The organism is Streptomyces sp. NPDC001480, from assembly GCF_042894725.1.
Lineage (GTDB): Bacteria > Actinomycetota > Actinomycetes > Streptomycetales > Streptomycetaceae > Streptomyces.
This window is the reverse complement of sequence record NZ_JBIAVX010000001.1, coordinates 579,545-637,215: the sequence shown is the minus strand read 5'-3', so window position 1 is coordinate 637,215 and position 57,671 is coordinate 579,545. Positions and strand designations below refer to the sequence as shown.

Sequence of the window (57,671 nt, the reverse complement as noted above, 5' to 3'; positions counted from 1 at the left end):
AAGAAGAAGTACGACTTCGCCTCGTACCGCAAGGACAACGTGGGCTTCGAGGTGCTGAAGAAGAGCACCTGGAACTTCGACGGGAACTACGAGAACCTCGCCGGCAAGACGGTCGCCGTCGACAACGGCACCAACCAGGAGAAGATCCTCCTCGAGTGGCAGACGAAGCTGAAGAAGGAGGGCAAGAGCCTCACCGTCAAGCACTACCAGAGCAAGAACGCCACCTACCTCGCGCTGACCGGCGGCAGGATCGACACCTACTTCGCCGCCAACCCCGGTGTCGCCTACCACATCACCCAGACCGCCAAGTCGCCGAACCCCACCCGCAGCGCGGGCACGTTCTCCGGCGCCGGCGCCACCCTTCAGGGCCTGATCGCCGCGACCACGAAGAAGGACAGCGGGCTCGCCAAGCCCTTCGCGGACGCCATCAACCACCTCATCGAGAACGGGCAGTACGCCAAGTGGCTGGCCGCCTACAACCTCTCCAATGAGGCCGTCGGCAAGGCCGAGGTCAACCCGCCCGGGCTGCCGCTGGACAACTCCTGACGAGCAGTCAATTACTGAGCTTGTCATGCAAGTCGAGTGAGAAAGGACTCCGCCTCCGTGGCCGACCTGACCGACGTCCGCGGAGGCGGAGCCCCGCCCCTGCCCGCAGCCGCGGTTCTCGACAACGCTGTCTGGGCCGCCCTCGACGGCCCGCACGCCCACCTCGCCGAGCGGCTCGGCCGCGCCGCCCGCTACCGGGCCGGCGTCTACGCCTTCGCCGCCCTCGCCGACCCCACGGACCCGGGTGCCTGGGCCGACCTGCACACCCTCGTCGGGCCCGGAACCACCGTACGGATCAAGCCCGTCGAGCGCGTCCCCGAGGGATGGGAGGTGCTCGGCGGCGGGGAGGGCGTCCAGCTCGTCGACACGGCGCTGCGGGCCGAGCCCGCCCCCGAAGCGGAACGGCTGGGGCCCGCCGACGTCCCCGAGATCCTCGGCCTGGTCGCCCGTACCCGGCCCGGCCCGTTCCTGGAGCGGACCGTCGAGATGGGCACCTACCTCGGCATCCGGCACCGGGGACGACTGATCGCCATGGCCGGCGAGCGAAGCGAGATGGGGGTCCCCCCGGCCGAAGGCTGGGGGAGGCTGCGGCCGCCCGGCTGGACCGAGATCAGCGCGGTGTGCACCGACCCCGCGTACCGCGGCCGGGGGCTCGCGACCCGGCTGGTGCGCGCGGTGGCCGCCGGCATCCGGGAGCGCGGGGACGTCCCGTTCCTGCACGCCGCCGCGGACAACGCGCGGGCGATCCGGCTGTACGAGTCGATGGGCTTCACGCTGCGCCGCCGGTCGCCGATCGTCCACGTCCGCAGCCCGGGAACACCGCGCGGGAACGGACTGTTGTGACTCAGGACGAGACGCGCTCGGCGCCGTACGCACGGCCCGCCGGGCCCCGGCGTGCGGAGGTGGCGGACATGACACGTGTCGTCCGCCCCCGCGTTCTGAAGCCGAACCGCTCCGTCGTGCTGCACTCCCGGCCCCACATCGACCTCCAGCGCGTGGCCGGCGCCCTCTGTTGCTCCTGACCCGTCCCCACGCTCTTCGCCGTGCCCCTGTTCCCTGCGGGCCGGCGCCCTCGAACGGACCTCCAGGAAGGCACCCACTCGTGTCATCGACCCCCGTTTCCCCCCTGCACCTCGCCGTCGCCCTGGACGGCACCGGCTGGCACCCGGCGTCCTGGCGCGAGCCGGTGGCCCGGCCCCGGGACCTGCTGACCGCCGGTTACTGGGCCGACCTGGTCGCCGAGGCGGAGGCCGGTCTCCTCGACTTCGTGACCATCGAGGACGGCCTCGGCCCGCAGTCCTCGCACTTCCTTCAGCCGGACGAACGCACCGACCAGGTGCGCGGCCGGCTCGACGCCGTGCTCATCGCCTCCCGGATCGCCCCGCTCACCCGGCACATCGGCCTGGTGCCGACCGTGGTGGCCACCCACACGGAGCCGTTCCACATCTCCAAGGCGATCGCCACCCTCGACTACGTCAGCACCGGCCGCGCCGGCCTGCGCGTGCAGATCACCGCCCGGCCGAACGAGGCCGCGCACTTCGGCCGCCGCACCGTCCCCGTCATCGACGCCTACGACAGCCCGGCCGCGGCCGAACTCGTCACGGACCTGTTCGACGAGGCCGCCGACTACGTGGAGGTCGTCCGCCGCCTCTGGGACAGCTGGGAGGACGACGCGGAGATCCGGGACGCGGCCACCGGCCGGTTCATCGACCGCGACAAGCTGCACTACATCGACTTCGAGGGCCGTCACTTCAGCGTCAAGGGCCCCTCGATCACGCCCCGCCCGCCCCAGGGACAGCCGCTGGTCACCGCGCTCGCCCACCAGACGGTGCCGTACCGGCTGGTGGCCCGGCAGGCCGACGTCGGCTACGTCACCCCGCACGACGCCGCCCAGGCCCGAGCGATCGTCGCCGAGATCCGCGCCGAGCAGGAGGCGGCCGGCCGCGCCGACGACCCCCTGCACGTCTTCGGCGACCTGGTGGTCTTCCTGGACGAGGACCCGGCGCGGGCCGCGGACCGCCGCGAGCGCCTCGACTCCCTCGCGGGCACCCCGTACACCGGTGACGCCCGGATCTTCACCGGCACCCCCGGTCAACTCGCGAACCTGCTGGAGGAGTTGCACGGCGCCGGCCTCTCCGGTTTCCGGCTGCGGCCGGCGGTGCTCGGCCACGACCTGCCGGGCATCACCCGGGGCCTGGTGCCCGAACTCCAGCGCCGGGGCCTGTTCCGCAGCGCCTACGAGGCCGGCACCCTGCGCGGCCTCCTCGGGTTGGCCCGCCCCGCCAACCGCTACGCCGCAGCCACCGCCTGAGCCGGAGGGACCACGACCATGAGCAAGCCGCTGAAGCAGATCCACCTCGCCGCCCACTTCCCCGGCGTCAACAACACCACCGTGTGGAGCGACCCGGCCGCCGGCAGCCACATCGAGTTCAGTTCCTTCGCGCACTTCGCACGCACCGCCGAACGCGCCAAGTTCGACTTCCTGTTCCTCGCCGAGGGCCTCAGGCTGCGCGAACAGGGCGGGCAGATCTACGACCTGGACGTGGTGGGCCGCCCCGACACCTTCACCGTGCTCGCCGCGCTCGCCGCCGTCACCGACCGGCTCGGCCTGACCGGCACCATCAACTCCACCTTCAACGAGCCCTACGAGGTGGCCCGCCAGTTCGCCAGCCTCGACCACCTCTCCGGCGGACGCTCCGCCTGGAACGTCGTCACTTCCTGGGACGCCTTCACCGGCGAGAACTTCCGCCGCGGCGGCTTCCTCCCGCAGGAGGAGCGCTACTTGCGCGCCAAGGAGTTCCTGACCACCGCGAACGAGCTGTTCGACTCCTGGCGCGGCGACGAGATCCTCGCCGACCAGACCACCGGCACCTTCCTGAGCGACGCGAAGGCCGGTGCCTTCGTGCACCGGGGCGAGCAGTTCGACATCCACGGCCGCTTCAACGTCCCCCGCTCTCCGCAGGGCCGCCCGGTGATCTTCCAGGCGGGCGACTCGGAGGAGGGCCGGGAGTTCGCCGCCTCCACCGCCGACGCCATCTTCAGCCGGCACGCCACCCTGGAGCAGGGGCAGGCCTTCTACACCGACGTCAAAGGCCGCCTCGCCAAGTACGGCCGAGGCCACGACCAGTTGCTCATCCTGCCCGCCGCGACCTTCGTCCTCGGCGACACCGACGCCGAGGCCGAGGACCTGGCCCGGGAGGTGCGCCGGCAGCAGGTCAGCGGGGCCACCGCCATCAAGCACCTGGAGTTCGTCTGGAACCGGGACCTGTCGGCGTACGACCCCGACGGCCCGCTGCCCGACGTCGACCCGCTGGTCGCCGAGGAGCACATCTCCCGCGGCCGCGCCCAGGTACGGATGTACCGCGACCCGATCGCCATCGCCCGCGAGTGGCGGGAGCTCGCCGAGGCCAACGACTGGTCCATCCGGGACCTGGTCATCAACACCGGAAACCGGCAGACCTTCGTCGGCGCCCCGTCCACCGTCGCCAAGACCATCAACGAGTTCGTGCAGGCGGACGCGTCCGACGGCTTCATCCTCGTCCCCCACATCACCCCCGGCGGCCTCGACCCGTTCGCCGACAAGGTCGTCCCGCTCCTCCAGGAACAGGGCGTCTTCCGCGCCGACTACGAGGGCACCACCCTGCGCGACCACCTGGGCCTCGCCCACCCGGACACGCAAACGGGTGTGCGGGTGGCGTCGTGAAGTTCATCGCCCTCACCCTGATCGTGCACCGCCCGGACCCGGTGACCGGCGTCCAGAAGCCGACCCGCGACCGGTTCCGTGAGGTGCTCGACAACGCGCTGCTCGCCGAGGAGCTGGGCTTCGACGGTTTCGGCGTGGGGGAGCGGCACGAGCGGCCGTTCATCTCCTCCTCGCCGCCCGTCGTGCTCAGCCACATCGCCGCGCTGACCAAGCGGATACGGCTGTTCACCGGCGTCACCACCCTCAGTCTGCTGGACCCGGTGCGCGCCTACGAGGACTACGCGACCCTCGACCACCTCTCGGGCGGCCGCCTCGACCTGATCATCGGCAAGGGCAACGGAGCCGCCCAGCGGGAGCTGTTCCACGTCACGCCCGAGGACCAGTGGGACCGCAACGCCGAGAGCTACGAGGTGTTCCGGCGGATCTGGCGGCAGGACAAGGTCACCGCGGCGACCCGGTTCCGGCCGGAGCTGAAGGACGCGGAGGTGTGGCCGCGGCCGTACCAGCAGCCGGTCCGGGTCTGGCACGGCAGCGCCACCAGCAAGGAGTCGGTGGACCTGGCCGCCCGCTACGGCGACCCGCTGTTCTCGGCGAACGTCACCAACCCCATCGAGCCGTACGCCGAACTGATCCGCCACTACCGCGAACGCTGGGAGCACTACGGCCACGACCCGGCCGGCATCGCGATCGGCGCCGGTACGGCGGGCATCCACGTCGCTCCCACCACCCAGGAGGCGCTCGCGGCGTACCGGCCGGTCTTCGAGGCCAACCTGTCCTTCTTCAGACGGGCCGGCCTCCCCGTGGTCTTCGAGACCCTGGAGGACTTCGTCGAGCGCAGCTCGGCCCTGATCGGCAGCCCGCAGCAGGTCGTCGACAAGGTGCACCGCTACCACGAGCGGTTCGGGCACACCGTGGTCCATGTGCACGCGGACGCGGGCGGCCTCACCGACACCCAGCACCGCGACTCGCTGGAACTCTTCCAGTCGGCGGTGGCCCCGGTGCTGCGCAGGGACATCCCCGACCCGCCCTTCGACTGGGCCCCGGCCCTCGCGGCACCGTCGACCAGCGAGGAGCCGGCCCATGTCTGACATCCCGCTCGGCGTCCTCGACCTGGTCCCGGTCCCCTCCGGATCGACGGCCGGCGACGCCCTGCGCAACTCCGTCGACCTGGCCCGGCAGGCCGAGCGCTTCGGCTATGCCCGCTACTGGTTCGCCGAGCACCACCTGAACCCGGGCGTCGCGGGTACGTCCCCGGCGGTACTGCTCGCGCTGACGGCCGACGCCACCTCCACCATCCGGCTCGGCTCGGGCGCCGTCCAGCTCGGGCACCGCACCGCGCTGAGCACGGTCGAGGAGTTCGGCCTGCTCGACGCGCTGCACCCCGGCCGCTTCGACCTGGGCCTCGGCCGCTCCGGCGGCGGGCCGCCCCGCGAGAAGGCCGCCGCGCCTGCCACGGCCACCCCGGTCGTCGACGGCCGGGCCCCGAACGGCCTGCTGATCCCGCCCCGGTTCTCCTTCGCACACCTCCTCGGCTCACCCCGCATCGCCCTCCAGCGCAGGCTGCTCCTGCTGCCGGGTGCCGAATCCCAGGGCTACGCCGAGCAGATCGACGACATCCTCGCCCTGCTGGCCGGCACCTACCGCTCTGCCGAGGGCGTCGAGGCGCACGTGGTGCCGGGCGAGGGGGCCGACGTCGAGGTGTGGGTGCTGGGCAGCAGCGGCGGGCAGAGCGCCGAGGCCGCGGGCGCCCGTGGCCTGCGGTTCGCGGCGAACTACCACGTCAGCCCGGCCACCGTCCTGGAGGCGGTGGACGGCTACCGGTCCTTCTTCCAGCCCTCGGACGTCCTCGACAAGCCGTACGTCAGCGTCTCCGCGGACGTCGTGGTCGCCGAGGACGACGCGACGGCCCGGGAACTCGCCACCGGCTACGGCCTGTGGGTGCGCAGCATCCGCACCGCGGAGGGCGCCATCGCGTTCCCGACCCCGGACGAGGCCCGGGCCCACGTCTGGACCGACGAGGACCGGACCCTCGTCCAGGACCGCGTCGACACCCAGTTCACCGGCTCGCCCGGCCGGGTCGCCGACCAGCTGGAACAGCTCCAGGAAGCCACCGGCGCCGACGAGTTGCTCATCACGACGATCACTCACGACCACGCCGACCGGGTCCGTTCCTACGAACTGCTCGCCGCGGAGTGGCGGCGCCGGGGTCATTCCCGCTGGCCGGGCTGACGCACGGTGCTCAGGCCGCGAGCCGCTCCAGCAGCCCGCGGCCGGACGGCCCGGTGAACCACTCGGCGTGGCCCACGTAGTACTCGTACGCCAGACGGGTGTTCTCCGGGGAGTGGGTCACGCCGTGGAAGTAGTCCAGCTCGGACAGTGCGAACTCCGCGTGCACCAGCGGCAGCAGGGTGGGGAGGGCCGCTGACTCGGCGGGAGCGAGGGGCCGTACGGACTGGTACCCGTCGAGGAGGGCGACGGCGTCCTCCTCGCGCACCGGGAAGCCCGGCCGCAGCCACTGCACCGCGTTGCGTTCGATCGCCGTCGCCAGGTCGTGCACGGCGGTCGTGCGGTCGCTCATGCCGAAGTCCAGGACCGTGGAGACCTCGCCGTCCTCGCCCCACAGCAGGTTGGAGGCGTGCCAGTCGTTGTGGGTCCACAGGGGTTCGAGCTGCGGCAGACGGGGGGCCAGGCGCTCGTGCAGCGGCAGCAGGACGCGGTGCGTGTCCGCCCGCCACGGGAAGCCGGCCAGCCCCTCGGCCAGCGCCGGCCGCTCGGTCACGTACCGTTCCAGGCGCGGCAGCGGGTCGTCCGGTCCGGCGAACACCGTGAACGAGGCGACCAGCGGCTGCACCCGGCGGGGCGGGGCGTCGAAACCCTCCGCCGCCAGGTGCAGCCGGGCCAGCGCCCGGCCCGCCGCCCGGGCGTGCGCCAGGGAGCGGAACGGCGACCAGGACAACGCTTCCCGGTACAGGTCCGTGCCGACGCCCGCCGAGTGGACCTCGTACGTCCACTCGCCGCGCGCCACCGTGTCCAGCACCTCGACCACCGGTGCGCCCCGGTCCCGCAGGTGCCGCAGGAAGGCGTGTTCCTCCGCGAGGCCCTCGGGCGACCGTACCGAGACGTGGTGCCGCTTCACGAACAGACGCCGCCCGCCCCGCTCGACGACCGCCGCCGCGGACAGGGGGCGGGGGCTGCGCCAGAGGACCCGGGCGGGGCCGACGACCGCGGTGACCTCGCCGTCGGTGAGCGGCGGCCAGTCCGGCTCGACCGGGTCCGTGCCCAGTCCGTGCGCGAGATGCGCGCTCATGGAGCCACCGCCGCCGTCGTGGTCGTCCCGCGCAGAGCGCTCAGCACCCGGCGTTCCGTGGCCGCGAACTTGGGTGCGGTGAAGTCCCGTTCGCCGTGCGGGAGGGGCACTTCGACGCGGTCGACGACCGTGGCCGGGCGCGGTGACAGCACGTGCACGGTGTCCGCGAGCAGGACCGCCTCGCGGATGTCGTGGGTGACCAGGACGACGGTCCAGCGGTGGCGCCGCCACATGTCCGCCAGCCACAGCTGCATCTCGGTCCTCGTCAGCGAGTCCAGCGCGCCGAACGGCTCGTCCAGCAGCAGCACCGGCCGCTGCAGCACCACCGTGCGCAGCAGCGCGGCCCGCTGGCGCATGCCGCCGCTGAGCTGGGCGGGGTAGGACTTCTGGAACCCGTCGAGCCCGAAGTCCGCGAAGAGGGCGGCCGCGCGGGCACGTGCCTCCTTCTTGCGCAGGCCCTGCGCCTGGAGCCCCAGCGCCGTGTTGTCCAGCACCGTCCGCCACGGGAACAGCAGGTCCTTCTGCGGCATGTAGGCGACCTTGCCCGAGGCCACGCCCGTCGGCTCGCCCTCCACCAGCACCCGTCCCGAGGTGGGGCGGTCGAGCCCGGACACCAGGTTGAACAGGGTGCTCTTGCCACTGCCGCTCGGCCCGATGACGGCCGCGAACTCACCCTCCTCCACAGAGAGTTCGAGGTCCCGCAGGACGTCGAGCGAACCGAACGACTTCGCGACCTGCTCGATGCGCAGACTGCTCACCGCTGTTCCTCCTGCGTCAGCGCCCGCTCCCAGGGCAGCACCAGCCGCTGGAGCAGATACGTGGCCCCGAACAGCGCGACGCTCAGCGCCGCCGTCACCGCCACCGCCGCGAACACCAGGTCCGTACGGAACGCGCTCTTCTGCGCCTGCATGTAGATCCCGAGGCCCGACTCGGCGCCCGCGTACTCGGCGAAGACGGCGCCCACCACCGCGTACGTGATGCTCACCCGCAGCCCGGCGAAGAAGTACGGCATCGCGCTCGGCACCCGGACCAGCCGGAACGCCCGCCACCGGCCCGCGCCCAGGGAGCGCAGCAGCCGCATCGCCTCACGGTCGGCCGAGGCGAACCCGGCGGCCAGGTTGGCGGCCAGCGGGAAGAACGTCGTCAACGTCACCACCAGCATCTTCGGCAGCAGCCCGAAGCCGAACCAGATGATCAGCAGCGGCGCCACGGCCACGATCGGAATGGTCTGCGAGGCGACCAGCAGCGGGTACAGACCCCGCCGGGCGGCGGCGGAGAAGTCCAGCAGGACCGCGACCAGCCAGGCCGCCGCGAAGGACAGCGCGAAGCCCAGCAGGGTCTCCTGGAGGGTGGGCAGCGTCTGGTCCCACAGGTCCTGGCGGTTGGCCCAGCCCTGCGACACCACCCGCGCCGGGCTCGGCAGGGTCGCCGGGTCGACGCCGGTCGCCGTGACGTACAGCTGCCAGCCGCCGACCACCACCGCGAGGACCAGCACGGGCGGCCACAACGACCGCAGTGCGCCCCTCACTTGGCGTCCGGGAGGTAGGCGTTGGTGAAGAAGGCCGAGGTGTCGGGCGCCTTCGTCAGCTTCTTGCCGTCGCCGTCGACCAGCAGCCCGGCGCCGTACTCGAAGTCGGCGAAGGCCTTCCAGCGGGCGGCGCTCTGCGTTCCGATGCTGCCGTCGGCACCCTTGTAGTACTCCTTGGCCAGCAGCCGCTCGCTCTCCTTCACCAGCCGGGTGTCGGTGAGCACGCTCCGGTTGGCGCCGACGAGGAGACCGGCGGCCTGGTCGGGGTGGTCCGCCGCATACCGGTAGCCCTTGTCGACGGCGGCCAGGAACCTCTTGGCGACGGCCGGGTTCCGCTTCAGGAACCGGTCGGAGGACGCGATCAGCGTGGAGTAGATCGCCGGGAAGCCGTAGTCGGAGAGCTGGAAGTCCTTCAGCGGCTTGCCGGTGAGCTTCGCCTGGAGGCCCTCCCAGGTCGGCATCGGCATCGCGAAATCGGCCTTGCCCGCGTAGAGCGCCGCGTACGCCGAGGTGTTGAGGGTGACCTGCCTGAAGTCGCCCTTGCCGCCGGCGTTCCGGATCACCTTCTGAAGCAGCGGCTTCTCGTACGGGGCGCCGAAACCGGCGTACGTCTTGCCGTCCAGGTCCTTGGGGGACTTGATGCCGAGCGGTCGGCGCGCACGGAGACGGTGACGTTCGTCTTCTGGGTGACGGCGTACACGGAGGTGATGTCCTGCCCCGCGGCCCGCGCGGTGGTGACGCCCTCCTGGTAGGAGACCCCGAAGTCCGCCTTGTGGTTGGCGATCAGCGTCTCGGGCGCGGTCGAGCCGTACGGCACGACCTTCAGGTCGATCCCGGCGTCCTTGAACCAGCCCTTCTGCTGGGCGACGTAGATACCGGTGTGGTTGGTGTTCGGGGTCCAGTCGAGCGCGAGCGTGACGGTCGTGGTGCCGTCCTTCGCGGCGGCCGGGGGATCGGCCAAGCAGCCGGTGGTGACGGCCAGCAGGGAGACGGTCGCGGCCAGGGCGGCCGGAGCGGTGCGGCGGGGCATTGTCGGGTCCTTCGTACGGGGGTGAGAGGGCGCTGCGGGGCGGTCAGGCCCGACACAGCGCGCTGTCCACCCGTTTCAGGTCGACGGCCCGGCGCCGGGTCAGCGCCCGCGCCTGGCAGGGCAGGGCTCTCACGCGGGCATGTCCAGCAGCGTGTTGGTGAAGGACTTCGCCCAGTCCCGGTCGTGCGCGATGGCGCCGTTCTCGGCGAGCCAGTGCGCGTACGGGCCCATCCGGTTCTCGTCGATCACGCCCCAACGGCCTTCGGTGTCCGTCCAGGTGGGCGCGACGAGGGCGAGGGAACGGGCGATGAGCGGGCGCGGGAAGTACGGGATGACACCTTCCAGCAGCTGAAGGGTGTCGTCCTGCTCCTGGGCGGCGGCCGTGTAACCGCGAGCGGTGACGGCCAGGAACTCCCGTACCACTGAGGGGCGTCGCGCCGGCAGTTCCTCGCTCGTGCCGAGCAGGTAGCTGTGGTAGCGGGGTGCGCCGACCTCGTCCACCGGCCAGGTCAGCCGGTGCTCCTCGGGCAGGTCGCCGCGCAACGCGTCCCAGGACCAGTAGGTGCCGAAGGTGGCGTCGGCCTCGCCGGTCTCGATGTCGTCCACCGTCAGTTCGCGGGTGCCGGCGTCCACGGTGATCACCGCGTCCGGGTCGCCTCCGTCGGCCGCCACCAGGTGGCGGACCATGGCCCGGCCGCGCGGGGTCGGGTTGTAGGCGAGGCGGCGGCCGGCGAGGTCACGGGGGCGGGTGATGCCGGTCGACGCCGTGGTCTGGATCGCCTCCAGGGCGCGGTGGTTGACCGCGGCCACCGCGATCAGCGGCTGGCCGAGCGCGGCCCGCCGGGCGAGCAGACGGTTGGGCGGGAAGATCCCGAAGTCCACCTCGCCCCGGGCCAGGTACTCCAGAGTGTCCCCGCGCCCCGGGTCCTGCACCACCAGTTCGACGTCCAGGCCGGCCTCCTCGTACCAGCGGCGGGCACGGGCGACGTACAGACCGGCTGAATTGGGCCAGGGGTGGAAATAATCGAGCATGACCCGTATGTGCGGCATGGGGTACTCCGGAAGGTGCACAGGCGTGGCGGAGCCTGGATGAGGTGAAGAGCGGGGAGGTGAGTTCTCAGTAAGCGCGACAACAACAGGAGGGCGCCGCCGGCACGGTGACGGCCACCGGTGGCTTCGACTCGACTGCTGCTGCGGACACGTGATCTCCTACGCGGGGCGCCGACGACGGCGCGAGTGGTGCGGTCGGCGTCCCCATGGGGACCGCCCTCGACGAGCGGATCCCAGACGCCCTCTCAGCCCGGTCGGGGAGGGGCTCCCGCGTAGATGGCCGAAACCATAACCGCAGTCGACAGCCCCCGCGCAACCATGATCCGGAATATGAGACGCTCATGACCGCGAAGCAAGACGCCCAGCTCACGGGCGTACCATCGGCCGCCATGACCTCCCTGCTGCCCGGCCCCCTGGTCGACGACGCCTGGCTCGCGGAGCACCTCGACGACCCGCGGCTGGTCGTCCTGGACGCCACCGCGCTGCTGCCCTCGCCCCGCCACGACGGCGACCACCGCTCGGCGAGCGGCCGCCCCGGCTGGGCCGAACGCCACCTCCCCGGCTCCCGGCACGCCGACCTCACCTCGGACTTCTCGGACCCCGGCGCGCCCTGCCACTTCGCCGTCCCCACCCCCGAGGCGCTGTCCGCCGCGCTGGCCCGGCTGGGCGTGGGGGAGGGCAGCGAGGTCGTCGCCTACGACACCGGCGGCGGCATCTGGGCCGCCCGGCTGTGGTGGATGCTGCGCGCGATCTCCGTTCCCGCCGCCGTGCTGGACGGCGGCCTTGCGGCGTGGCAGGCGGCCGGCCGCCCGCTCGCCTCCGGCGACACCCACCCCGAGCCGGCCGTCACCCCGGCGGTCCCCGTCCTGCGGCCCCGGCTCTGGTCCGGCATCGAGGCGGTGGCCGCCATCAGCCGGGGCGAGCACCCCGGCGTCCTGGTCTGCGCGCTGCCGCCCGGCGGGTACGACGGCTCCGCCCCCACCCGCTACAGCCGCCGCGGCCACATCCCCGGCAGCCGCAGTCTCCCCGGCCGGGGCCTCCTGGACGACACCGGACGCCTGCTGCCCCGTGCGGAACTGGCCGCCAGGGTCGGCGCGGTCCTCGGCACCGCCGACTCGCCCGTCGTCCTCTACTGCGGCGGCGGCATCTCGGCGGCGGGCACCGCACTCGCGCTCACCGTGCTGGGGCGCAGGGACGTCTCCGTCTACGACGGCTCACTGGAGGAGTGGTCGGGGGACCCGGCGCGACCGCTGGAGACGGGCGGCTGAAGGCCGTGCCCCCGCTCTCGTCCCGGGGACCGGCGTGGCCGCGGACGTCTCCCTCCCCCGAAGGTGACGTCCGCGGCCGCTCCCCCGGCGCCGGACTGTGGTCCACACACCCGCGTCGCGGCCTGCGCTGTCACCAGCACATGACGGCCGTCTCGCCCGAACCCCAGGTGGAGTACAGGCGGACGCGGACGAAATAGCGGCGGCCCCTGACGAGCCGGACCCGGATCCTGGCGTTGTGCGGTGTGCCCCCGTCGTCCCGGCCGGCGAGGTAACGCGGCTCCCCGTCGCGTTCCTCGAAGACCACGAGGACACTGTCGGCGTCCCCGAAGGTGCCCACGGTGTACGCGCGGGTCTCCGGCGGCTCGACGGTGAAGTCGGCCTGCCCGCCCGGGCCGAGGCCGAGCGGCGCCGAGCGGAACGGCACCAGAGCGGGCGGCCGGGACGGCTGGGTCGGCGGGTACCAGCGGAGCACGAACTCCTTGTCCGCCGGGGACAGGGAACCGGGCGGGTGCAGGCCCGCGCGGTACTGCTCCGGCTCCAGGACCAGCCCCGGCCCGAACGGGAACTCCATGACCGACTGCGGGTCCCACACGGAGCCGTTGGCCTCGGCCGGGTCCAGCCTGCGCAGGACGCTGGCGTACGTCGTGTCCCGGCTCCAGAAGTTCGGCGGGCCCGCCAGGTCGGCGTACACGGCCTCGTCGTCCCAGTGGATCCCGGCGACCGGGCTCTGGTGCTCGTGCAGCATGCCGAGCGCGTGCCCGATCTCGTGCAGCGCCGTCCCGCGCTCCCCGGGCGCGGTCAGGTCCCAGCCGAAGTTCATGGTGCGTATCCCCCGGCCGACCGTCAGCGCGTCCCGCCCGACCGTCGACCAGGAGCCGTCACCGGCCTGGAAGCCGATGCGCAGTTCCGCCTCCCGGCGGTCGCCGACCTCGGCGAAGCTCACGCCGATGCCGAGGTCCTGCCACTGCCGGAAGCCCTCGCGCACCGCGTCCCGCTGCTCCTTCGACCCGACCCACGACACCTGGCGGGTCTCCCCGGTCCCCGGGACGGGGATCACCGACGCGTCGGTGTCGGCGTCGAAGAAGTGGTAGTGCAGGACCGTGCCGTTGACCCACATCCGCCGCCCGCCGGTCAGCGCGCCCAGCCGCTCGGCGGTCAGCCCCGGTGCGAACGAGGGGGCCGACTGCTGCGGGAGCGAGCAGTAGCGAGCGGTCATGGGTCCAGCCTGCCGCCGCCTCCCCGCCGGACGCCTGAGTCGAGGCCTACTCAAGTCCCCCTGTATCAGCGTTGAGTATCCCGGCTCTCACTGATGTGACGACCTACGAACCGGACGCGCGGACACTCGAACCGCCCTGGCCGTTCACCGGCCGGGAGGACGAACTGGACCTGGTCCGCCGGTCCCTGACCGGCGCACGGCACGGCATCGTCGTGACCGGACCCTCCGGCCGCGGCAAGACGCGACTGGTCACCGAGGCCGTCCGGGGCACCGACTGCGCCCGGGCGACCGGGACGCCCGAGACACGCCGGCTCGACTTCGCCGCGTTCGCGCACCTGCTGCCCGGGGAGGTCTCGCTGCACCACGCGATGCGGTCGCTGTCCGCCGTACGCCCGCTCGTGGTCGACGACGCGCACCTCCTCGACGACGCCTCCGCCGCCCTGGTCCACCAGCTCGCCGTGCACGGCCGCACCCGCCTCGTGGTGATCGCGGCGGACGACGGCGCACCGCTGCCCGCCGCCGTGTCCCGGCTGTGGACCGGCGAGCTGCTGCCCCGCCTCGCCCTGGAGCCGCTGCCGCGGGAGGAGACCGCGCGGCTGCTCACCGCGGGCGCGGGCCGCACCCTGGAACCGCTCACCGTGGGCCGGCTGCACCGGCTGTGCGGGGGCGATCTGAGGCTGTTGCGCGAACTGGTGGGGGCCGTGCGCGAGGGCGGCCTGCTCACCCCCGTGGAGGGCGGCGACGCATGGGCCTGGCGCGGCCCGGTGCCGGTGACGGCCGCCGTACGCGAACGTGTCGCTCCCGCCCTGGACCGTCCGGGCCCCGGCGAGCGCGAGATCCTCCAGCGCCTCGCCTTCGCCGAGCCGCTGCCCCTGCGCCTGGACCCTCTCGCTCCGGACGACCGAGGCCTGGACGCCCTCGAACGACTCGAGGCCGACGGCCTCGTCCAGGCCGACGACCAGGACGGCGTCCGCCTCGCCCACCCGCTGCACGGCCCGGTGCTGCGGGCCACCGCCGGGAAGCTGCGGGCCCGGCGGACGGCCCGCGCCACGGATCGCCTCGGCCCCGCCCTGGCGGCCGAACGGGACACCCTGGCCCGGCGGATCGCGGCCGCGGACGTCCGGGCCGTGCCGACGCCGGTGGGGGAGTGGCTGGTGGCGGAGGGCGCCCGGGTACCGGCGGGGTACGCAGCCGTACGCGCCCGGTTCGCGCGGCTGCGCGGCGAGGTGCGGGAGGCGGCGGCCTGGGCCCGCGAAGGGCTGCGGGACGCACCGGACGACCCTGCGTGCCGTGCCGAACTGGCCCTCGCGCAAGGCGAGTCCGCCGACGCTGTCGGGCCCCTTCCGGCGGGGAGCGTGTTCGCCCGGCACGCCGACGCCCTCGCCCGCCGCGACGGCCCGGCCCTCGACCGGGCGGCCGAGGCGCTGCGGCAGCGCGGTTTCCTGCTGTTCGCGGCCGAGGCGTACGCGCAGGCCGCCCACGCGCACCGCGACCCGGGCGCCGCCCGCACCTCCCGAACCCGCGCGCTCGCCCTCGCCCGCCGCTGCCAGGGCGCCCGCACCCCGGCCCTGTCCGGTCTGGTACTGGGCGAACTCACCGCCCGGCAACGGCAGATCGTCGCCCTCGCGGCAGCCGGGCTGAGCAACCGCCAGATCGCGGACCGGCTCACGCTGTCGGTGCGTACCGTCGGCAACCACCTGTACGGCGCCTACACGCGGCTCGGCGCGAGTGACCGGGCGCGGCTGCCGGGGCTGGCGGAACCGCCGGTCGGGCAGCCGGTGTGATGCGGCGTCAGGCCGCCCCGAACGCGGCGAACGCCCACCCGGTGGCCTGGTGCACGGCGTCCCCGGGCGGGTGCGGCCCGGGCGTCGCGGAGCGGCTGACGCTGTCGGTTGCCGGGCTGGCGGAACCGCCGGTCGGGCAGCCGGTGTGATGCGGCGTCAGGCCGCCCCGAACGCGGCGAACGCCCACCCGGTGGCCTGGTGCACGGCGTCCCCGGGCAGCGCGGCGCGGGCGTCGCGGAGTGCCTCGGCGAGCGACAGGCCCGCGTCCAGGCCCTTGTGCAGCGCGAGCATCAGCGGCACCACGGCCGCGTCGCTGACCGGCGCGCTGCTGGCCACCACCCCGGCGGTGCCCAGCGGCAGCAGCGCGGTGACCAGGCCCAGCAGTTCGTCGGCGCCGACCGAGGCGAGCCGGGCGGTGTCGCAGCTGGAGAGGATGATCCGGTACGGGCTGCGGTCCAGGCGTTCGAAGTCGTGCACGATGAGCGGGCCGTCGGCCATCCGCAGCGACGAGAACAGGGGGCTGTCCGCGCGGAACGTGCCGTGCGCCGCCAGATGGGCGAGCGCGGCGCCGTCGAGCTCGGCCAGCACCCGGGGGACCTGCGCGTCGGCGCCCTCCAGGACCGTCGCCGTGCCGTAGCGGCCCGCGAGCTCCGGCACTTCGGCGCCGCCCGTCGCCAGCCCCGGGCCGCGCACCAGCACCTGCCGGCCGCCCGGCGGCGGCTCGGTGTCCCGGGCCCGCAGCCAGCTGCCCGCCGACGGCGACACACTCAGCACCCGCTCCCTGAGCGACGGCAGCAGCGCCCACGGCACCCGGTGCAGCGCGCCCGGCGGCACCACCACGACCGGCCCGGACCCCAGGTGCCGTACCGCCCCGGCGAGCAGCAGCTCCTGGAGCCGGTGGCCCGCGGCCTCCACCACCGGCAGCCTGGCCTCCGCCCCCGGGTGGGCGAGCCGCCGCAACCCGGCCTGGACGTGTTCCGCCTCGGCCACCGCCTCCGCCAGCGCCCCGCCTTCGAACCGCCGCACCCGCCCCTGCCCGCACAGCAGCACGTGCACCCGCCCGTCCAGCACGGCCAGTTCGACGAGCCGCGTGTCACCGAGCCGGTCCAGCAGCCGCCCCGGGTCGAAGGAGGAGGTGTCCCCGTATCCGGGGGCGGTGCCGCGCATGTGCAGGGTGCGGGAGCGGATCTCCCGTTCCAGGCGCCGCTGTTCGCGCTCCAGGGCGGGCACCGGGCGGCCGTCCACGCGGGCGGCCTCCGCGCGGGCGGCGATCTCCCGGAACGCGGTCAGACCGCTGAGCAGCGCGGGGTCGGCGGGCGGCCGGGTGGGCGGCGCGGACAGTATCGTGGCCCGCCACCGCTCGCTCCACTCCAGCAGCCGCCGCGGCCCGCCCCGGGCGAGGGCCGCCTGCTGGGCCAGCGCCGCGAGTTCCGCGCCCTGCGCGGTGGCCCGGGCCCGCAGTTCCGAGGCGCCCAGCGTCATCCGGTGGTCGTCGAGCACGTCCAGACCGCGCCGGCACGCCTGAAGCACGCCCCGACCCGAACCGGCCGCCCGCGCCCTGAGCGCCTGCGCCGCCCAGCCCGTCACCCGGGCCGGCGGCGGCCCGGCCCGTCTGCTGCGGGCGGCCACCGCCAGATGCCGTTCCGCGTCCGCCGTCCAGCCCAGGGCGAGCGCGATCCGGCCCGCCAGCAGCGAGGCCTCCGGCGCGGCCGGTGAGCCGAACGAGGCCAGCCGTTCCGCCACCCGGGCCGCGTCCGCGACCATCCGCCCCGACCGGCGTCCCGCCGCCCCCCGCGCCTCGATCAGCACCAGCCGGGCATGCGTCTCCCACCAGGAGCGCCGCTGCCCGGCGAACAGCCGTACGGCGGCGTCGGCCCGCGCTATCGCCGTGTGCGGGTCCCCGGCCGAGCGGGCCGCCCGGGCGGCGGCCAGCAGCAGTTCGGCCTTGCGGGTGGACTGCCCGCCGATCTCGTCGATCGCCGCGATCGCCGCGTCCGCCTCGGCGAGGGCCTCCGGGGCGAGCCCGGCCGCCATCAGCACCTCGCAGCGCCGCACGCACAGCATGAACGTGGGCGTGCCGAGCTTCGCGTACCGCTCCTCGGCCTCGTCGAGCAGCCTGAGCGCCGCCGGGATGTCACCGGAGCGGAACGCGGCCAGGCCCCGGCTCTCCACCGCGTCGGCCTTGTCGTGCTCCTGGCCGGTCGTCTCCCACAGCCGCTCGGCCGCCGTGAAGTCGGCGTCCGCGCGGTCCACCGCGCCCAGCGCCAGGTGCACGGTCGCCCGCAGGGTCAGCGCCCGCGCCGTCCAGATCACGTCGTCGGCCTGCCGCAGCACCGGTATCGCCCGGCGTACGTCCCCCAGCGCCTCCCGGTGCCGGCCCAGCACCCACCAGACGTAGGCCCGCCGGAACAGCACCCGCGCCCGGGTGTGCCCGCTGCCCCGCGCGACCCCGCGCTCGAACGAGGTGAGCCCCTGCCGCGTGCGCCCCGCGTGCACCAACGCGACCCCGAGCGTGGCCAGGACGTCCGCCTCCCGGTCGGCCGAGTCGGCCCGGGCCGCGAGGTCGCGGGCGCGCCGCAGATGACCGAGGGCGACCCGGATGTCGCCGAAGTCCCGGTGCCAGATGCCGATGACCTGGTGGGCGACCGAGGCGTGCGACGGCGGCGGATCGGCGTCCAGCACCCGCTGTGCCCCGGCGAGGGCCTCGTTGGGGGCGGCGAACACCATCGGCAGCAACTGGAGGACCGACGCGTCTGTCGCTGTCACTCCTCGGATGGTAGTGGTCCCGTCACGGCTCGTCATGGTCCGGGCCTGTATCAATCGGCGGCCCGCGGGCTCAGACTGTCGAAACCGGCCTCAGGGGGAGGACACGCCATGGCGCCTCAGCGCTTCCACGAACAGTTCGAACAGGTCCAGCGGTCGATGCCGGACGTCCCGCTGGCGATGGGACCGGACGACTCCGCCGAGTTCTTCTACGAGAAGGGCGTCGTCCTCGCCCGCGACGGCGAGGAGGCCCGGCTGGTCGAGGACACGGTCCGCGGCCACTTCGCCGAGGCCACCGGCCTGGTCGCCGACCACGTGCGCCGGGAGGGCCCGGAGACCAACAGGACCGGCGTCACCCGTATCCGGGTCGGCGACCCCGGCCACGGCGACCGCAGCGGCGACCGCTCCGTGGCCCACGCGCTGCGGGCGATGCGCGAGCACGAGGGCCGGCAGGGCCGCCGGCTGGTCAGCCGCAACCATGTGGTGTCGATCGCGTCGGTCAACGCCTGCCCCGGCGACGAGCCCGTGCCCGTTCCCCTCACCGGGCCGTGCAACCCGGCGGCGGACGGGACCCCGTACGACCCGGACACCGCCGTCGCCGTCCTCGTCATCGACAACGGCCTGATGCACGACTACCGGTCCTACCCGCTGCTCGCCCGCACCGAGGGGGACGCGCAGCTGAAGGAGACCGGCGACGACGGCGTCCTCGAACAGTACGTCGGCCACGGCACGTTCATCGCCGGACTGCTCGCCGCCGTCGCGCCGAACACCGACCTCACCGTACGCAACACGCTCGACGACGCGGGCGCCCTCCTGGAGTCCGAATTCGGCGCCAGGCTCTTCGAGGCCGTCGACCGGGGCGGCTGGCCCGACATCATCAGCCTCTCCGCGGGCACCCCCAACGGCCGCACCGACGGCCTGCTCGGCGTGGACGCCTTCATGCGCGAGCTGCGCGAGCAGCGCACCCTGCTGGTCGCGGCGGCCGGCAACAACGCCAGCGCCACACCCTTCTGGCCCGCCGCCTACGCCTCGCTGCCCGGCTACGAGGACGCCGTGCTGTCGGTCGGCGCGCTGCGCGGCGACGGCGAGTTCGGCGCCTGCTTCACCAACCACGGCCCCTGGGTACGGGCGTACGCGCCCGGCGAGCGGCTCACCAGCGCCCTCACCGGCTTCGACCGGCCCGTGCCGTACGCCTACCAGCACTCCACCTACGACTCCTGCCGGTTCGGCTTCGCCTACGCCTGCACCTGCCAGTACCCGCGCCACACCGGGGCGCTGAGCGAGGCGCGGCAGGGCACCTCGGGCAAGGCGGACCAGGTCATGTTCGAAGGGTTCGCGCAGTGGAGCGGAACCTCGTTCGCCACCCCGGTCGCCGCCGGTCTCGTCGCCGCCCACATGACCGCGCACAAGGAGTCCGACCCGCGCGCCGCACGCAGGCAGTTGCTCGACTCCAACACCGAGTACGCCGAAGTACGCGGGGCGCACGTACCGGCGCTGAGGCCGCCCACCTGGCGCCCGGTCCCCGTCGTGCGACTGGTTCCCGGCGCATGAGGACCGGATGCGTCCCCTCCGCGGCGTACGATGACGTGCCGTACACGAGGGGTGGGGCCGTGGACCGAGCAGAGGTCGGGGCGCTGGTCCGGTCGGCCGTCGAAGGTGACGCGGCGGCCTGGAAGGCGCTCGTGGAAGGGCTGAGTCCGCTGGTGTGGTCCGTCGTGCGCGCGCACCGGCTCTCCGACGCCGACGGCTCGGAGGTCTACCAGACCGTGTGGTTCCGCTTCGCCCAGCACCTCGGCCGCATCCGCGAGCCCGAGAAGGCGGGGTCCTGGCTGGCGAGCACCGCGCGGCACGAGTGCCTGAAGGTGATCAAGGGCCTGACCCGGCTGATGCCGACGGACGATCCGCAGGTCCTGGACCGGGTCAGCGAGGACCGTACGCCCGAGCAGTCGCTGCTCGACTCGGAGGAGGCGGCCGCCGAGGCCGAGCGGATCCGGCGGCTGTGGCAGGAGTTCGAGGAACTGGGCGACCGCTGCCGCCAGTTGCTGCGGGTCCTGATGGCCTCGCCGCCGCCCAGCTATCTGGAGGTGTCCGCCGCCCTCGGCATCGCGGTGGGCAGCATCGGACCGCTGCGCCAGCGATGTCTGCGCAGGCTGCGGGCGCGGCTCGACGCACGAGGGGCGGTGTGAGCGCCATGCGCGAGGACGACTACCGCGACCGGGACGCGTTCGGCGAGGACGACTTCGGCGGCGGGGTCCTGGAGGAGGAACTGCGCCAGGCCGCCGCCATCCTCGACCCCGTCCCCGCCGAGCTGCGCCAACTGGCCATCGACGCCTACGGGTTGCACGACCTGGACGCGCGGGTCGCCGAGCTGACCTTCGACTCCCTGGTCGACGCCGTCCCGGTCCGGGGCGCGCCGGACCCGCCCCGGATGCTGACCTTCCGCGGGGGCGGGCTGACCGTGGACGTCGAGGTCGGCGAGGACGGGCTGATGGGCCAGGTGCTGCCCCCGCAGTCGGCGAGCGTCGAGGTGCTCGGCGGCCCGCAGACGGCGGTCCCGCTCGCGGCGGACGCCCTGGGCCGCTTCACCGGCGCGGCGCTGCCCAGGGGCCCGTTCGCACTGCGGCTGCGGACCGGCGGGGACGTGATCGTCACGGAGTGGCTGCGGGCCTGACCCCCCGGGTCACCGGGAGAGGCCGTCCACCAGGGCGGCCAGGGCCGCGACCAGCCGGGACAGTCCCGGTTCCACGGTCGGGCCGCCGGGCTCCGCCATGTAGGTGTCCCGGCGGATCTCCACCATCAGGGCGCCGACCCGCGGGTCCGTGCCGTAGAAGTCGAGCGGCACGTACGCACCGCTGAACGGGCTGTCCAGCCCCGTCTCCCCGCACCGCGCGAACACCTTCCGGGCCAGCTCCGCCAGTTCGGGCGGGGTGTGGAAGGCGTCGGTGCCCACGCAGACCGGCGGGCGGGGCCCCGCTCCGTGCAGCTCGTAGGGCAGCGCCTCGGTGGGATAGGAGTGCACGTCGATCACGACGGCCCGCCCCGTCGCGGCCAGCCGGTCGGCCACCGCCCGCGTCATGGCGTCGGCGTACGGCCGGAAATACCGCTCGACCAGCGGCTCCGGGTCGGTGCCGGCGGGCCGCAGCTCGGCCCGGTGCGTGGTCCGCGTGTACACCGCGCCCATCCCCACGGCGAGCATCTCCTCCCGCTCGTCCGGGAACCGCTCCGGGTCGACGACCAGCCGCGACAGCCGGTTGACGAACCGCCAGGGCCTCACCCCGGCCAGCCCGGCCGCCGCCTCGGCGATCCCGTCCGTGTGCGCGTCGGTGATGTGGTCCAGCTCCCGCTCCAGCGCGGCGTCGTCCAGCACGATCCCCGCCCGCACGGATTCCGGTATCTCCCGCGCGGAGTGCGGCACGTGCAGGATCACGGACGAGTCCTCGGCACCGGGCAGGAGCTCGAAGGAGGGCAGGGGACGGGACACGGGCGGCTCCGGGGGCGTTGTCAGTGTCAGGGTGCGGGATCAAGGGGCAGGAGCAGTGTGCCGGATCGATGCCGAGCCACGCGTGGCGCGCAGGGAGCCGCGTCTACCTCCGGTGCCGGACGTACCAGCCCACCACGACGATGACCAGCAACGAGCCGAAGAACGCCCAGAGGGTTGCCGAGGTGTCATGGGACCGGTAGCCGATGATGGCGAGCATGCCCGGTCGGATACCCGCGCCCGCCGACGGCACTCCCGCTCGGCTGACCGTACGGCTCCGCCCCGGCCGGGGTGCCGGCCGGGGCGGAGTCGTTCAGTGGGACGGCTCTCTGGCCGTGCGCGTCAGTTCAGGGACGCGAGGGCCTCGTTCCAGGTGGCCGACGGGCGCATGACCGCGTCCGCCTTGGCCTTGTCGGGCTGGTAGTAGCCGCCGATGTCGGCGGGGGAGCCCTGGACGGCGTTCAGCTCGTCGACGATTCGCTGCTCGCCCGCGGTGAGCGTCTCGGCGAGCGAGGCGAACGCCTTGGCCAGGTCGGCGTCGTCGGTCTGCTTGGCCAGCTCCTGCGCCCAGTACAGGGAGAGGTAGAAGTGGCTGCCGCGGTTGTCGATGCCGCCGACGCGGCGGGTCGGGGACTTGTCCTCGTTGAGGAAGGTCGCCGTGGCCCGGTCGAGGGTGTCGGCGAGGACCTTGGCACGGGTGTTGCCGGTGGCGGCCGCGTACTGCTCGAAGGCGGGGACGAGCGCGAAGAACTCACCGAGCGAGTCCCAGCGCAGGTAGTTCTCCTTGACCAGTTGCTGGACGTGCTTCGGCGCGGAGCCGCCGGCGCCGGTCTCGAACAGGCCGCCGCCCGCCATCAGCGGGACCACCGACAGCATCTTGGCGCTGGTGCCCAGCTCCAGGATGGGGAAGAGGTCGGTGAGGTAGTCGCGCAGCACGTTGCCGGTGACCGAGATGGTGTTCTCGCCGCGGCGGATGCGCTCGACCGACAGCTTGGTGGCGTCGACCGGGGCGAGGATGCGGATGTCCAGGCCCTCGGTGTCGTGCTCCGGCAGGTAGGCCTTGACCTTGGCGATCAGGTTGGCGTCGTGCGCGCGGGTCTCGTCCAGCCAGAACACGGCGGGGTCGCCGGTGGCGCGGGCGCGGGTGACGGCGAGCTTCACCCAGTCCTTGATCGGCGCGTCCTTGGTCTGGCAGGCGCGGAAGATGTCGCCGGCGGAGACCGTCTGCTCGATCACGGCGTTGCCGGCCTGGTCGACGAGGCGGACCGTGCCCGTGACCGGGATCTCGAAGGTCTTGTCGTGGCTGCCGTACTCCTCGGCCTTCTGCGCCATGAGGCCGACGTTCGGGACGGAGCCCATGGTGGCCGGGTCGTAGGCGCCGTGAGCGCGGCAGTCGTCGAGCACGGCCTGGTAGACACCGGCGTACGAGGAGTCCGGCAGGACCGCGAGGGTGTCGGCCTCCTGGCCGTCCGGGCCCCACATGTGGCCGGAGGTGCGGATCATGGCCGGCATGGACGCGTCGACGATGACGTCGGACGGGACGTGCAGGTTGGTGATGCCCTTGTCGGAGTCGACCATGGCCAGCGCCGGGCCCTCGGCGAGCTCGGCGTCGAAGGAGGCCTTGATCTCCGCGCCCTCGGGCAGCGCCTCGATGCCCTTGAGGATGCCGCCCAGACCGTCGTTCGGGGTCAGGCCGGCCGCGGCGAACGTCTCGCCGTACTTCGCGAACGTCTTCGGGAAGAAGGCGCGCACCACGTGACCGAAGACGATCGGGTCGGAGACCTTCATCATCGTGGCCTTCAGGTGCACGGAGAAGAGGACACCCTCCTCCTTGGCACGGGCGACCTGGGCGGTCAGGAACTCGCGCAGGGCGGCGACGCGCATCACGGAGGCGTCGACGACCTCGCCCTCGAGGACCGGCACGGACTCCCGCAGCACGGTGGTGGAGCCGTCGTCACCCTTGAGCTCGATGCGCAGCGAACCGGCCTCGGAGATCACCACGGACTTCTCCGTGGAGCGGAAGTCGTCGACGCCCATCGTGGCCACGTTGGTCTTGGACTCGGGGGTCCAGGCGCCCATGCGGTGCGGGTGGGTCTTGGCGTAGTTCTTCACCGAGGCCGGGGCGCGGCGGTCGGAGTTGCCCTCGCGCAGCACCGGGTTCACGGCGGAGCCCTTGACCTTGTCGTAGCGGGCGCGGATCTCGCGCTCCTCGTCGGTCTTGGGGTCGTCCGGGTAGTCCGGCAGCGCGTAGCCCTTGCCCTGGAGCTCGGCGACCGCGGCCCTGAGCTGCGGGATCGACGCCGAGATGTTCGGCAGCTTGACGATGTTGGCCTCGGGCGTCTTGGCCAGCTCACCCAGCTCGGCCAGCGCGTCCGGGATGCGCTGGTCCTCGTTCAGGTACTCCGGGAAGTGGGCGATGATGCGCCCGGCCAGCGAGATGTCGCGAGTCTCCACGTCGACACCGGCCTGCGAGGCGTACGCCTGGATCACCGGCAGGAACGAATGCGTCGCCAGGGCCGGGGCCTCGTCTGTGTAGGTGTAGATGATGGTCGAGTCAGTCACCGGGTGCTCCGCTCCACGTCTGCAACATTGCTCGACATCAAGATATCTCGTGACCGCCGTGCACTCGACAGGGGTCCGCCCTCACACCGGGACCACATCGGTGTCGCCCGGGGGCAACCGAGGGGATCGATTCTGCGGTCCAGTAGGCAGATCGCCCACTCACCGACGGCCGGACCCGACCACCCGGCCGCCCGAGCGAAAGCGGACCATGAGATATCGCACCAGAGTGACGGCCCCCGCGGCCGCCCTGATCGGCACGGCGACCGCACTGACCGTGGGCTCCGCCGCCCACGCCGCCCCCCGCACCGGCGGCGACCCGGGGACCCCGGGCCCGGAGACCCTCGGCGACCCCGTCTTCCCGGCCCTCGGCAACGACGGCTACCGCGTCTCCTCGTACGACCTCGACCTCGCGTACGACCCCGCGACCGGGCTGGTCGAGGCGACCGCGACCCTGACGCTCCGCACCGACCGGCGCCTCACCCGGTTCTCCCTCGACTGCCTCGGCCTGGACATACGGTCCGTACACGTCGACGGCTGCGAGGCCGCCTTCGAGCAGGCGGACGAAAAGCTGCGGATCACCCCCGCCGCGGCGCTGCGGGCCAAGGACCGGGTCACGGTGTGCGTGGCGTACTCCGCCGACCCGCACCGCGCCCTGCCGCACACCGGCTGGGTCGTCACCCCCGACGGGTTCGCGGTGTGCGGCCAGCCGAACTCCGCGCACACCGTGTTCCCCTGCAACGACCACCCCTCGGACAAGGCGGACTTCACCTTCCGCGTCACGGTCCCGAGCGGCCTGCGCGGCGTGGCGAACGGCGTGCTCACCCGCACGGAGACCCTGCCCGACGGCCGCACGGCGTACTCGTACCGCTCCCGCTCCCCGATGGCCACCGAGCTGGTGCAGATCACCGTCGGCGACTACGTGGTCAAGGACCGGCAGGGCCCGCACGGGCTGCCGCTGCGCGACGTCGTACCGGCCGCCCGCGCCGCCGCCCTGGAACCGGCGCTCTCCCTCACCCCCGGCCTCGTGGAGTGGCTGGAGGCCCGCCTCGGCGCCTACCCCTTCGAGACGTACGGCCTGCTGCCCTGCAACTCCGACGACCCGAACGCCTTCGACTTCACCGGCCTGGAGACCCAGACCCTCACCCTGTACAAGCCGAACTTCCTGCTCCAGGAGGAGAGGAAGATCGGCTCGCACATGATGCACGAGCTGGTCCACTCCTGGTTCGGCAACCTGGTCAGCCCCGCCACCTGGGCCGACCTGTGGCTGAACGAGGGGCACGCCGACTTCTACGGGCTGCTGTACCGCTACGAGCGCGGCTGGCCCGACTCCCTCGGCCTCACCACCATGGAGGCCCGGATGAGGGACACCTACGCCCGCGGTGACCAGTGGCGCCACGACTCCGGCCCGGTCGCCGCCCCGAACGCCGTGAACCTCTTCGACAGCCAGCGTTACCTGGGCGGTGTCCTCGTCCTGTACGCCTTCCGGCAGCTGGTCGGCGAGGACGTCTTCCACGCCGTGGAACGCACCTTCCTGGAGTGCTTCCGCAACTCCGCGGCCTCCACGGAGGACTACATCGCCGTCGCCTCGAAGGTCTCGGGTCAGGACCAGTCCGGCTTCCTGCGCGACTGGCTGTACGGCACCACGACGCCGCGCATGCCCGGCCACCCGGACTGGACGGTCACCCCGGTGACCCCGTCCCTCGCGACCCCGCACAGCCTGCGCGGCGGCCATTACCACGACAACTCGGCGACGCTCTAGCCGGTCAGCTCGCGCTCGATCCAGCGGCAGATCACGGCCACCACGTAGGCGCGCTCCGCGCGGCTCAGCTCCCGCCCCTTGGGGATCCGGTGCCAGCGCTGGAGACATCCGCGGCAGCAGGTCGCCGTGGCGTGCTGGGCGACGAAGACCGGATGGCCGCGGTACGGCGTCTGCCGGCCGTCCTTGTACGGCTCGGCCGGCGCCAGCCGCTTGGCGATCAGGTCGTGGGCGTGCCTCCGCATCGTGGCCGGGCCACCCAGCTCCGCGGTGGCCCGGTCCCGCCCGCGCAGGTGGAACTTGGCGCGGAACGGCTGCCGGGCGAGCGCGTCGAGCCGCTGGTCGAGCACGCGGGCCGGCGGCTCCGGAATCGGGGGGTCCGGGGGAGTGGCCATACTGCTCCGAGCATACGGCGGCCGGGCCCGAGGCCACCGGGACGCCTCCCGGCCCCGCCACACGGAACACCGGCGCGGGGCGCGTGCGACGGGGAACCGGCCACTTGGCCGGGGCACGCGCGCAGTAGCGTGGCCGCCGCCGCCCGCCACCGCAGGTCGGCACCGGCCGGCGACGCTGCCCGCCACCCCCGCCCGCCGGACGGCGCACGGCGTCAGCCGATGATGCCGGGGCCCGACGGCACGTCCTCGGCGCCGCGCTGGTGCGGGATCACCACCGAGCCCTGCTGGAGGGCGACCGTGCGGGCGGGTGCGGGGATGCGGATGCCCTCCTCGCGGTAGCGGCGGTGCAGGCGCTTGATGAACTCGTGCTTGATCCGGTACTGGTCGCTGAACTCGCCGACACCCAGGATGACCGTGAAGCCGATGCGGGAGTCGCCGAAGGTGTGGAAACGGATGGCGGGCTCATGGTCCGGGACGGCGCCGGCGACCTCGGTCATCGTCTCGGCGATGACCTCCGTGGTCACCCGCTCCACGTGGTCGAGGTCGCTGTCGTAGCTCACGCCCACCTGCACCAGGACCGTCAGCTGCTGCTCGGGACGGGTGTAGTTGGTCATGTTGCTCTTCGCCAGCTCGCCGTTGGGGACGACGACGAGGTTGTTGGAGAGCTGGCGGACCGTCGTCTGGCGCCAGTTGATGTCGACGACATAGCCCTCCTCGCCGGTGTTCAGCCGGATGTAGTCGCCGGGCTGCACCGTCTTGGAGGCGAGGATGTGGATGCCCGCGAACAGGTTGGCGAGGGTGTCCTGGAGGGCCAGGGCGACCGCCAGACCGCCCACGCCGAGGGCGGTGAGCAGGGGCGCTATCGAGATGCCCAGCGTCTGGAGCACCACCAGGAAGCCGATGGCCAGGACCAGCACCCGGGTGATGTTGACGAAGATGGTGGCCGACCCGGCGACACCGGAGCGGGACTGGGTGACGCTCTGCACCAGCCCGGCGATCACCCGGGCCGCGGACAGGGTCACCACGAAGATGAGCAGCACCTTCAGGCACTGGTTGGTGTGCTGCTGGACGGACCGGGTCAGCGGCAGCGCCGCCGCCGCACCGGCCGCGCCGGCCGCGATCGCCGCCCACGGCACCACCGTGCGCAGCGCGTCCACGATCACGTCGTCGCCGCTCCACCTGGTGCGCTTGGCGTGCCCCGCCAGCCAGCGCAGCAGGGTGCGGGAGGAGAAGGCCACCAGCAGGCCCGCCGCCAGGGCGATGCCGGCGAGGATCAGGTCGTCCAGGGTCAGCGCGCGGTTCACCGGTCACCTCCGGGGCGCAAGGCCTCGGCGGACGGCGTCGCCGACGGCCCGGTGGAAAGACCGGTGTGAGGAATCGTCACGTTGTCACCTGCTCGTTTCCGGGATGTGCGGTCACGCGGGCCAGGGGGACGTCGACGGCCGGCGCGACTTTTCATCCTGCCGTATCAGCAACGGCAGTTCGCACGCCGGAGGCCCCTCAGAGCGAGAACGAGCCGTGTCGTCCCTCACCCCCGGCGAACCGCGCGGCGCCCTGAAGCGCCTCCGTCAGCACGCCCGCGCCGTGCCGGAGTTCACCGCGCAGCGCGCTCTCCTCGTCCAAGCCCTCCTGCTCCAGCGCCGACGCCCGGTCGGCGCGCAGGCAGGCCTGCGGGAAACGGGCGACGGCCGCCGCGAGTTCCTCCGCCTCCGCGCGGGCCCGGCCCGTGGGGACCAGGCGGTTGGCCAGGCCCGTCTCGTAGGCTTCGCGGGCCGGCACCGGACGGCCGGTGAGGATCATGTCCATCGCGCGGCTCGCGCCGATCAGCCGGGGCAGCCGCACCGTGCCGCCGTCGATGAGCGGGACGCCCCAGCGGCGGCAGAACACGCCGAAGACGGCGTCCTCCTCGGCGACCCGGAGATCGCACCACAGGGCGAGCTCCAGGCCTCCGGCGACGGCGTGCCCGGCGACCGCGGCGATCACCGGCTTGGACAGCCGCAGCCTGGTCGGGCCCATCGGGCCGTCCCCGTCCTCGGCGACCCGGTTGCCGCGCTCCGTACCCATCGCCTTCAGATCCGCACCCGCGCAGAAGGTGCCGCCCTCGCCCCACAGCACCGCCACTCGTGCCTCGTCGTCGGCCTCGAACGCGCGGAACGCCGCCACGAGCGCGGCCGCGGTGGGACCGTCGACGGCGTTGCGGACCTCCGGGCGGGAGAGGACGACGGTGGTGACGTGTTCCTTGCGTTCCACTCGGACCGACACGGGGGACTCCTTCGCTGACCGGGGGACCGGCCGCCCAGCATGCCCGCCCCCGGGACCCGTCGGTGACCCGCCCCTCAGATCACCTTCAGCCGCACCAGAGCCCCCAGCGTCAGCGCGCCCGGCACCAGCGGCACCCACACCGTGATGATCCGGTAGGCGAGGACCACCGCCGTGGCGACGGCCGCCGGGCCGCCCACCGCGACCAGGGCCACGATCAGCGCCGCCTCCACGGAGCCGAGCCCGCCGGGCGTCGGCACCAGCGCCACCGCGACCGTCGCCGCCAGGTAGGCCAGAGCCATGTGCGCGGCCGGCACCGGCAGCCCCAGCGACCGGCCCACCGCGGCCAGCCCGGCCGCCTGGAGCGCGGGGAACGCCAGCGACCCGCCCCACAGGGCCAGCGCCCGGGCCGGGCGGGCGTGCACCGACCGCGCCTCGCCCAGCGCCGTCCGCACGAAGGAGAACGCGGCCGTGCGCAGCCGTCGTACGAGCAGCAGCGCGGCCGCCGCGAGCAGCAGCCCGGCACCGATGGCCAGCAGCAGCGGGCCGAGCGCACCGCCGGGCAGCAGGCTGCCGAGCCGCAGCGCGTCCGGGAAGGCGATCAGCAGCGCGGTCAGCAGGACCAGCCGGCCCACGCACTCCGCGAGCAGGTACAGCGCGAGGGCTGCCGAGGAGCGGGCGAGCGGCACCCCGCACACGGTCATGAAGCGCAGGTTGACGGCGCTCGCGCCGAGCCCGGTCGGCAGCAGGTGGTTGGCCGCCCCGGCCGCGAACTGGGTGGCCAGCAGCCGCCGTCTGGGCAGCGGCTGCACGACGGCACCCTGCCGGGTGAAGGCGGCGGCGACCCAGGTCAGACAGGTGGCGCCGGCCGCCGCCAGCAGCCACGGCCAGGACGCCGTGCGCAGCTGTCCGAAGCCCGCGGCGAGCACGGAGCGGTGCCGCACCGCGGCCACGGTGACGAGCAGGAGCGGGACCAGGCACAGGGCCTGGCGGACGGGGACGCGTCGGGGGAGTCGTCCCGGGCGGAGTTCGGGGAGCTGTACCGCTGTCACATCCGGTGTCACGTCACAAGAGGCTTTCCGCACCGCGCCAACGGCGGGTGGCGGAAGCGGGACCGGCGGCTTACGGACGGGCAGCGGCTGAGCGAGAAGGCGCGGGGGAGGGGTCATCGGGTCCTTCGGGCGAGGGGACGACGGCGGGCGAGGGGACGACGGGCGAGGGGACGACGGGCGAGGGGACGACGGGCGGGTGTTGACCTCAACGATGCTTGAGGTTCTACGTTCTCTCCCATGAGTATGGAGACCACAGCGTGGACACAGCTGCACAGCGTGATGAACGCCCAGGCGGAGCGCCGCCCCTTCGACCGCGGAACCCTGCGGCGCATCGCCGCCTTCGCCCGCCCGCACCGCCGCCGCATCGTCTGGTTCGTGCTGCTCGGGGTGGTGACCGCGCTGCTCGCCGTCGCGACCCCCGTGCTCGCCGGCCGCGTCGTCGACGCGATCGTGTCGCACGGGGACGAGGGCACGGTCGTACGCCTGGCCGTGCTCATCGCGCTGATCGCCGTCGCCGAGGCCGCCCTCGGGATCCTCGGCAGACGGCTCTCGTCGACGCTCGGGGAAGCGCTCATCCTCGATCTGAGAACGGCTGTGTTCGATCATGTGCAGCGCATGCCGGTCGCGTTCTTCACACGTACTCGTACGGGAGCGCTCGTCTCCCGACTCAACAACGATGTGATCGGCGCCCAGCGGGCCTTCAGCAACACCCTGTCCGGCGTCGTCAGCAACATCGTCACGCTGCTGCTCACCCTCGCCGTCATGCTCACCCTGTCCTGGCCGATCACCCTGCTCGCACTGGTGCTGCTGCCGGTGTTCGTGGTGCCGGCCCGCCGCATGGGCAGCCGGATGGCCCGGATGCAGCGGGAGGCGGCCGCCCTCAACGCGGCGATGGGCACCCGGATGACCGAGCGTTTCTCCGCCCCCGGCGCCACCCTGGTCAAGCTGTTCGGCCGGCCGGAGGAGGAGTCGGCCGAGTTCACGGCGCGGGCCGCCCGGGTGCGGGACATCGGCGTCCGCACGGCGACCGCCCAGTCGGCGTTCATCACCGCCCTGACCCTGGTGTCGTCCCTGGCCCTCGCCCTGGTCTACGGCCTCGGCGGCTGGTTCGCGCTGCGCGGCCACATGGAGCCCGGCGCGGTCGTGTCGCTGGCGCTGCTGCTGACCCGGCTGTACGCCCCGCTCACCGCGCTCGCCGGGGCCCGCGTCGAGGTGATGAGCGCACTCGTCAGCTTCGAGCGGGTCTTCGAGGTGCTCGACCTGGAGCCGCTCATCCAGGAGAAGCCGGACGCCCGTGAGGTGCCCGAGGGCCCGGTGGCGGTCGAGTTCGACGGCGTCCGCTTCGGCTACCCGTCCGCCGACAAGGTCTCCCTCGCCTCCCTGGAGGAGGTCGCCACCCTCGACGGCCGCGGTGGCGGCGAGGTCCTGCGCGGCGTCACCTTCCGCGCCGAACCCGGGCAGACCGTCGCCCTCGTCGGCTCCTCCGGCGCCGGCAAGTCGACCATCGCCCAGCTGCTGCCGCGCCTGTACGACGTCGACGAGGGCGCCGTCCGGATCGGCGGCGTGGACGTACGGGACCTGACCGCGGCCTCCCTCAGGGCCACCCTCGGCATGGTCACCCAGGACGGCCACCTCTTCCACGACACCGTCCGGGCCAACCTGCTGCTGGCCCGCCCCGGGGCGAGCGACGACGAACTGTGGGACGCGCTCGGCCGCGCCCGCCTCGACGATGTCGTACGGTCCCTGCCCGACGGCCTGGACACGGTGGTCGGCGAGCGCGGCTACCGCCTCTCCGGCGGCGAGCGGCAGCGGATGACCATCGCCCGGCTGCTGCTGGCCCGGCAGCGGGTCGTCATCCTCGACGAGGCCACCGCCCACCTGGACAACACCTCCGAGGCCGCCGTGCAGGAGGCTTTGACGGAGGCACTCAGGGACCGCACCGCGCTGGTGATCGCCCACCGCCTGTCCACCGTCCGCGCCGCCGACCTGATCCTCGTCGTCGAGGCCGGCGGCATCGTGGAACGGGGCACGCACGACGAACTCCTGGCGTCCGAAGGGCGCTACGCCCAGCTGTACCGCACCCAGTTCGAGAAGCGGGACGCCGTGACGGAGGCCGGGGCCGAGGTGGCGGCCGGGGCGTGACCGGCGGGCGGCAGGGCACCCGAGGGGGCGTCACATACGTACCAGGCAACCCTGCTCGGGAGGCAGACACCGTGTCGAAAGCACAGATCACAAGTGCCGTGGCCACGCTCGTCCTGGCCGCCGGCTTAGCGGCCTGCGGCAGCGAGGACGGCTCCGGGAAGGGAGGTGACGCCGAGGCCGGGGCGAGCGCGACGCCCACAACCGAGGCCGTACGGGACGCCTACCGCAACACCGTGGCCGCGGACACCGCGAGGATGACGGTGAGCAGCAAGGCCGTCGCCGAGGGGCAGGCGGTCACCGCGCGCGGCACCGGCGTGGTGGACCTGGCGAAGGGCGCCAGCCGGATCACGCTCACCTCACAGGGCACCGAGATCGAGCAGCGCGTCGTCGACGGCGTGGTCTACCAGAAGCCGTCCGGCGGCCGGCGGGCCGAGATCCCGGGCGGCAAGACCTGGATGAAGATCGACCTGGCCCGGCTGAACCGGTCCAACCCCACGGGGCGGTCCCAGGTCAGTGACCCGGCAGAGCCGTTCCGCTTCCTCAAGGGCGTCGGCAGCGAGGACGTCACCCGGATCGGCACCCAGACCCTGGACGGCACCCGCACCACCCACTACCGCGTCGCCGTGCGCCTCTCCACGCTGACGCACGACAACGCGCGACAGGCCGAGGAGCTGAAACGGCAGCTGGGCAAGTCCTCCCTGCCGGTGGACCTGTGGCTCGACGACCGGGGCCGCCTGCGGCAGGAGAGCGTACGACTGAACCTGCACCCCCTGAAGGGAAGGACGCCGGGGAAGGAGAACACCCAGGTGACCAGCACCACCGTCCTGCGGTTCACGGACTTCGGCACCGAGGCGAACGTCGCCGCGCCGCCCGCCTCGGACACCGCGGACGTCACCGGCCGGCTGACCGGACCCGGCGGGTCCACGCCGTCCGGCGGGTCCGCGCAGACCGGCTGACCCCGGCACCCCGGGCGTCCCCGGGGTGCCGGAACGTGTCAGCTGCCGCAGCCTGGATACGCGGTCACCACGGCAGCAGGCGCGTCCGGAAGGTCATCCACGCCATGGGCAGCGACACGTACAGCGAGAATCGGAGCGGGACGGCGCCCCCGGCCCCGTACCGCTCGGAGGTCACCCTCCGCGTCAACGGAAAACCCCACACCCTCCTCGTCGACCACCGGCGCGCCCTGCTCGACCTGCTGCGCGAGGACCTCGACCTGACCGGCGCCAAGAAGGGCTGCGACCACGGCCAGTGCGGGGCCTGCACGGTCCTGGTCGACGGGCGCCGGGTCAACAGCTGCCTGCTGCTCGCCGTGGCCCTCGACGGCAGCGAGGTCACCACCGTCGAGGGCCTCGCGGACGACGCCGAGGAACCGCACCCCCTCCAGCGGGCCTTCCTGGAGCGCGACGCCTTCCAGTGCGGGTACTGCACACCCGGCCAGATCTGCTCCGCCGTGGGCGCCCTGGCCGAGGCCGCCGCCGGTCACCCCTCGCACGTCACCGACCCGGCGGCCCCCTCCGGCCGGCCCGTGCCGCTGGACCGGGACGAGATCCGCGAACGGCTCAGCGGCAACCTCTGCCGCTGCGGGGCCTACCCGCGCATCGTCGACGCCGTGGAGGACGTGAACCAGTGAAGCCCTTCGCCTACGTACGGGCCCGCAGCGTCGAGGAGGCGGTCGAGGCGTACGCCGCGCACCCCGGCGCCCAGTACCTCGGCGGCGGCACCAACCTCGTCGACCTGATGAAACTCGGCGTGGCCCGGCCCGCCGCCCTCGTCGACGTCGCCCGCCTGCCCCTGGACACGGTGGACGAGCTCGACGACGGCTCACTGCGTGTCGGCGCCACGGTCCGCAACAGCGACCTCGCCGCCCACCCGCTGGTCCGTGACCGCTACCCGGTCCTCTCCCAGGCCCTGCTCGCGGGCGCCTCCGGCCAGCTGCGCAACGCCGCCACCACCGGCGGCAACCTGCTCCAGCGCACCCGCTGCCCCTACTTCCAGGACCTGTCCAAGCCGTGCAACAAACGCGAGCCCGGCACCGGCTGCGGCGCCCGCGACGGCGTGCACCGCGACCACGCCGTCCTCGGCCACTCCCCGCAGTGCATCGCCACCAACCCCTCCGACATGTCCGTCGCCCTGGCCGCCCTCGACGCCCGCGTCGAGCTGTACGGCACCGACGGCACCCGCAGCGTGCCGGTGGCCGAGTTCCACCGGCTGCCCGGCGACCACCCGGAGCGGGACACCGAGATCCGGCCCGGCGAACTGATCACCGCCGTCGTGCTCCCGGCCGCCACCGCCAAAGCGCCCTCCGCCTACCGCAAGGCCCGCGACCGCGCCTCGTACGCCTTCGCGCTCGCCTCCGTCGCCGTGCTGCTGCGGGTGACGGACGGCAGGGTCGCCCAGATCGGCCTGGCCTTCGGCGGTCTGGCGCACCGGCCCTGGCGGGCCCGGCTGGCGGAGGAGGCCCTGCTCGGCGCGGCCGCGACCCCGCCCGCCTTCGAGGGCGCCGTCGACCTCGAACTCGACGCCGCCGAGCCCCTGCGTGACAACGCCTACAAGGTGCCCCTCGCCCACAACCTCGCCCTCGAGGTCCTGGGCCGCCTCGCGCCGACGCCCGTGGGGAGCTGAACCGGTATGCCACAGGAGGACACCATGGCCCGCACCGGCCCCGCCCTGGGTGCCCCGGCCGAGCGCCGGGAAGGCCGCGAGAAGGTCTCCGGCCAGGCCCGCTACGCCGCCGAGTTCCCCCTGCCGGGCCGCGTCCACGCCTGGCCCGTGCCCGCCACGGTCGTCCGCGGCCGGATCACCGCGATCGACACGGACGCCGCCCGCGAGATCCCCGGCGTCCTGGACGTGCTGACCCACGAGAACGCCCCCCGGATCACGGAACCGGAGGACGCCACCCTCGCCGTGCTCCAGGACCCCCGGGTGCCGCACCGGGGCTGGTTCGTCGCCCTGGTCGTCGCCGACACCCTGGAGACGGCCCGCGCCGGCGCCCGGGCCGTCCGGGTGACGTACGACGCCGAGGAGTACGACGTCACCCTCCGGCCGGAGCATCCCGACGCCTACGAACCCCAGGAGGCCAACGGCGGCTACCCCGGCCGCAGCGAACACGGCCACCCGGACGGCGCCTTCGCCGCCGCACCCGTCCGCGTCGACACCGAGTACCGGGTGCCGCCCCTGCACAACCACCCCATGGAGCCGCACGCCAGCACCGCGCACTGGGACCGGGCCCGCGACAAGCTCACCGTCCACACCTCCAGCCAGGGCGGCACCACCGTACGCTCCGTGCTCGCCGGGCTGTTCGACATGCCCGAGGACCACGTCACCGTCGTCGCCGAACACGTCGGCGGCGGCTTCGGCTCCAAGGGCACCCCGCGCCCCGACGTCGTCCTCGCCGCGATGGCCGCACGCCACACCGGCCGGCCGGTGACCGTCAACCTGCCGCGCAAGTACCTGGCCGCGGTGGTCGGCCACCGCGCCCCCACCCTGCACCGGCTGCGCCTCGGCGCCACCGCCGACGGCCGCCTGACCACCGTCATGCACGAGGTGACCACCTGTACCTCCCACGTCCGGGAGTTCGTCGAGCAGGCGGCGGTCCCGGCGCGCGTCATGTACGCCGCCCCGCACCTGCTGACCGTCCACCGGGTCGTCCCGCTGGACGTGCCCAGCCCGTCCTGGATGCGCGCCCCCGGCGAGGCGCCCGGCATGTACGCCCTGGAGTCCGCGATGGACGAACTCGCCGACGCGCTCGGCGAGGACCCGGTGGAGCTGCGGATCCTCAACGAACCCGACAGCGAGCCCGAAAGCGGCAAGCCGTTCAGCAGCCGGCACCTCGTGGAGTGCCTGCGCGAGGGCGCCCGCCGCTTCGACTGGGCGCACCACGCCCCGCGCCCCCATGCCCGCTCCGAGGGGGCCCTGCTCATCGGCACCGGCGTGGCCTCGGCGACCTACCCCGTCCTGGTCTTTCCGTCCACCGCGGCCGCCCACGCGCTGCCGGACGGCACCTTCCTGGTGCGGGTGAACGCCGCCGACATCGGCACCGGCGCCCGTACCGTGCTCGCGCAGGTGGCGGCCGACGCGCTCGGCGTACCCCTGGAGCGGGTACGCACCGAGGTCGGCAACAGCGACCTGCCGTCCGCCTCGCTCGCCGGCGGCTCCTCCGGCACCGCCTCCTGGGGCTGGGCCGTGCACGCCGCGTGCGCCCGGCTCGCCGACCGCCTGGCCGCTCACACCGGGCCGCTGCCCGACTCCGGCCTCGTGGAACGGGCGGACACCACCGGCCGCGCCGACGTGGACGAGGGGTACGCGCGCCACGCCTTCGGCGCCCACTTCGCGGAGGTGGCCGTGGACACCGTCACCGGCGAGGTCCGGGTGCGCCGGCTGCTCGGCGTGTACGCGGCCGGGCGGATCCTCAACGCCCGTACCGCGCGCTCGCAGTTCGTCGGCGGCATGACCATGGGGCTCGGCATGGCGCTCACCGAGGGCAGCACCATGGACGCCGCCTTCGGTGACTTCACCGAGTCCGACCTCGCCTCCTACCACGTGCCCGCGCACGCCGACGTCCCCGACATCGAGGCGCACTGGATCGAGGAGGACGACCCCCACCTCAACCCGATGGGCAGCAAGGGCATCGGGGAGATCGGCATCGTCGGCACCGCCGCGGCCATCGGCAACGCCGTCCACCACGCCACCGGCATCCGCTTCCGCGAACTGCCCCTCACCCCGGACCGGGTGCTGACCGGTCTGTCCGGAGGGTAACGACTGCTGCGCTCCAGTGCCGCGCTCCAGTCCGAGTGCGATGGCCCCTGTCCAAATGTCATGTCAATGACGTGTTGCCAGGAGATTTCGGGAGCCCGCCGGGCGGCGCCGGTCGATTCCTGGAACGGGCGGAGGCGGTGGTACCGCGGTACCACCGGCCCCTCTTCATCGACCTCCCGGGTACCACGGTCCGCGCCCGCCGCGCCCTTAGCGTGACGGGGAGCGGACCGGGCCGGATGCGGCCCCCGGAGGCGAGGACGGACGATGGGCGAAGCGGGGCACGCGGCGCGAGCGGCGGCCGGTCCGGTCACCGGCTGCCGGGCCCCGTCCGCCCCCGACCCCCTCGCCTCCTTCGTACGGTTCGTGCTGTGCGGCGGCGGGGTGGGGATCGCCGCCGCCTCGGCGGTGCCGCCGCTGGCCGGGGTGCTGTCCTGGGCGGCGGCGAACGCGCTGGTCACCGTCGCCTCCACGGTGCTGTGCACCGAGCTGCACGCGCGGTTCACCTTCGGGACCGGGCGGCGCGCCGGATGGCGCCGGCACCTTCAGTCCGCCGGGTCGGCCACCGCCGCCTACGCGCTGACCTCGGCCGCGGTCGCCGTCCTGCGGGTGGTACGGCCGACGTCCGGAGCCCTTCTGGAGCAGGCCGTCTACCTGGGGGCCTCCGCACTCGCCGGCACCGGACGGTTCCTGCTGCTGCGCGCGTGCGTCTTCGGCCCCGGCCGCACACCGACGGCTCCGCCACCGGCTCCGACGCGCCCCGCACTCCAGTTGCCGGCGGCAGCCTCGTGACCGGGCCGCAGCCCCCGTGTTCCGGAGCGGCGCCGCGGACCTGGCGTCGCCCGTGTCCCGCGGCGACGCTGCGGGCCTGGCCTTTCGTCCCGCGGGTGGGCGAGTCGGCGCTCGGATGGGAGTAGTACCGCGGTACTACCCCCGACCGCGTCATTGATGACCGCGGTACCACGGCTTCGGGCCCCGGCGCTCCTAGCGTTGGCTGTGAGGGGACCGTGAGGGTCCGACAACCCGAGGCAAGGGAGCGGCGATGATCGAGGCGCGGCAGCTGACCAAGCGGTACGGCGAGAAGACGGCCGTCGACCACCTGGACTTCGTCGTCAGGCCGGGCACGGTCACCGGCTTCCTGGGCCCCAACGGCGCGGGCAAGTCCACCACCATGCGCATGATCGTCGGACTGGACGCGCCCACCAGCGGCAGCGTGACCGTGAACGGCAGGCGGTACGCCGCGCACAGCGCTCCGTTGCAGGAGGTCGGCGCCCTGCTGGAGGCCAAGTCGATCCACCCGGGCCGCTCCGCCTTCGCCCATCTGATGGCACAGGCCCACACCCACGGCATCCCGCGCCGCCGGGTGGAGGAGGTCGTCGAGCTGACCGGCCTGAAGTCCGTGGCCAAGCGGCGCGCCGGCGCCTTCTCGCTCGGCATGGGCCAGCGCCTGGGGATCGCCGCGGCCCTGCTGGGCGACCCGGCCACCCTCATGCTCGACGAGCCGGTCAACGGGCTCGACCCCGAGGGCGTGCTGTGGATCCGCAACCTGCTCACCGGGCTCGCGTCCGAGGGCCGTACCGTCTTCGTCTCCTCGCACCTGATGAGCGAGATGGCGCTGGTCGCCGACCACCTGATCATCGTCGGGCGCGGACGCCTGCTGGCCGACACCACGGTGCGGGAACTGGTGCGCCAGGCAGGCGGTGACACCGTGACGGTCGCCTCCGACCGGGCGAACCGTCTGCGTGAGGTCCTGGCCGGCCCCGGCGTGGAGATCACCGGCACGATCGGTTCCGAGGAACTCCAGGTGACCGGCCTGACGGCACGTGCCATCGGCCTCAAGGCCGCCGAGCACGGCATCCCCCTGTACGAGCTCAGCTCCAGGACCGTCTCCCTGGAACAGGCGTTCATGGACCTGACCAGCGACGCCGTCGAGTACCACGGCACCACCACCGTCGAGGCACCCCGGAGCGCCGCATGAGCCAGACGACCCTGACCGAGAGCGCCACGCCCGCACCGGCACCCGGGCGCGGCCCGCGCCCGCCCTACAAGGTCACCGCGCGCCGGGTGCTGCGCTCGGAGTGGGCCAAACTGTGGTCCCTGCGCTCCACCTGGATCACCCTGGGCCTGGGCCTGCTGTTCCTGATCGGCTTCGGTGTCATCGCCGCCGTGCACTACCACTCCGAGTACACCTCGGGCCGGCAGATGCGCCCGGACGACGCGAACGCGACCGCGCTGAGCCTGTCCCTGTTCGGCACCAACTTCGCGCAACTCGCCCTGGGCGTCCTCGGCGTACTGGTCACCGCAGGCGAGTACTCCACGGGCATGATCCGCTCGACGCTCGCCGCGGTCCCGCGCCGCCTGCCCGTGCTGTGGGCGAAGGCCGCGGTGTTCGGCCTGGTGGCGCTGGTCGTCGCCACCGTCGGCGCGTTCGTCGCGTTCCCGATCGGCGCCGGCGTGGTCTCCGGCACGCCCGCGGCGCTGTCGCTGTCGCACGCGGGAGTCGTACGAGCCCTCCTGGGCGCGGGCCTCTACCTCGGCCTGGTCGCCGTGATCGGCGTGGCCCTGGGCGCGCTGCTGCGCTCGGTCGCGGGCGGCATCGCCGTGCTGGTCGCCTCGCTGATGCTGGTGCCCGGCCTCGTCACGCTGCTGCCCAGCTCGTGGCAGGACGACATCAGCAAGTACCTGCCCAGCAACGCCGGTGAGTCGGTGTTCGCGCTGACCCACGACTCGACGGCCCTGTCACCCACCGCCGGGCTCGTGGTCTTCGTCGGCTGGACCGCGCTCGCGCTCGCGGGGGCCGCGTACCGCCTGGTGCGCACCGACGCCTGATGCCGCGCACTCCCACGGGCGGCCCGCACCCGGCCCGGTGCGCGCCCCCCGGCCGCCTTACGCCACGATGGACGGGTGACACCCATGAACGGCGACGACTCCGCCCAGGCCGCGGCCGCTGCCCAGGCCGGGGCGGCCTACCAGGTCCGGGCGGACCCCGTCTGGAACCACCCCCTGGTCAACCGGGTGTCCAGCCTCGGCCAGCGGCTGCGCCAGGCCGACCGGGGCCACCCGTGGATGCTGGACGCGGGTCTGGTCCTCCTCACGGTCCCACTGCTGTGCGTGCCGGACCTGGTGCCCCACCACCACGACCGGCACGACCTCGCCCGCGCCTTCACCCACCTGTCCCTGGCGGCCACCGTCGCCTTGCAGGCCGGGCAGGTGCTGCCCCTGCTGTGGCGGCGCAGAAGGCCCTCGGCGGCGTTCGCGCTGATCGCCGCGGTGTTCCTCGTCCAGTGCGCGCTGGGCGCCTGGCTGCGCGCCGGCGTCGCCGTGCTGATCGCGCTCTACAGCCTGGCCCTGCACGGGCGGCTGCGTCATCTGCCCGCCGCCTGCGCCGTGACGGCGGGCGGGCTGGTGCTGCTCGCCGTGCGGATGCGCGCGGACGTGTCCATCGTGGACGGGCTGTTCTTCCTGAGCACCACCATCATCGCCGCGGTCGCGCTGGGTCTCGCGGTACGCATCCGGCGTGCCCAGCTCGCCGGTCTGCGCGACCGCGCGGCCCGTCTGGAGATCGAGCGCGACCAGCGCGGCCGGCTGGCCGTCGCCACCGAACGCACCCGGGTGGCCCGCGAGATGCACGACATCGTCGGCCACAACCTGTCCGTCATCATCACGCTCGCCGACGGTGGCGCGTACGCCGCCGACATCGCCCCCGAACGCGGCAAGCAGGCCCTCCTCATGATCGGCGACACCGGACGGCAGGCCCTCGGCGAACTCCGCCGCACCCTCGGCGTCCTGCGCGAACAGAGCCAGGCCCCTGAACTCAGCCCCCAGCCGGGCCTCGCGGACATCGACGCCCTGTGCGCCCGGATCCGCTCCGCCGGCCCCCAGGTCGACCACCGCACCCGCGGCGAACTGGACGTCCTGGACCGCGGCGTCCAGCTGGCGGTCTACCGCATCGTCCAGGAGGCTCTCACCAACGCTCTCAAACACGCGGGCCACGACACCCGGATCCGGCTCACGGTGGCCGTCGAGGACACCCGGGTGCGGATCGACGTCCACGACACCGGCCCGGGCGCGGGTCCCGGCCGGCCCGGACCCGCCGAGGAAGGACACGGACTGGCAGGCATGAAGGAACGCGCAGCCCTCTACAACGGGGCCGTCACCGCGGGACCCGCCCCGGGCGGCGGATGGACGGTACGGGCCACGCTCGACCTCACCCCGCTCGCCGGCCTGCCCGGTCCGTCCGGCCCGGGAGGCGCGGCGTGACCACCGTGCTCATCGCGGACGACCAGCCCTTGCAGCGCTTCGGCTTCCGCATGCTTCTGGAGAGCTCTCCCGAGACGGAGGTCGTCGGTGAGGCGGCGCACGGCGGCGAGGCCGTCCGCATGGCCGCGGAACTCCGCCCGGACGTGATCCTCATGGACGTCCGGATGCCCGGCATGGACGGCATCGAGGCCACCCGCCACATCGTCGCCTCCGGCGGCCGCTCCCGCGTCCTCGTCCTGACCACCTTCGACCTGGACGAGTACGCGCACGCGGCCCTGCGCGCCGGAGCCAGCGGATTCCTCCTCAAGGACGCGCACCCCGAGGAGCTCCTGGCCGGGATCCGCGCGGTCGCGGGCGGCGACGCCGTCATCGCCCCGGCCCTCACCCGCCGCCTGCTGGACACCCACGCCCTGCGCCTGCCGTTCCCGGCCGCCGGGGCGGTGGACGACCCGCGAGTGCGCGCCCTGACCGAGCGCGAACACGAGATCCTGGTCGCCATCGGCCAGGGCTGGACCAACGGCGAGATCGCCGAGCGCCTGGTCCTGTCGGAGTCCACGGTGAAGACGTACGTCGGCCGCGTCCTGGCCAAGATCGGAGCCCGCGACCGCATCCAGGCCGTGATCTTCGCCTACGACCTCGGACTCGCCCGCCCGAACGCACCCGGGTGACGTACGGCGACGGCACGCCGGCGCCGGACGGTCGCGGCCACGGCGGCGCCCGCACACAGCGACGTCGCACCCGGAACCGGAGCGTGCCCGGCGGGCCGTCGCGGCGCCGGGGAAAAGGGGTGGGCGGGCCGGTGACCGGGCTGGTAGCTTGCGGTCGACCGTGATCCCTTCCGAGGAGGTGAGACCCATGAACGCCGTATCCGCATGGGTGCTCCCCCTCGTCGTCACGGTCGGGCGATCGACGTAGGTGTCGCCGGGAGTGCCCTGACAACCCTGACAACAAGGCACTCCCGAAAGGCAACACCCCATGCGTTCTGTGCAGTTCACCACGGAGACGACGTCGAACGGCGTCGTGGAACGCGACTTCACCGTGGGCGACGTCCCCGGCCTGCTCTGGTCGCCCGCGTCCGGCGCCGATCGCGCGCCCCTGGTACTGATGGGTCACGGCGGCGGCACACACAAGAGGTGGCCGGCGATGACGGGCCGTGCGCACCTCCTCGTGAACGCCTGTGGATTCCACGTCGCCTGCATCGACGCACCCGGTCACGGCGACCGGCCGCGCACGGCGCACGACGAGCAGGAGATCGCCGCACTGTTCGAGGCGAGGGAGGCGGGCGAGCCGGAAGGCCCGATCGTCGTCCGCTACAACGCCCACCTGGCCAAGCGCGCCGTACCCGAGTGGCAGGCGACCCTGGACGCCCTCCAGGGACTTTTGGAGATCGGCGCCGAAGGACCGGTCGGCTACTTCGGCCTGAACATGGGCACCGCGATCGGGGTGCCGTTCGTGGCGGCCGAACCCAGGATCACCGCCGCGGTCTTCGGCCTCCACTGGCCCGACGCCCTGGCCGGACCGGCGAAGCGGATCACCGTCCCGATCGAGTTCATGCTCCAGTGGGACGACGAGCACATCCCGCGCGCGGCGGGTCTGGCACTGTTCGACGCCTTCGCCTCGAAGGAGAAGACACTGCACGCCAATTCGGGCAGGCACAAGGAGCTGCCCAGGTTCGAGGCCGACAGCGCGGTCCGGTTCTTCGCCCGGCACTTCGGCCGGGCCGTGACGTCACCGGCCTGACATGAGAGGTAGCGGCGTCCGGCCTGCCGGGCGCCGCCACCGGCCCCCGGCGAGGGCCCGCCGGAGCGCCCGCGCCGAATGTCAGGAGCCGGCGTCGAGGCACGTGACGAAGTCGGTGAGGCGGGCCCACATCCGGGGTGCGTTGGAGTGCATGGGGAAGTGCGCGCTGTGGCTGATCTCGGCGAGCTCGACGCCGCCCGGGCGGCGTCCGGCATGAGGAGGACTGTCCGGGACGGACCGGCTACTCTCTGCTCTCCACGGCCGGGCCCTTCTTCACATACCGCGATAAACTATGACCAACGTATCCGGGCCAGCCGGTCCCGCCCCCGTAGGTCGGCGTCCATGGACCTCAACACCATCACCGAAGTAGTCCGGCGGCCGTCCGAGCGGCCAGGCGCGGACTGGCACGAGGGTGACGCCTGGCTCGCGGGCGGGACATGGCTCTACTCCACGGAGCAGCCGGAGCTGCGACGGCTGATCGACCTGACGGCGTTGCGCTGGGAGCCCCTCGTCCCGACGGACAAGGGCCTGGAGATCGGCGCCACCTGCACCGTTCGCGACCTGTACGCCTTCCCGTGGCCGCAGGACTGGACCGCCGGGATCCTCTTCCGGAAGAGCTGTGAGGCGTTCCTGTCCTCGTTCAAGGTCTGGAACGCGGCGACCGTCGGCGGGAACATCTGCATGTCCCTGCCCGCCGGCCCGATGATCACGCTGACGGTCGCGTTGGATGCGCGGTACGAACTGTGGGCACCCGACGGCTCCGTGCGCATCGTCGACGCCCTCGATTTCGTCACGGGCGACCACCGCAACATTCTCGCCCCCGGGGAGATCCTGCGACGCGTCACCGTTCCGGAGCACGCGGTGCGCGGACGCACCGCGCACCGCCGCTTCACGCTGACCCGGCTCGGCCGTTCGACGGTGTTCCTCGTCGGCACCCAACGGCTGGGAGCGAACAACCTGTTGCTCACCGTCACCGCCGGCACCACGCGGCCGGTCCGCATCGCCTTCGACTCCCTGCCCGATGCCCGAACCCTGCGGCAGAGCATCGACGCCGTGCCGGCCGACGTCTGGTTCGCCGATCCCAACGGAACCCCTGACCACCGCCGGCATCTGACCCGGCACTTCGCCGAGGAGATCCGCCGCGAACTCACGGCTGGGGACCTGGTATGAGCTACACCGTGAACGGCACGGAATTCGACCGGGAGCCCGCCCCCGGCCAGTGCCTGCGCACCTTCCTGCGCGAACTCGGCCACTTCGGCGTCAAGAAGGGGTGCGACGCGGGTGACTGCGGCGCCTGCACCGTGTGGCTGGACGGCACCCCCGTACACAGCTGCATCACCCCCGCGTTCCGCGCGGACCGCCGCGAGGTGACCACGATCGAGGGCCTCGGACGGCCCGGCGCCCCGCATCCCATGCAGCGGCAGTTCGAGGACGCCCCCGGCTTCCAGTGCGGTTTCTGCACCGCGGGGATGATCATGACGTCGGCGACCTTCACCGAGGAACAGAAGGCGGATCTGCCGACGGCGTTGAAGGGCAACCTCTGCCGCTGCACCGGATACCGGGCGATCGAGGACGCCGTGATGGGCGTCAGCGCGGTGGAGACCGCGGCGCCGGGCAAGGCCGTCGGGACGAGCGTCGGCGCGCCCGCGGGCCACGACGTGGTGACCGGTCACGCCGAGTTCACCATGGACACGCGGATCGACGGCCTGCTGCACCTCAAGGTGCTGCACTCACCCCACGCGCACGCCCGGATCGCCTCGATCGACAAGAGCGCCGCGCTCGCGGTGCCGGGCGTGCACCGGGTCTACACCTGGCAGGACGTGCCCCGTCGGCGCTTCACCACGGCGATCCACACCGACCACCTGGTCGACCCGGACGACACCTGCGTCCTCGACGACACGGTCCGCTTCGTGGGCCAGCGTGTCGCCGCCGTCCTGGCCGACACCGTAGGGGCGGCGGAGGAGGGCTGCCGACGACTGGCGGTCGAGTACGAGGTGCTGCCGGCGGTGTTCGACCCCGAGACGGCGATGGCCGACGGCGCACCCCAACTGCACGGCTCGTACGATCCGTTCGTCCGCGACCCCGCCCACAACATCCTGATCGAACTCCACTCGCACATCGGTGACGTCGACGCGGGGTTCGCCGCGGCCGACGTGATCCACGAAGGCACCTACTTCTCACCGCGGGTGCAGCACGCGCATCTGGAGACCCACGGCTCGATCGCCTGGACGGAGGGCGGCCGGCTGAACGTCCGCACCAGCTCGCAGTCGCCGTCGATCGCGAAGGTCAAACTGGAGTACCTGTTCGCGCTCCGCCCGGACCAGGTGAGGGTGTTCTGCAAGCGCGTCGGCGGCGGGTTCGGCGGCAAGCAGGAAGTGATCACGGAGGACCTGGTCGCGCTCGCCACCCTGGACACCGGGCGGCCCACCTGCCTGGAGTTCACCCGCGAGGAGGAGTTCACCACGGCCTCGCCACGGCACCCGATGACCCTCACGGTCAGGCTCGGAGCGAAAGCCGACGGCACGCTCACCGCCCTCCAGGTGCGCAACGTCTCGAACACGGGCGCCTACGGCAACCACGGCGGCGAAACGCTGTACGCGGGCGGCGCCGCCGTCATGATCTACCGCTGCCCCAACAAGAAGTACGACGCGTACTCCGTCTACACGAACACCGTGCCGAGCGGCGCGCTGCGGGGTTACGGGATGACGCAGCCGGCGTTCGCCGTGGAGTCCGCGATGGACGAACTGGCCCGCGCCCTGCGCCTCGACCCGCTGGAACTACGACGGCGCAACATCGTGCGGCCGGGGGAGCCCCTTCTCGCCCTGCACGACGGCCCCGACGACGTGCTCTTCACCGAGGACGGACTCGCCAAGTGCATCGACCTGGTGGGCGACGCCCTGGCCCGTACGGCCGACCGGCCGCCTCCCGGCCCCCAGTGGCTCCTCGGAGCCGGCGTGGCGAGTTCCCTGCACGAGACCGCGCCCCCGACGGAACACCTCTCCGAGGCCTGGGTCACCCTGGGCGACGACCTCGTCTACGAACTTGCCGTCGGCACCCCCGAGTTCGGGGAGGGAACCTCCACGGCCCATGTCCAGATCGCGGCCGGCCAACTGGGCACGACCCCGTCCCGCATCCGTCTGGTGCAGTCCGACACCGACCGCACGGGATTCGACACCGGTGCCTTCGCGAGCGCGGGCCTCTTCGTGGCGGGCAACGCGGTCCTGCGGGCGGCGGGCGCCGTGCGCGACCGCATCCTGGAGTTCGCCGCCGCGCACACGGGCGTCCACGTCGTGATGTGCACGATGGACGACGACGGCGTCGTCTGCGGGGACCGGCGGATGTCGCTGGCCGAACTCGTCGCGCTGGCCCGGGCGCGCGGCATCCGTTTCACCGCCGCGCGCAAGGCGTACGGCTCGCCCCGGAGCGTCACCTCCAACACGCAGGGATTCAGGGTGGCCGTGCACCGCGTGACCGGGGAGATACGGATCCTGTACAGCGTGCAGGCGGCGGACGCCGGAATGGTCATCAACCCGGCGCAGGTCCGGGGACAGGTGGAGGGCGGTGTCGCCCAGGGGATCGGCTTCGCGCTGACCGAGAACCACCACGTCGACGACAGCGGCGTCATGGTCAACCCGAACCTCCGCAACTACCGGATCCCCGCCTTCGCCGACATCCCCCGCACCGAGGTCCTCCTGGTGGGCTCGGCGGATTCGGTGGGGCCCATGCGGGCGAAGGGCATGGCCGAGTGCTGTATCAACCCGGTGGCCCCCGCGCTCGCGAACGCGGTGCACGACGCCACGGGCGTCCGGTACCGGGCGCTGCCGCTGACTCCGGAACGCATTTACGGCCGCCTCCCCGCGGAGCAGTCGGTGTCGACAGGTTGAGCCGCATGAACACCGAAAAGAACGTAGCCGCCGCGGCGACGGCGATCATCGGGCAGAAGGTACGGCCCGGGCTCGAGCGGGAGTTCGCATCGTGGCAGGAGGACCTCAACACCGCGGCCGCCCACTACCCCGGCTTCCTCGGTGCCGAGGTCTCCCCGCCGACACCGCTCCAGCCCGACTGGGTCGTCGTGTACCGGTTCGACTCGGTGGCGCACCTCCAGGCGTGGATCAACAGCGGGACCAGGCAGACGTATCTCGACGTGGGCGCCGAATACTTCGACGGCCCGGCGACCCAGCAGGTTCTCAGCAGCGACACCCGGTCACTGGATCCGCTGGTCACGGTGGTGGTCACCCACCGCGTCCCCCCGAACCAGGTCGACGACTTCCTCGACTGGCAGCAGCACATGGTCCAGGAGGAGAGCAGGTTCGAGGGGTTCCGCGGGACCGAGCTCTTCCGCCCCATCGAGGGGCTTCAGGAGGAATGGACCACGCTGTACCGCTACGACAGCGCCGAGCACCTCGACGCCTGGCTGACGTCGCCCGAGCGGCAAACGGTCCTGGCCGAGGGCGAGAAGTTCAGCGACTTCAGGCTGCGCACCATCGACAACTCGTTCGGCAGCTGGTTCGCCTTCGAGGGCGACGGCAAGGAGGCGCCGCAGCCGCCCTCCGAGACCAGGACCTCCCTCGCCGTCTGGGTCGGCCTCTACCCGACCGTCGTGCTGCTGACGCTCGCCCTGTCCCCGCTGCACATGCCGCTCTGGATCGGCCTGCTCGTGGGCAACCTGCTGTCGAGCTTCATCATGAGCTTTGTGACGATGCCCTACTACGTGAACCCGCTGCTCGGGCGATGGCTGCGGCCGCCCCCGAACGAACCGGCGGCGAGAACCAACCTCCGTGGCCTCGGTCTCGTCGCCGCGGTGATGGCCTTCTGGGCCGTCGTCTTCTACGTCGTCACGGTCCGGTTGTGGACGCTGCCCTGACCGGCGGCAGCCGACCGGACACGGGTCTTTGCGACGTCACACGCGGCGCGGGCCGGCGATCGCCGCCGGCCCGCGCTCTGTCCGTCTGTCTGTCGTCAGCCGCCGGTCGTCAGCCGAGCAGCTTGCTCGCCAGCGTCGCGGCGTTGTAGGAGCCCCAGCCGGTGGTGAAGTCCCAGCCGCTCGCGGCGGAGTAGGCGCCGTTGCTGCCGCTGGTGATGTCGTGGAAGCCGGTGCCGCTCGCCGTGTACAGAGCGGGGTTGGCGAAGCCGAGGTTGGCCTTGCCCTTCGCCGCGGCCTGCTGGTTGTAGAGGGCCGCGAACGCCGCCCACTCGGGGGCCGCCGCGCTGGTGCCGCCGACCGAGGACCACGAGCCCTGCGAGTAGATGGAGACACCGGGGCTCGGGTTGGCGTGCGCCGAGACGTCCGGTACCTGGCGGTAGCCGCCGCCGGCGTTCTTCTGGACCGCGGTCTGCCAGCTGGGGATCTTGAAGACGGAGGACTTGCCGCCACCGCCGCCGGACCAGGCCACCTCCTTGCTCCAGGCGTTGGCGGAGGTGACGGTCAGCTTCGTGCCGCCGACGCCGGTGACGTACGGGTCGCTGGCCGGGTAGTCGACGGAGGTGCCGCCGTCGCCCGCGTCGTCGGAGCCGTCGTCGCCGGAGGCCGCGTAGAAGCCGAGGCCCTGGGCGGCGCCGGCCTTGAAGACGGCGTCGACCGCGTTGATGCCCGAGGTGGTGCGGGCGCTCTCGGCGGCACCCCAGCTGATCGAGGTGGTCGGGATGCCGCTGTCGACGATGGCCTGGTAGGTGTCCACCTCGCCGGCGTCGGAGTTCGGGCCCTCGAACACGGTGACGTTCGCCTTGGGGGCGATCGCGTGCAGGACCTCGATGTCCAGCTCGACCTCGACCTGTCCGTCGCCGAGCGAGCCGGAGCCGCCGTCCACCTTCTGCACGGTCGGGGTGGGCGAACCCAGGCCGTAGTAGTTGTCGTAGGCGGTGATGTTGGACTGCTGGAAGCCGTCGAACTCGATGAGCGCGATCTTCTGCCCGCTGCCGGTGTACGTACCGGAGACGTTGTAGCCGCCCTTGAGCTGGGCCGGGGTGTAGCCGCCGCCGGGGCCGTTGTGCGGGCTGACGGTGTGCGGCGTCGCCTGGTGGTGCAGCTGGACGCGGTTGTTGAGGCCCGCCACGTCACTGACCAGCCAGGCGAGGGAGGACGGCAGCTTCGGCGCGGTGTCGTTCGCGTAGAAGGAGCGGCCCGACCCGGTGTCCTTCCAGGTCGACAGCTTGGTCCCGAACGCCTTCCGCAGCTGGGCGGCGGTGCCGCTGGCGTCGACCAGCAGGTTGCCCGAGTGGACCTTGCCGACGGTGAGGCCCTGGGCGCGCAGGTAGTCCTCGAGTCGCTCGACCTCGGCGTCGGTCCGGCCGAAGCGGGCCGCGAACTGGTGCTTCGTCAGGTAGTGGCCGTAGGAACTCGACCGCGGGTCGCTGACCTCGGCGACGAAGGTGTCGAGCGCCGTGCCGCCTCTGGGAGTCAGGCTGATCGCCACCGGTATCCGCTTCCCGGCCGCGACGTCTCCGGTGCGGGTGGCGTTCTGCTTCAGGCCCGGCAGGACGTCTCCGGCGATGGCGGCACGGGTCGCGTGCGGCTGTGGGGCGTTGGCGGCATGGGCGCTGGGGACGACCGCGGTGACCAGGGCCGGCGCGGCGACCAGACCGAGCAGTCTCAGACGTGACTTCATGCAAGTTCTCCGGGGAGTGGGGGAGTTGCTCCGGAAGCGGAACGGCTTCAACGTAGGAGCACCGGCCCCGCCCCCGTAAGCGGGGGAACCCTTGCGTCACGTGTTAACGGCCGATGTCACGTCAACGGCGTGTGTCGGAACACCGCGGGTCCGGTCACGGTCTGGGCCGGCTCACCGTCACGGCCCGCTCCGGGAGATCCGCTCGGCCGTCGTCGCCGGAGCCGACGGCCGTCCCGGAGGCGATGACGGCGACCGCCATCGCGTGGGCGAGCGCGGTACGCGAACGGAGCCCGAGCTTGCGGTAGATCCGCGACAGGGTTCCTTCCACCGTCTTGACGCTGATGAACAGCTTCGCGGCGACCTCCCGGTTGGTGGCCCCGCTCCCGACCAGCTCGGCGATCCTGGCCTCGGTGGGGGTGAGTTCGGGGCCGCCCGCGCCCGCCTCACCGCTCCGGTCCCCGGCGTCCAGCCGCGACAGCTCGTCCCTGACCCGCGCCGCGAGAGGAGCGGCGCCGATGCGTGCGGCGATCTCCAGTGCCTCGCCCAGAGCCGCGCGCGCCGCACTCCGGCGACGCGCGCGGCGCTCGACCGCGCCGAGCGAGATCAGGGTGCGCACCAGCTCGACCGGCAGGGGGAGTTGCCGCAGGAGGTCCACCGCGGCACGCAGCCGCGCCGCCCCTTCCTTCGCCCGGCCGGCCCCCGCCTCCCGCAGCCCCTCCGCCCGTTGCAGAGCCGCCAGCGCGCTGCCGGGAGTGTCGTCGCCCACCCGCGCGTGGGCCTCGCGGACGACGGCCTCGGCCTCGTCGGTCTCGCCCAGGAGGACCAGGGCTTCGGCCAGGTCGGCGTACCAGTGCAGCAAGGGCGGGTCGGCGGCGCACATGGCCGTCCCGAGTTCTCTGACGCGTTGCAGCGCCTCGACCGCGGAGGCGGCCCCGCGTGGGCCGCCGGCGAGCAGCTCGGCCTGCCCGAGCACGGCCAGCGCACGCAGCAGGAACAACCGGTCGCCGTCGGCTTCCGACGCGCGTACCGCCTGCTCGGCCAGCTGCCGGGCCTCCTCGGCGGTGCCGCCCGCGTTGGCCGCCAGCGCGGCCGCGTACAGCGCGGGAGCCGCCTGGGGCATGGCGCGCGTGCAGCGTGCCGCGGTGTGCAGCGCCTCGCGGCAGTGCCCGGCCCGCACCTGGATCCGCGTCAGTGACACCAGAGTCGCGAGGACCTCCTCGACGCCGGCGAACTCCCCGATGGAGGCCAGGACTTCGACGACCTGCCCGCGGGCCTCGGTCACCCTGTCGGAGTCCAGCGCGAGGATGGCCCGCATCCGGATCAGCCGCCAGCTCTGCGGACCGCCGTCGGCGCCCCCGGCCAGGGCGAGCGCCTCCTCGAGCGCGGCGTCCGCCGCGACCGGATCGCCGACCAGGGACCGCACCCGGGCGAGAGTGGCGAGCGCCCCGATCCGGGTCTCCGTGTCGCCCGCCACGGCCGCCTGCCGGGCAGCGCGCCGCGCGTGCCGGGTCGCCTCCTCCAACTCCCCGCACAGCAGGCCGCGTACGGCCGCCCAGTGGTGCAGCGGGGCCTCGGCCTCCGGATCGCCGACGGCGTCCCGCAGACCTTCCTCGATCAGCGCGTGGGTCCCCTCCAGCGCCTGCCCGGCGTTGCGCAGCAGGACCAGCCGGGCCCGTACCCGACGCAGTGCCGAGTCGGATTCGGCAAGGACCGTCCGGGCGGCCTCGGCCGACTCCTCCTGCCGGCCGGCGTCGCACGCGTAGCCCGCCGCGGCCAGCAGCCGGTCGGCCCGGTCCGCGGGCCGGGCGCCCGGGGTGCGGAGGGCGGCGAGCCCGGCCAGTTCGCAGGCGGTCCCGAGCGCGCCGTCGCGACGCGCGGACTCCGCCGCGGACATCAGTGTGCGGGCGGTGTCCTCGTCCTCGTGCGGGCGGGCGTGAGCGAGGTGGCGGGCCCGTTCGACGGGGTCGGTGATCGCGCGGGCCAGCAGCGCGTGCGCCTGCCGGCGGTCGTGCTCCGGTGCGTCGGCATAGACGGCGGCCCGGATCAGCGGGTGCCGGAAACGTATGGTTCCGCCGGTGTCGGTCGTCGCCACCCCGAGCCGTTCGGCCTCCGCCAGGTCCGCGGCGGGGTCGGGGAGCCCGGCGGCACGCAGCAGGGTGAGGTCGGGGCGGGCGGCGGCGCTGGTGACAAGGAGGGTGCGCCGCGCCGTCTGCGGCAGCGTGTGCGTCCGGCCCAGAAGCAGGGTGCGCAGTCTTCGCGGCACGGGCAGCGGCGCACCGGGGGCCACGGGTTCCGGGCCGCGCAGGGCCGCTCGCCCCAACTCCAGTGCGTACAACGGGTTTCCGGCGGCGGTGTCCTGGATCGCCCGCAGCACCCCCGGTGGCGGGTCGGCACCGGAGCCGGCGCGCACGAGCCGCGCCACCTCGTCGTCCGTCAGGGGTGGCACCGGAAGTTCGGTGGTGCCCGGTGGGCAGCAGCGCAGTCGCTCGGGCTGTTCACCGTCCGCCACCCGCTCGGCGGCCACCACCCGTACGTCCAGGCCGTCGAGACGGCGTACGGCGAAGGCCAGCAGCCCGGCGGTGAACTCGTCGAGCCACTGCAAGCCGTCGAGGACCAGGACGACGGGGCCCACGGCGGCCAGAGTGCGCAGCACCTCGAGGAACGCGACGCGCAACGCGAGACGGCCGCGGCCGTCCGCAGGTTCCGTACCACGCAGCAGGGCCGCTCTCAGTGCCGTACGGGGTTCGGGCGCGAGGCTCTCCAGGCAGCTTTCCGGCACCTGCGCGAACAGGTCGACGAGCCCGACGAACGGGAGCCGGGCGTCCTCCTCCGCGGGCGAGCAGCGCAGCACGGCGCCGAGCGGCGGGGCGTGCGCGGTCAGGGACGCCGTGAGGGCGGCCACGAGTGTGGACTTGCCCATCCCCAGGGGGCCGTGGAAGAGCACTCCGGGACGGTCCGTCAGTTCGGCCCGGGCGGCGTCCAGCAGCTCGCGGCGTCCGGGCAGTGACCGTGCCCCCACCACCGCCGCCCGCAAGATCATGTGTTCATGACAACTCGGCCGGATCGGCCTTGTCAATGACAACTGGACCGCTGTCAGGGCTTGCGGCGGGCGAACGGAGACGCCCCCGGGTTCGCCACCTGCTGCCGGGACCCCTGGTCCCGGGGATGCGCACCCCCGGGAACAGCGGCTCCGGGCGGTGTCACCGGTCGGCCGCCACCGTGGGTCCAACTACCGTTTTTCTCACGGGGCTTGTCGCTCTGACGGGCGGACGCCCGGTGGCGGACGGTCAGTGGCAACAGACGGCGCCGGACTGAAGGCACAGGTCGACGTGCGGACGTCCCACGAGCAGGGCGGCGGCAGCTGTCATGGCTGCAAGTACGCGTGCTCCGCGCTCTCGGTTCAACGCGGGCCCTGGTCTGCGGTGTGCCAGAAGCGATGTCCTCGATCAGTCAAGCGATGACGAGCTGCCCGTCGTCGCCGGGTCATTGACGTGGCTGACACGCAGATCGCCTGCACGGCTCGCTCCGGACCCGCCGCGGATGTGCCGGCCCGTCGAGTGCTAGGGCGAGGTGGGCAGGTGCGGGGAGCGGAGCACGAGCAGGGTGATCTCGCTGGGGGCGAAGACACGGAACGGCGGGCCCCAGAAGCCGGTGCCGCGGCTGGTGTAGAGGAGGGTGCGGGTGCCGTGGTGGCTGAGGCCGGCGAGGGCGGGCTGGTCGATGCGGACCAGGTGGTGGAAGGGCCAGATCTGGCCACCGTGGGTGTGGCCGGAGAGCTGGAGGTCGATGCCGGCGGCCGCTGCCCTGTCGACGAACTTGGGCTGGTGTGCCAGGAGCAGGACGGGCAGGTCGGGGTCGGCGCCGTTCAACGCTCCGGCGAGGTGGGCGCGGTGGCCTGCCAGGCCGGACGACTCGGCGGTCACGTCGTCCACGCCGGCGACCACGAGGGTGGCGCCGCCGCGTTCGAGCAGCAGGTGGCGGTTGCGCAGCGGCTCCCAGCCCAGCTCGTCCATCAGGTCGACCCAGCCCTGGGCCTCGCTGTAGTACTCGTGGTTGCCGGTGACGTACACACGGGCATGGGTGGCCCGCACGGTACCGAGTGGGACGGCCTGGGCGCGGCGGCGTTCGGCCGTGCCGTCCGCGATGTCGCCGGTGTGGCAGACCAGGTCGGCTTCCAGGGTGTTCACGGTCTCGCACACCCGTGCCGACCAGCGGGCTCGATCGAGCGGGCCGTAGTGGGTGTCGGTGATGAGGACGACGCGGGTGCCGTCCAGCCCGGCACCCAGTCGCGGCAGTCGCACGTCGAGTCGGCGCACGCGTGGCACGCGGCGGGCCTCGGCGTACCCCCAGGCGAGCACTACGGCGGTCACGCCGAGGACGGCCCAGGTGACGATGCGGGCCCGGTCCTGACTCTCGCCGACGTCGGCCACGGTCAGGGTGAACCGCAGGAGGACGCCGAGCAGAACGGACCAGGTGAACAGGACCCAGCTGGTGCCCAGCAGGGTGTCACCGACGATCGCCGCCAGGTCCTGCTGGCGCCGCCCGTGACCGCGCACCATCGCGAGCGGCATACCGACGAGCCCGAGGGCGAACAGGGCGGTACCGGCCAGCGTGACGGTCAGCGGCCAGTGCTGGCCGCTGTGCAGGAGCACCCAGCAGGGCACGGTCCACAACAGGACGGGGGCGATCAGAGGGATGTACCGCATCAGGCGGTGCAGTCGGCTCTGCCGCTGTGCATGTGCCGCACCTTCGGCGGGCCGGGTGTTGCTGGTGTCGGTCACGATTCCCCTCGCTAACCAGGCTGCCCTTGCGCGCACTGTATCCGGTCGCCCTCGGGGCGGGCCCGCCGGCAGCCGCTGCCGGCGAGGGCACCGGTCTGGTAGCGCGTGCGGATGTCGGCGGCCTGCACATACGTGAGTCCCCGCCGCGGCGCGGCGTGCCCGGCCGTCACGCCGTTGTAGATGAACGCGGCCGCGGTGACCGACAGCAGGACGGCACAGCCCAGCGCGGCGCGCCGAAGCCACCGCCGCGGCCGGGAGCGGTGCGGCTGGTGTCCGCTCTCGGCAGGGGGCGACGGCGGAGGGGAGGCAGGTTCGGCGCTCCCGTCTCCGTCTCCGTCGCCGTCCCCGGGTTCGGCTCCGGGTCGGCGAAGATCAGCTGTCACAGCTCACAGCATCGCCCATGGCACCACCGCGGTCATCCTCCGGTGGGCGCCATCGTGACTACTCCACTGGGTGTAGGGGAGTGCCGGGTGCGGCGGAGCGCCCGTCACCGACCGTGCGACGCACCACGCTGCGACGGGGTCGGCACGGACCGACTCGGCCTCCTCCAGCAGGTTCCACACCGGGGAAGCAAGGGGGTGCTCTGGAGGGGCGACGCGTCAGCGCATGCCGGCCGCATCGAGCAGGGTGGTCACCGTGGGCGTGACGAGCCCCGTCAGTTTGTCCGCTCCGATTCCCGCGCGGGCGCTGGCCCCGTCGAAGACCAGGCTGAGCTGACGGGCCAGCAGGTCGGGATCGCTCGCACCGCCCTGCTCGGCCTCAGCGCGGAAGAAGGCGGTCAGGTTCGCCTTGACCCGGTGGGCAACCCGACTCGCGGGATGGCTCTGCTCCTTGAGTTCGATCTGCACGGCCAGGTATCGGCAGCCTCGGAACTCGGGTGCGCCCGCCTGTGATTCCACCTGCTCGAAGACGTGGAGGATGCGCTCCCGAGGTGAACGGTTGTCATCCGCCGCGGGCAGGAGCGTCGCCGCGTAGGCGGAGGCGCGCTCCTCCAGGCTCGCCGCCAGCAGTTCGCCCTTGCTCTCGAACAGCTGGTACATGGAACGCTTCGACACCCCTGCCTCCTTGCACAGAGCGTCGACGCCGATACCGACACCGTCTCGGTAGGTGAGCGTCGCTGCCGCCTCCAGCAGCCGCTCCCGGGGACTTGGTTGCGCGTCGGTGGTCATGTCGCGAGGTTAACCCGACTCCGGCCAATTGAAAACCGATCGGTTTACACCGTTCGGCATCCCGGGCGTGCCGAACGAGACAGAGGAGGTGAGCGTACCGGTCCGGCCACGGCGGCGGGGGTGCTGCGGGTGCGCTTTCGACGCATGGGCCTCCTTCCGGGCTCTCGTTTCCGCGGGCCGCCCTTGGCGCTTGCGTTGGGAAACCGATCGGTTTACCGTGAAGGAAACCGATCGGTTTCTCTTTCTGTGGAGGCAGTCATGACCGCTTTGAAGGGCGCAAACGTCCTCGTCACCGGCGGCAGCCGGGGCATCGGCAAGGCCTTGGTGGAGGAGCTCTATGCGCGCGGCGCCGGCAAGGTCTACGCCACGGCCCGCGACCCGCGCAGCGTGACTCATCCCGACGCCGTTCCCGTGGCGCTGGAAGTCACCGACCCCGCCTCCGTGGCGGCCGCCGCCGCACAGGCGGGAGACGTCACCGTACTGATCAACAACGCGGGCGCCTCGGTCGGTGCGTCCTTCCTCGACTCCCCGGTCGACGACGTACGCCGGGAGTTCGAGACCAACTTCTACGGCCCGCTGCTGGTCACCAGGGCCTTCGTGCCGGTCATCGAGCGCAACGGCGGCGGGCACCTCCTCAACGTGCACTCCGTGCTCTCCTGGGTCGCCCTCGCCGGCTCCTACAGCGCTTCCAAGGCCGCCCTGTGGTCGCAGACCAACTCCCTGCGCCTGGAACTGCTGCCGCGCGGGATCGCTGTCACGGGACTGCACGTCGGTTACGTGGACACGGACCTGGCCGCCGGCGTCGACGCGCCCAAGTCCGCTCCCCGTGACGTCGCCGCACTGGCCCTCGACGGCGTCGAGACGGGAGCGTACGAGGTGCTCGCCGACGACATCTCGCGCCAGGTCAAGGCGGGCCTGTCCGGCGACCTCACCGCCCTGTACGCCCAACTGGCCAAGTAGAACGCGGGACCAGGAGCCGCCTGGATGCCTGCCGACGAGTCACGTCCCACGATGCGCATCCCGGGGCCCACCGGTCACACCACCGCCCCGCGCGCCGGCCGACGCCCTCGACCTGCCGGGACGGGCTGCTCCGAGATCGTGCACGGTGCGTCGTACGACGAGCCGGCCATGCGCGGGGGCGTCGAACGGCTCCTCACCGAACCGGACCTGCACGATGTCGGTGCGCATGGTCCACCCGCAGGTGGGGGAGGTACGGCTGGTGTACGAAACGCTCGGCCTGTCTGCCGACGACGACCAGCAGCTCGTCGTCCACCTGCCGGCCGACGACGCGAGCACCGCCGCACTCGACCGCCTCACCGGCCGTCGCCCCGGCGCCCTGCGGGCGGTCTGAGCGGTACCGTCGACACCTCCGTCAACGAGCCGTTTTCGTGTCCGCCGCGCTTGGCCACCTCGATCACGGCGTCGCCCCAGACCGCGTTGACTCCGCCGCGCTCCGGGAGCACCCCTGAGCGGTGCTCGCCGCGGACGGGGGGCGCCGTCCACGACCAGTGCCTCACCGTCGTCGAGGATGACGACGACCCCGTCGGCCCCGGTCGACCAGGCGCCCGGAGTGTCTGGGAAACGCGGCGGCTCTGACACTCAATGCCGCATGAAAAGCTACCTATCGCCGCCGTAGCACGGCATGTCGACAGGCGAGCCGTTGCTTCGTCTCGAAAGGTACTCGGGTAACGGGCGTATGGCGGGTACGCGAAGCCGTCGTTGCAATGTCAGGCCGGCAACCTCCTTTGGTTGACCAAGAGTTGGGGCCTGGATAGCGTCCCCGGCATGCCGATCTCCCTGCGGTTCACCCGGCGGCGCCCCGTTGATCTGCTGCGTGTCGCCGCCGCGCTCTGTAGCTGACCCTCACCTGCGCCCCGGTCAACAGCAGTCACCGCACATCCGCGAGGGAGTACCCGTGCACCCGCTCACCACCCGCCGCTCCGCCCTGAGGGCGCTGGGCTCGGCAGCCCTGCTGGCCGCCTCCGTCACCGTCCCGTCCGCCACGGCTGCCGTGGCGGGCGAACGGACGTCACGCCCGTCCGTGGCGCTCGACTGGTACGACCTGACGGCCGCCACCATCGCGGCCGCCGGCGCCGCCACCCAGATCACCAACAACCGTACCTGGGCCATCAGTTGGCTCGCGGCGGCCCGAGCCACCCGCGAGGTGCCGCCCGGCGTCGACCGGAGGGACTTCCAGGACGCGGCCCTGGCGTCCGCCGTACACGACGCCTTGCTTGCCCTGGTCCCGTCCCGCACCCAGGAACTGGATGCCGCGTTGCGCACCACGCTGGACCGCGTCCCGGGTGGGCCGGCCAAGTCGAAGGGCGTGGCGGCCGGTGCGCGCCAGGCACGGCTGGCCGTCGCTTCCCGCGAGGGCGACGGTCTCGACCCGGCCTCGGTCGACGCGCCCTTCACCGTGCCGCCCGCGGCTCCCGGTGTGTGGCAGCCGACACCGCCCGCCTACGCCCCCGCCGCGCAGTACGGCAACCGGCTCGCGAGACCCTTCCTGCTGGACGGCCCCGACC

48 protein-coding genes and 3 pseudogenes (2 of these 51 running past the window's edge) are annotated in these 57,671 nt (G+C 73.1%); 31 read left to right on the top strand and 20 right to left on the bottom strand.

Annotated features, from left to right (window positions below; translation table 11 throughout):
* The 7 genes from ACFY01_RS02960 to ACFY01_RS02930 all read left to right on the top strand — a co-directional run.
* Positions 1-546, top strand: partial view of an ABC transporter substrate-binding protein gene (locus ACFY01_RS02960; protein ID WP_390733843.1) — the 3' portion only. It extends 474 nt beyond the left edge of the window; 546 of the gene's 1,020 nt are visible here — the last part of the coding sequence; its start codon lies beyond the left edge, outside the window; it ends in the stop codon at positions 544-546.
* A gap of 57 nt (positions 547-603) precedes the next feature.
* The gene (locus ACFY01_RS02955) at positions 604-1,389 is read left to right on the top strand and encodes a GNAT family N-acetyltransferase (protein ID WP_390733842.1); all 786 of its coding nucleotides are present in this window, start codon (positions 604-606) and stop codon (positions 1,387-1,389) included.
* A gap of 68 nt (positions 1,390-1,457) precedes the next feature.
* Positions 1,458-1,568: a putative leader peptide gene (locus ACFY01_RS02950; RefSeq protein ID WP_390733841.1), complete on the top strand. Its 111-nt coding sequence runs from the start codon at positions 1,458-1,460 to the stop codon at positions 1,566-1,568.
* Between the two features lie 80 nt (positions 1,569-1,648).
* Complete coding sequence (locus ACFY01_RS02945) at positions 1,649-2,857, top strand: LLM class flavin-dependent oxidoreductase (protein ID WP_390733840.1); 1,209 nt, start codon at positions 1,649-1,651, stop codon at positions 2,855-2,857.
* An 18-nt stretch (positions 2,858-2,875) separates the two neighbouring features.
* Complete coding sequence (locus tag ACFY01_RS02940; RefSeq protein WP_390733839.1) at positions 2,876-4,249, top strand: NtaA/DmoA family FMN-dependent monooxygenase; 1,374 nt, start codon at positions 2,876-2,878, stop codon at positions 4,247-4,249.
* Complete coding sequence (locus ACFY01_RS02935; protein ID WP_390733838.1) at positions 4,246-5,337, top strand: LLM class flavin-dependent oxidoreductase; 1,092 nt, start codon at positions 4,246-4,248, stop codon at positions 5,335-5,337. The genes ACFY01_RS02940 and ACFY01_RS02935 overlap by 4 nt, the downstream gene beginning before the upstream one ends.
* Complete coding sequence (locus ACFY01_RS02930) at positions 5,330-6,478, top strand: LLM class flavin-dependent oxidoreductase (RefSeq protein WP_390733837.1); 1,149 nt, start codon at positions 5,330-5,332, stop codon at positions 6,476-6,478. The genes ACFY01_RS02935 and ACFY01_RS02930 overlap by 8 nt, the downstream gene beginning before the upstream one ends.
* Before the next feature lie 10 nt (positions 6,479-6,488).
* Here the strand turns inward: ACFY01_RS02930 and ACFY01_RS02925 are convergent, their stop codons facing one another.
* The 6 genes from ACFY01_RS02925 to ACFY01_RS02900 form a co-directional block, all read right to left on the bottom strand.
* On the bottom strand, positions 6,489-7,556 hold the full coding sequence (locus ACFY01_RS02925; protein ID WP_390733836.1) for a phosphotransferase enzyme family protein: 1,068 nt from the start codon (positions 7,554-7,556) through the stop codon (positions 6,489-6,491).
* Positions 7,553-8,314, bottom strand: a complete 762-nt coding sequence (locus tag ACFY01_RS02920; protein ID WP_390733835.1) for an ABC transporter ATP-binding protein — start codon at positions 8,312-8,314, stop codon at positions 7,553-7,555. The genes ACFY01_RS02925 and ACFY01_RS02920 overlap by 4 nt, the downstream gene beginning before the upstream one ends.
* On the bottom strand, positions 8,311-9,084 hold the full coding sequence (locus tag ACFY01_RS02915; protein ID WP_390733834.1) for an ABC transporter permease: 774 nt from the start codon (positions 9,082-9,084) through the stop codon (positions 8,311-8,313). Before ACFY01_RS02915 ends, ACFY01_RS02920 begins: the two co-directional genes overlap by 4 nt.
* Positions 9,081-9,707 (bottom strand): ABC transporter substrate-binding protein, encoded by a 627-nt coding sequence (locus ACFY01_RS02910; RefSeq protein ID WP_390734034.1) that lies wholly within the window; start codon positions 9,705-9,707, stop codon positions 9,081-9,083. The genes ACFY01_RS02915 and ACFY01_RS02910 overlap by 4 nt, the downstream gene beginning before the upstream one ends.
* Positions 9,644-10,114 carry an ABC transporter substrate-binding protein gene (locus ACFY01_RS02905; protein ID WP_390733833.1) on the bottom strand — a complete coding sequence of 157 codons (471 nt, stop codon included), beginning with the start codon at positions 10,112-10,114 and terminating at the stop codon, positions 9,644-9,646. Before ACFY01_RS02905 ends, ACFY01_RS02910 begins: the two co-directional genes overlap by 64 nt.
* Positions 10,115-10,243: 129 nt before the next feature.
* Entirely contained in the window at positions 10,244-11,164 is a 921-nt protein-coding gene (locus tag ACFY01_RS02900) for an ABC transporter substrate-binding protein (RefSeq protein ID WP_390733832.1), read from the bottom strand.
* Positions 11,165-11,505: 341 nt separating this feature from the next.
* Between ACFY01_RS02900 and ACFY01_RS02895 the strand changes: the two genes are divergently transcribed.
* Positions 11,506-12,432: a sulfurtransferase gene (locus ACFY01_RS02895; RefSeq protein ID WP_390733831.1), complete on the top strand. Its 927-nt coding sequence runs from the start codon at positions 11,506-11,508 to the stop codon at positions 12,430-12,432.
* 130 nt (positions 12,433-12,562) lie between these two features.
* Here ACFY01_RS02895 and ACFY01_RS02890 read toward each other — a convergent pair whose 3' ends face one another.
* Positions 12,563-13,648, bottom strand: a complete 1,086-nt coding sequence (locus ACFY01_RS02890; RefSeq protein ID WP_390733830.1) for a M12 family metallopeptidase — start codon at positions 13,646-13,648, stop codon at positions 12,563-12,565.
* A 95-nt stretch (positions 13,649-13,743) separates the two neighbouring features.
* Between ACFY01_RS02890 and ACFY01_RS02885 the strand changes: the two genes are divergently transcribed.
* Positions 13,744-15,432, top strand: coding sequence for a LuxR C-terminal-related transcriptional regulator (locus tag ACFY01_RS02885; RefSeq protein WP_390733829.1), 1,689 nt, complete (start codon positions 13,744-13,746; stop codon positions 15,430-15,432).
* Between the two features lie 156 nt (positions 15,433-15,588).
* On the opposite strand, the gene ACFY01_RS02880 is transcribed toward ACFY01_RS02885, so the two are convergent.
* The gene (locus tag ACFY01_RS02880) at positions 15,589-18,159 is read right to left on the bottom strand and encodes a CHAT domain-containing protein (protein ID WP_390734033.1); all 2,571 of its coding nucleotides are present in this window, start codon (positions 18,157-18,159) and stop codon (positions 15,589-15,591) included.
* A 147-nt stretch (positions 18,160-18,306) separates the two neighbouring features.
* Between ACFY01_RS02880 and ACFY01_RS02875 the strand changes: the two genes are divergently transcribed.
* Genes ACFY01_RS02875 through ACFY01_RS02865 form a run of 3 tightly spaced genes read left to right on the top strand, consistent with a single transcriptional unit; the run spans position 18,307 to position 20,866 of the window.
* Positions 18,307-19,746 (top strand): S8/S53 family peptidase, encoded by a 1,440-nt coding sequence (locus tag ACFY01_RS02875; protein WP_390733828.1) that lies wholly within the window; start codon positions 18,307-18,309, stop codon positions 19,744-19,746.
* The gene (locus tag ACFY01_RS02870; protein ID WP_390733827.1) at positions 19,743-20,381 is read left to right on the top strand and encodes an RNA polymerase sigma factor; all 639 of its coding nucleotides are present in this window, start codon (positions 19,743-19,745) and stop codon (positions 20,379-20,381) included. Before ACFY01_RS02875 ends, ACFY01_RS02870 begins: the two co-directional genes overlap by 4 nt.
* 5 nt (positions 20,382-20,386) lie before the next feature.
* Entirely contained in the window at positions 20,387-20,866 is a 480-nt protein-coding gene (locus ACFY01_RS02865; RefSeq protein WP_390734032.1) for a hypothetical protein, read from the top strand.
* A gap of 9 nt (positions 20,867-20,875) precedes the next feature.
* On the opposite strand, the gene ACFY01_RS02860 is transcribed toward ACFY01_RS02865, so the two are convergent.
* Both ACFY01_RS02860 and ACFY01_RS02855 read right to left on the bottom strand, forming a co-directional pair.
* On the bottom strand, positions 20,876-21,676 hold the full coding sequence (locus tag ACFY01_RS02860) for an N-formylglutamate amidohydrolase (protein WP_390733826.1): 801 nt from the start codon (positions 21,674-21,676) through the stop codon (positions 20,876-20,878).
* 339 nt (positions 21,677-22,015) lie between these two features.
* Complete coding sequence (locus ACFY01_RS02855; RefSeq protein WP_390733825.1) at positions 22,016-24,235, bottom strand: NADP-dependent isocitrate dehydrogenase; 2,220 nt, start codon at positions 24,233-24,235, stop codon at positions 22,016-22,018.
* Between the two features lie 208 nt (positions 24,236-24,443).
* Here ACFY01_RS02855 and ACFY01_RS02850 point away from each other — a divergent pair, with 208 nt between their 5' ends.
* A complete protein-coding gene (locus ACFY01_RS02850) occupies positions 24,444-25,994 on the top strand; it encodes a M1 family metallopeptidase (protein WP_390733824.1) in 1,551 nt (516 codons plus the stop codon).
* Here the strand turns inward: ACFY01_RS02850 and ACFY01_RS02845 are convergent.
* The 4 genes from ACFY01_RS02845 to ACFY01_RS02830 form a co-directional block, all read right to left on the bottom strand.
* Complete coding sequence (locus ACFY01_RS02845; RefSeq protein ID WP_390733823.1) at positions 25,991-26,386, bottom strand: DUF4186 domain-containing protein; 396 nt, start codon at positions 26,384-26,386, stop codon at positions 25,991-25,993. The two genes, ACFY01_RS02850 and ACFY01_RS02845, sit on opposite strands and share 4 nt — an antisense overlap.
* A gap of 212 nt (positions 26,387-26,598) precedes the next feature.
* The gene (locus ACFY01_RS02840; RefSeq protein ID WP_390733822.1) at positions 26,599-27,690 is read right to left on the bottom strand and encodes a mechanosensitive ion channel family protein; all 1,092 of its coding nucleotides are present in this window, start codon (positions 27,688-27,690) and stop codon (positions 26,599-26,601) included.
* Between the two features lie 196 nt (positions 27,691-27,886).
* A complete protein-coding gene (locus ACFY01_RS02835) occupies positions 27,887-28,648 on the bottom strand; it encodes a crotonase/enoyl-CoA hydratase family protein (protein ID WP_390733821.1) in 762 nt (253 codons plus the stop codon).
* 74 nt (positions 28,649-28,722) lie between these two features.
* Entirely contained in the window at positions 28,723-29,697 is a 975-nt protein-coding gene (locus ACFY01_RS02830; RefSeq protein WP_390733820.1) for a YbhN family protein, read from the bottom strand.
* A gap of 243 nt (positions 29,698-29,940) precedes the next feature.
* On the opposite strand from ACFY01_RS02830, the gene ACFY01_RS02825 reads away from it, so the two are divergent.
* The 14 genes from ACFY01_RS02825 (at position 29,941) to ACFY01_RS02760 (ending at position 47,455) form a co-directional block, all read left to right on the top strand.
* Positions 29,941-31,839 carry an ABC transporter ATP-binding protein gene (locus ACFY01_RS02825; RefSeq protein WP_390734031.1) on the top strand — a complete coding sequence of 633 codons (1,899 nt, stop codon included), beginning with the start codon at positions 29,941-29,943 and terminating at the stop codon, positions 31,837-31,839.
* A 71-nt stretch (positions 31,840-31,910) separates the two neighbouring features.
* Positions 31,911-32,795, top strand: coding sequence for a hypothetical protein (locus tag ACFY01_RS02820; protein ID WP_390733819.1), 885 nt, complete (start codon positions 31,911-31,913; stop codon positions 32,793-32,795).
* A 104-nt stretch (positions 32,796-32,899) separates the two neighbouring features.
* Positions 32,900-33,469: a (2Fe-2S)-binding protein gene (locus ACFY01_RS02815; protein WP_390734030.1), complete on the top strand. Its 570-nt coding sequence runs from the start codon at positions 32,900-32,902 to the stop codon at positions 33,467-33,469.
* Complete coding sequence (locus ACFY01_RS02810) at positions 33,466-34,461, top strand: FAD binding domain-containing protein (RefSeq protein ID WP_390733818.1); 996 nt, start codon at positions 33,466-33,468, stop codon at positions 34,459-34,461. The genes ACFY01_RS02815 and ACFY01_RS02810 overlap by 4 nt, the downstream gene beginning before the upstream one ends.
* Before the next feature lie 6 nt (positions 34,462-34,467).
* Positions 34,468-36,594 carry a xanthine dehydrogenase family protein molybdopterin-binding subunit gene (locus ACFY01_RS02805; RefSeq protein ID WP_390733817.1) on the top strand — a complete coding sequence of 709 codons (2,127 nt, stop codon included), beginning with the start codon at positions 34,468-34,470 and terminating at the stop codon, positions 36,592-36,594.
* Positions 36,595-36,858: 264 nt separating this feature from the next.
* Positions 36,859-37,383 carry a hypothetical protein gene (locus ACFY01_RS02800; RefSeq protein WP_390733816.1) on the top strand — a complete coding sequence of 175 codons (525 nt, stop codon included), beginning with the start codon at positions 36,859-36,861 and terminating at the stop codon, positions 37,381-37,383.
* 250 nt (positions 37,384-37,633) lie between these two features.
* Positions 37,634-38,569: an ATP-binding cassette domain-containing protein gene (locus ACFY01_RS02795; protein WP_390733815.1), complete on the top strand. Its 936-nt coding sequence runs from the start codon at positions 37,634-37,636 to the stop codon at positions 38,567-38,569.
* Positions 38,566-39,420 carry an ABC transporter permease gene (locus tag ACFY01_RS02790; RefSeq protein WP_390733814.1) on the top strand — a complete coding sequence of 285 codons (855 nt, stop codon included), beginning with the start codon at positions 38,566-38,568 and terminating at the stop codon, positions 39,418-39,420. The genes ACFY01_RS02795 and ACFY01_RS02790 overlap by 4 nt, the downstream gene beginning before the upstream one ends.
* 84 nt (positions 39,421-39,504) lie before the next feature.
* Complete coding sequence (locus ACFY01_RS02785; RefSeq protein ID WP_390734029.1) at positions 39,505-40,851, top strand: sensor histidine kinase; 1,347 nt, start codon at positions 39,505-39,507, stop codon at positions 40,849-40,851.
* A complete protein-coding gene (locus ACFY01_RS02780) occupies positions 40,848-41,519 on the top strand; it encodes a response regulator (RefSeq protein WP_390733813.1) in 672 nt (223 codons plus the stop codon). Before ACFY01_RS02785 ends, ACFY01_RS02780 begins: the two co-directional genes overlap by 4 nt.
* Positions 41,520-41,826: 307 nt before the next feature.
* Positions 41,827-42,591, top strand: a complete 765-nt coding sequence (locus tag ACFY01_RS02775; protein ID WP_390733812.1) for an alpha/beta hydrolase — start codon at positions 41,827-41,829, stop codon at positions 42,589-42,591.
* A gap of 342 nt (positions 42,592-42,933) precedes the next feature.
* Positions 42,934-43,761, top strand: a complete 828-nt coding sequence (locus ACFY01_RS02770; RefSeq protein WP_390733811.1) for an FAD binding domain-containing protein — start codon at positions 42,934-42,936, stop codon at positions 43,759-43,761.
* Positions 43,758-46,475 (top strand): molybdopterin-dependent oxidoreductase, encoded by a 2,718-nt coding sequence (locus ACFY01_RS02765; RefSeq protein WP_390733810.1) that lies wholly within the window; start codon positions 43,758-43,760, stop codon positions 46,473-46,475. The genes ACFY01_RS02770 and ACFY01_RS02765 overlap by 4 nt, the downstream gene beginning before the upstream one ends.
* A gap of 5 nt (positions 46,476-46,480) precedes the next feature.
* Positions 46,481-47,455, top strand: coding sequence for an antibiotic biosynthesis monooxygenase (locus ACFY01_RS02760; protein WP_390733809.1), 975 nt, complete (start codon positions 46,481-46,483; stop codon positions 47,453-47,455).
* A 109-nt stretch (positions 47,456-47,564) separates the two neighbouring features.
* On the opposite strand, the gene ACFY01_RS02755 is transcribed toward ACFY01_RS02760, so the two are convergent.
* The 5 genes from ACFY01_RS02755 to ACFY01_RS02735 all read right to left on the bottom strand — a co-directional run bounded on the left by ACFY01_RS02755 (position 47,565) and on the right by ACFY01_RS02735 (position 55,146).
* Positions 47,565-49,196 carry a protease pro-enzyme activation domain-containing protein gene (locus ACFY01_RS02755; RefSeq protein WP_390733808.1) on the bottom strand — a complete coding sequence of 544 codons (1,632 nt, stop codon included), beginning with the start codon at positions 49,194-49,196 and terminating at the stop codon, positions 47,565-47,567.
* 154 nt (positions 49,197-49,350) lie between these two features.
* Complete coding sequence (locus ACFY01_RS02750) at positions 49,351-52,236, bottom strand: AAA family ATPase (protein WP_390733807.1); 2,886 nt, start codon at positions 52,234-52,236, stop codon at positions 49,351-49,353.
* A 520-nt stretch (positions 52,237-52,756) separates the two neighbouring features.
* Positions 52,757-53,977: a metallophosphoesterase gene (locus ACFY01_RS02745; protein WP_390733806.1), complete on the bottom strand. Its 1,221-nt coding sequence runs from the start codon at positions 53,975-53,977 to the stop codon at positions 52,757-52,759.
* Between the two features lie 11 nt (positions 53,978-53,988).
* Positions 53,989-54,360, bottom strand: a complete 372-nt coding sequence (locus ACFY01_RS02740; RefSeq protein ID WP_390733805.1) for a hypothetical protein — start codon at positions 54,358-54,360, stop codon at positions 53,989-53,991.
* A 216-nt stretch (positions 54,361-54,576) separates the two neighbouring features.
* Complete coding sequence (locus tag ACFY01_RS02735; RefSeq protein WP_390733804.1) at positions 54,577-55,146, bottom strand: TetR/AcrR family transcriptional regulator; 570 nt, start codon at positions 55,144-55,146, stop codon at positions 54,577-54,579.
* A 258-nt stretch (positions 55,147-55,404) separates the two neighbouring features.
* Between ACFY01_RS02735 and ACFY01_RS02730 the strand changes: the two genes are divergently transcribed.
* The 3 genes and pseudogenes from ACFY01_RS02730 to ACFY01_RS02720 form a co-directional block, all read left to right on the top strand.
* Entirely contained in the window at positions 55,405-56,106 is a 702-nt protein-coding gene (locus tag ACFY01_RS02730; protein ID WP_390733803.1) for an SDR family oxidoreductase, read from the top strand.
* Positions 56,107-56,130: 24 nt separating this feature from the next.
* Positions 56,131-56,349: pseudogene (locus ACFY01_RS02725) on the top strand (alpha/beta hydrolase); the annotation flags it as partial.
* Positions 56,327-56,497 (top strand): annotated as a pseudogene (locus ACFY01_RS02720) (transcriptional regulator); the annotation flags it as partial. The pseudogenes ACFY01_RS02725 and ACFY01_RS02720, both read left to right, overlap by 23 nt.
* Before the next feature lie 34 nt (positions 56,498-56,531).
* Here ACFY01_RS02720 and ACFY01_RS02715 read toward each other — a convergent pair.
* Positions 56,532-56,736 (bottom strand): annotated as a pseudogene (locus tag ACFY01_RS02715) (hypothetical protein); the annotation flags it as partial.
* A gap of 325 nt (positions 56,737-57,061) precedes the next feature.
* Here ACFY01_RS02715 and ACFY01_RS02710 point away from each other — a divergent pair.
* Positions 57,062-57,671: the 5' end (the start) of a vanadium-dependent haloperoxidase gene (locus ACFY01_RS02710; protein WP_390733802.1), read on the top strand. It continues 653 nt past the right edge of the window; 610 of the gene's 1,263 nt are visible here — the first part of the coding sequence; its start codon is at positions 57,062-57,064; the stop codon falls past the right edge of the window.

Coding starts and splice junctions, on each gene's coding strand:
- ACFY01_RS02790 (WP_390733814.1), top strand. CDS start 38,566: ATGAGCCAGACGACCCTGACCGAGAGCGCCACGCCCGCACCGGCACCC.
- ACFY01_RS02815 (WP_390734030.1), top strand. CDS start 32,900: ATGGGCAGCGACACGTACAGCGAGAATCGGAGCGGGACGGCGCCCCCG.
- ACFY01_RS02805 (WP_390733817.1), top strand. CDS start 34,468: ATGCCACAGGAGGACACCATGGCCCGCACCGGCCCCGCCCTGGGTGCC.
- ACFY01_RS02735 (WP_390733804.1), bottom strand. CDS start 55,146: ATGACCACCGACGCGCAACCAAGTCCCCGGGAGCGGCTGCTGGAGGCG.
- ACFY01_RS02800 (WP_390733816.1), top strand. CDS start 36,859: ATGGGCGAAGCGGGGCACGCGGCGCGAGCGGCGGCCGGTCCGGTCACC.
- ACFY01_RS02895 (WP_390733831.1), top strand. CDS start 11,506: ATGACCGCGAAGCAAGACGCCCAGCTCACGGGCGTACCATCGGCCGCC.
- ACFY01_RS02925 (WP_390733836.1), bottom strand. CDS start 7,556: ATGAGCGCGCATCTCGCGCACGGACTGGGCACGGACCCGGTCGAGCCG.
- ACFY01_RS02765 (WP_390733810.1), top strand. CDS start 43,758: ATGAGCTACACCGTGAACGGCACGGAATTCGACCGGGAGCCCGCCCCC.
- ACFY01_RS02900 (WP_390733832.1), bottom strand. CDS start 11,164: ATGCCGCACATACGGGTCATGCTCGATTATTTCCACCCCTGGCCCAAT.
- ACFY01_RS02950 (WP_390733841.1), top strand. CDS start 1,458: ATGACACGTGTCGTCCGCCCCCGCGTTCTGAAGCCGAACCGCTCCGTC.
- ACFY01_RS02930 (WP_390733837.1), top strand. CDS start 5,330: ATGTCTGACATCCCGCTCGGCGTCCTCGACCTGGTCCCGGTCCCCTCC.
- ACFY01_RS02750 (WP_390733807.1), bottom strand. CDS start 52,236: ATGATCTTGCGGGCGGCGGTGGTGGGGGCACGGTCACTGCCCGGACGC.
- ACFY01_RS02905 (WP_390733833.1), bottom strand. CDS start 10,114: ATGCCCCGCCGCACCGCTCCGGCCGCCCTGGCCGCGACCGTCTCCCTG.
- ACFY01_RS02880 (WP_390734033.1), bottom strand. CDS start 18,159: ATGGTGTTCGCCGCCCCCAACGAGGCCCTCGCCGGGGCACAGCGGGTG.
- ACFY01_RS02730 (WP_390733803.1), top strand. CDS start 55,405: ATGACCGCTTTGAAGGGCGCAAACGTCCTCGTCACCGGCGGCAGCCGG.
- ACFY01_RS02770 (WP_390733811.1), top strand. CDS start 42,934: ATGGACCTCAACACCATCACCGAAGTAGTCCGGCGGCCGTCCGAGCGG.
- ACFY01_RS02760 (WP_390733809.1), top strand. CDS start 46,481: ATGAACACCGAAAAGAACGTAGCCGCCGCGGCGACGGCGATCATCGGG.
- ACFY01_RS02775 (WP_390733812.1), top strand. CDS start 41,827: ATGCGTTCTGTGCAGTTCACCACGGAGACGACGTCGAACGGCGTCGTG.
- ACFY01_RS02845 (WP_390733823.1), bottom strand. CDS start 26,386: ATGGCCACTCCCCCGGACCCCCCGATTCCGGAGCCGCCGGCCCGCGTG.
- ACFY01_RS02755 (WP_390733808.1), bottom strand. CDS start 49,196: ATGAAGTCACGTCTGAGACTGCTCGGTCTGGTCGCCGCGCCGGCCCTG.
- ACFY01_RS02785 (WP_390734029.1), top strand. CDS start 39,505: ATGAACGGCGACGACTCCGCCCAGGCCGCGGCCGCTGCCCAGGCCGGG.
- ACFY01_RS02940 (WP_390733839.1), top strand. CDS start 2,876: ATGAGCAAGCCGCTGAAGCAGATCCACCTCGCCGCCCACTTCCCCGGC.
- ACFY01_RS02875 (WP_390733828.1), top strand. CDS start 18,307: ATGGCGCCTCAGCGCTTCCACGAACAGTTCGAACAGGTCCAGCGGTCG.
- ACFY01_RS02825 (WP_390734031.1), top strand. CDS start 29,941: ATGGAGACCACAGCGTGGACACAGCTGCACAGCGTGATGAACGCCCAG.
- ACFY01_RS02870 (WP_390733827.1), top strand. CDS start 19,743: ATGAGGACCGGATGCGTCCCCTCCGCGGCGTACGATGACGTGCCGTAC.
- ACFY01_RS02890 (WP_390733830.1), bottom strand. CDS start 13,648: ATGACCGCTCGCTACTGCTCGCTCCCGCAGCAGTCGGCCCCCTCGTTC.
- ACFY01_RS02795 (WP_390733815.1), top strand. CDS start 37,634: ATGATCGAGGCGCGGCAGCTGACCAAGCGGTACGGCGAGAAGACGGCC.
- ACFY01_RS02865 (WP_390734032.1), top strand. CDS start 20,387: ATGCGCGAGGACGACTACCGCGACCGGGACGCGTTCGGCGAGGACGAC.
- ACFY01_RS02850 (WP_390733824.1), top strand. CDS start 24,444: ATGAGATATCGCACCAGAGTGACGGCCCCCGCGGCCGCCCTGATCGGC.